Below are 57,671 nucleotides of genomic sequence, written 5' to 3'. Positions count from 1 at the left end.
CTGCTGGCTCCGAGGTCTTTGCCTACGGCCTGCAACAGGGGGATTTTCGTGCCGATGATTTGCAGATGGCGCCGAATGGCATGTCGTTTTCCATGCAGACGCCCGGCGGAAGCATCCCGATTCGCACGCGCCTTACCGGCAGGGTCAATGTGCAGAATCTGCTGGCTGCCGCTGCCGCCGCGCTGGCTCGCGGATTGAAGCCGCAGCAGGTCACCGAAGGCGCCGCCGCGCTGGCCTGCGTTCCGGGGCGCTTCCAGACCGTCGATCGCGGCCAGCCCTTCACGGTTGTGGTGGATTATGCGCATACCGACGATGCGCTGCGAAATCTGACGGCCCTGGCCCGCGAATTTGTGGCAACGACGGGTGGCCGCGTGATTACGCTCTTCGGCTGTGGAGGAGATCGCGATCGCACCAAGCGGCCTCTGATGGGCCGTGCGGCGGGTGAGGGCAGCGACTTCGTTGTGCTCACCTCCGACAATCCCCGCAGCGAAGAGCCGGAGGCGATCCTGGCAGATGTTCTGCCGGGATTGCAGCAGACTGGCGTAGAGTATCAGGCGGAACCTGATCGCACGCGAGCCATTCATCTGGCCGTCAACGCGGCCAGGGCGGGAGACATTGTGCTGCTCGCCGGCAAGGGGCATGAGAAGGTGCAGATACTGGCCGGTGGCGCGGTGCCGTTCGAGGATGCAGCCGTCGCGTCACAGGCTCTCGCGGATCTGGGATATAGCGCGGAGGCAGTGCAAAGATGAACCTCAGCTTGGTGCAGATCGCTGCGTGGGTAGACGGCACTCTCCTCCCACAGAGTGCGGCTGGCTCCTGGGCCACCGGCTATTCGATCGACTCGCGTACCTTGGAGTCCGGAGACCTCTTCTTCGCGATACGAGGAGATCGCTTCGACGGACACGACTTCGTGCGTGACGCGTTGGATCGCGGTGCACGGGCGGCGGTGATCTCGGCCGCCCGCGCTGAGGAGTTTCGCGATCTTGATCCCGACTACACGCTCCTGCTGGTTCCCTCTCCACTGGCTGCTCTGCAGATGCTGGCGGCGGCGGTGCGCAGGCATTGGGCCGGGCGCGTTATTGGCGTCACCGGAAGCGCGGGCAAGACGACAACCAAGGACGCCATCGCACAGGTGCTTGGCCGCCGCTTCCGCGTGTTGAAGTCGCAGGGCAATCTCAACAACGGCTTCGGCCTGCCCCTGCAACTGCTTCGCTTGCAGCCGGAGCACCAGGTCGCAGTCATCGAAATGGGCATGTCCCATGCGGGAGAGATTGCAGAGCTGGCCCACATCGCTGCTCCGGATTGGGGCGTGGTGACCAACGTCGGCAGCGCGCATGCGGAGAATTTTCGAGATGGCATTGCCGGTATCGCCCGCGCCAAGTTTGAGCTGATTCAGGCTCTTCCGCCGCACGGCGTCGCGTTCCTCAACTGCGATGATCGCTACGTCTCGCAATTTGGCCGCGACTTCCACGGAAAGGCCGTCTACTTCGGCACGGGGCCTTCTGCGAGTCCGCGGGCAATCTCGATTCAGGAGCCGGGTGGCGTTTCGCTGGAGTTTGAGGTGCAGACCGAATCCCACAGCGCCCCGGTGCGGCTGCACTTGATTGGCAGGCACAATGTGACCAATGTTCTGGCTGCGATAGCCGTCGGTCTGGAGTCGGGAATCCCGCTTGCGGAGTGCGCCAGCGCCGTGTCGGAGTTGCAGCCGGGAGACAAACGCGGGGAGACCCTGGAGATTGCCGGTGCCCGCATCATCAACGATTCCTATAACTCCAATCCCGAAGCGTTGAAGTCGATGATCCATGCCCTTGCCGCGATGCCTGCCCAGCGCAGGATTCTCGTCGCTGGAGAGATGCTCGAGCTTGGACCCGGAGGGCCGGAGATGCACCGGGAATGTGGTGCGGAGGCCGCAGCCGCAGGCATCACGATGGTCCTCGGTGTGCGTGGGAATGCCCGCTTTCTGGTGGAAGGCGCCCGTCGGGCCGGCGCCGAGGCGCTCTTCGTCGAATCCCCCGCCGAGGCCGGTGCATGGCTGCGCGCGGAATTGCAGCCGGGAGATGCCGTGCTGCTCAAGGCTTCGCGAGGCGTCCGGCTGGAGCAGGCGCTTACCGCTCTGCAATCGGAGAAGAAATGAAGTCCGCGAGCCGCCCTCTGCCTGTGGCTGCTTGCTAAGATAGGCAGATAGGCAGATAGGCGAATCTACTGTCCAATGTCGTTGCTTCCCCCACGGGGAGGCATGGTCGAGAACCTGCATGTTTTGCCGGAGGAAGTTTGCTCTACTGGCTGCTTTATCAAAAGCTGTTTCCCTACTTCAGACCCTTCCGAATCTTCCGGTATCTGACGTTTCGTACCGCGTTCGCCAGCCTCACGGCGTTGTTGATCGCGCTGCTCATCGGGCCCTACGTTATTGAGAAGCTGCGCGAGTTCCAGATCGGCCAGTACATCCGCGAGGATGGCCCGAAAGAGCACCAGAAGAAGGCGGGAACCCCTACCATGGGGGGGATTCTCATCGGTATCGCCATCCTGCTGCCCACGCTGCTCTGGTCCGATCTCAGCAACCCTCTGGTCTGGCTGGTGATGCTGGCGACGCTGGCTTTCGGCGCAATCGGATTTGCCGATGACTACATCAAGGTGATTCATCGCAGAAACCTGGGGCTGACTGCCCGCGCCAAGCTGGGATATCAGATTCTGGTGAGCGTAGCTATTGCCGTTGTGCTGGTGCTGATGCAGCAACGCGGCAGCTACTCCACCCACCTGATGGTGCCGTTTGTGAAGCGCTTTCGTCCCGATCTGGCGATCCATGCGCTCGGCGGCATTCCCCACCTGGGCCTGCTGGCGTTTCTGCCCTTCATCGTTTTTGTAACGTTCGTCATCGTCGGTTCCAGTAACGCGGTCAACCTTACCGATGGTCTGGATGGGCTGGCCATCGGATGCACCATCGTCGCGGCTGGCGCGCTCACCGTGCTTACCTACGTGAGCGGCCATGTGGTCTTTTCCGATTATCTGGAGCTGCAGCGCATGCCGATGGTCGGCGAGCTTACCGTCTTCTGCGGTGCGATGGTTGGCGCAAGCATTGGATTTCTCTGGTATAACGCTCATCCCGCGGAGATCTTCATGGGCGATGTAGGATCGCTGGCGCTGGGTGGCGCGATTGGTACGGTGGCGGTCATTATTAAGCAGGAGCTGCTCCTGCCCTTCATTGGCGGCATCTTCGTATTGGAGGGCCTGTCGGTCATTCTGCAGGTGGGCAGTTACAAGCTTCGGGGAAAGCGAATCTTCAAGATGGCTCCGCTTCACCATCATTTCGAACTGATGGGCTGGTCGGAGTCGAAAGTGATTGTGCGTTTCTGGATAGGGGCGTTGATCTTTGCGCTCTTTGCACTTACCACGCTGAAGCTCCGGTAAGGCGTTTCTGGTGCAACGGGGGGCCGGATCGAAGTCCGGCCACGAAGATCTGCACAGAATCGGATCAAAAGAGTAAAAGAGAAAGTGCCCCAAGCGCGATATTGTCTACGTGGGAAAATGAATTGGCCCGGTTATCGGGCCATGGCGGAAAACGCAGGTTGCTATGGAACTCAAGGGTAAGAAAGTTCTGGTCGTCGGATTAGGGAAGTCGGGTCTCGCGGCGGCATTGTTTCTCCGTCACCATGGAGCGCAGGTCACCGTCTCCGATATGCGTAGCGCGGAGGCTCTCGCCAAGGAGATTCCCGCACTGCTCGAAGAAGGCATTGCCGTCGAAGCGGGCGGCCACGGGCTGCTCACCTTCCGGCGGCAGGATATGATCGTCGTCAGCCCCGGTGTGCCCCTGAATACGCCGGAGGTGGCCCAGGCAAAGGCGCTTGGCCATCCGGTTCTCGGGGAACTGGAGCTCGCCTCGCTCTATCTCAAAGGGAAGACGCTGGCCATCACCGGCTCCAATGGCAAGACCACGACGACGACCCTCTGCGGAGAGATCCTCAAGGCCGCCGGGCTCCCGGTCGAGGTGGGAGGGAACATTGGAGTTCCCGTCATCTCGCTGGTAGAGCAGAGCCGCGCCGATGGCTGGTCTGTACTTGAGGTTTCCAGCTTTCAGTTGGAATCGACGCAGGAGTTTCACCCCGAGATTGCCGTAATACTGAACATTACCCCCGATCATCTCGACCGCCACGGTACTTTTGAAAATTACGCGATGGCGAAGGAGAGAATTTTCCTGAAGCAGGATGCGCAGGATAGCCTGGTGCTCAACGCCGATGATCCGCGAACTGCCCAGGCGGCCTCCCGCGCCCACTCCCGCATTTTCTGGTTCAGCCGCCGCCAGCCTGTCGAGCAGGGAGCCTATCTCAGCGATGGCAAAATTTTCTTTCAGGGGGGAGCGGGGCTGCAGCCGGAGGCAATTCTGCCGCTATCCGAGATCCACCTGAAGGGCGCGCACAACGTGGAGAATGTACTCGCCGCCGTGTGTGCTACGCGTCTTGCCGGAGCCAGCCCGGAAGCGATTCGACTTGCGGTTGCGAGCTTCAAGGCGGTGGAGCATCGCCTGGAGTTTGTCGCCAAAATTGATGGGGTCGACTACTACAACGATTCCAAGGCGACCAACGTGGACGCGACCATCAAAGCCATCGAGTCGTTCCCCGGCAACATTCACCTGATCCTCGGCGGCAAGGATAAGAACTCGGACTACACTCTCCTCCACCAGTTGCTGCGGCAGCGCGTCAAGAAGGTGTACACCATCGGCGCCGCGGCGGAGAAGATTGAAACGCAGATCCGCGGCACGGTGCCGATTGTCTCCGCGCACACGCTGAAGGAGGCCCTTCAGAGCGCAGGCAGCCAGGCCGTGCCGGGGGATGTGGTGCTGCTGGCTCCTGCCTGCTCCAGCTACGATCAGTTCGATAACTATGAGCACCGTGGGCAGGTGTTCAAAGACCTAGTGCTGGAGCGCCGCGGTATATGGCAAAACGCGTAGGCGTAGACAAATGGCTCTTCGGCGTTACGCTTTTGCTGGTCGTGATCGGGCTGGTGATGGTCTTTAGCGCTTCCGCCGTCATGGCAAAGGAGCGCTTCGGTTCGCCCTATACTTTTGTGACGAAACAGGCGCTGTGGGCCCTGCTCGGTCTGGTCGCCATGACCGGACTGATGCAGATGGACTACCGCGTGTTGAACCGCACTCAGGTCGTCTTTCCACTCATTGCCATCTGCACTCTGCTGCTGCTGGGCGTCTTCCTGGTGCCGGGCTCGCATGCCACCCATCGCTGGATTCGCTTCGGCAGCTTCTTCACCTTTCAGCCGTCGGAGATTGCGAAACCCGCGCTGGTGCTCTTTCTCGCATGGTTCCTGCAGAACCGGATGCAGTCGATCCACGACTGGCGGAATACGCTGATCCCCGCAGCCATGCCCAGCCTCATCTTTATCGCGCTGATTGTGAAGGAGCCGGACCTCGGCACGGCGCTGGTATGCGCCGGGGTTACTGCGCTCATGCTCTACCTTGCCGGAATGGAGATGAAGTATCTCGGGTATGCCGTGCTCGCGGCTGCACCGGTGCTCTACTGGCTTCTCTTCCGTGTGCCGTGGCGGCGCGCCCGTATGCTGGCATTTCTCAACCCTGAGGCGGACCCGCAGGGCAGCGGCTTCCACACCATTCAATCGCTCATTGCGGTGGGCACCGGCGGCCTGCACGGCCTGGGGTACATGGAGGGCCGTCAGAAGCTCTTCTACCTGCCGGAGCCGCATACCGACTTCATCTTTGCCAATATTGCGGAGGAACTGGGGCTGATCGGCGCGCTGATCCTCGTAGCCCTGTTCGTCGCGCTGGGATGCCGGGGATTGCGCGCAGCCATCCTCTCCAAGGACCCCTTCGCCCGCTTTCTCGCCTTCGGAATTACCTGCACCGTGCTGATCCAGGCCTTCTTCAACATCAGCGTGGTGCTCGCGCTGGTGCCCACCAAGGGCATTCCGCTGCCGTTCATCTCTTCCGGGGGTACGTCGCTCTTCATCATGCTGGCCAGCATGGGCGTGCTGCTGAACATTACGCGGGAGATCGACTGATCGCGATGGCGGAAGGGAATGAAGGACTCCGCGTTCTGATCGCGGGCGGCGGCACCGGAGGCCACATCATCCCCGCGCTCGCCATCGCCCGCGAACTCAAGGATCGCTTTCACGCCGAAGTGCGTTTTGTGGGCACCTCGCGCGGTCTGGAGACGCGGCTGGTCCCACAGGCAGGGTATCGCCTGGAGTTGATCCAGGTCGGCCAGCTCAAAAATGTCAGCCTCAGGACGCGCCTGCGTACGCTGCTCGATCTCCCACTGGGTCTTGCACGCTGCTTCGCTCTGCTGCGGGAGTTTCGGCCTCACGCCGTCGTCGGCGTTGGAGGCTATGCTTCCGGCCCGGCGATGATGGCCGCGATTCTCAGCCGGGTCCCGACGCTGGCTTTTGAGCCGAATGCCGCTCCAGGCCTGGCCAACCGGCTGATTGGCAAATGGGTCAACGCTGCCGCCGTCAATTTTCCTCCCGCCGCGGCCTGGTTTCGCAATGCGGAGGTCACCGGCATTCCGGTTCGAGCGGAATTTTTCTCGATTCCGCGTAAAGGCGCTGGCGCATCGCCGCGGCTGCTGGTCTTTGGCGGAAGCCAGGGTGGCCGCGTGCTCAATCAGCATATGGCAGCAATAGCGCCCCAGTTACTGGCGGCCTTGCCGACCCTCACCATCATGCATCAGGCCGGGGCACGCCATGCCGCGCAGACCCAGGCGGATTACGCCGCCAGTGGTGCGCCACCCGAGCGCTGGCAGGTCCAGCCCTTTCTGGAGGACATGCCGGATCAGTTCGCCTTGGCCGATCTGATCCTGTCTCGTAGCGGAGCCAGTACCGTGGCCGAGCTGGCTGCGGCTGGCAGGCCTGCGCTGCTGGTTCCATTTGCCGCTGCTGCCGACGACCACCAGCGCAAAAACGCCGAGGTGCTGGCAGACGCTGGAGCGGCTGTTCTGCTGCTGGAAAAGGACGTCACTCCCGAGCACCTGCTCGCCGCACTGCTCGATCTGCTGCGGAGCCCGGACCGGCTGCTCAAAATGGGCGAACGGGCGCGGTCTCTGGCGCATCCGGAAGCCGCCAGGCGGATCGCCGAGAAGATTGATGCGCTCGCCGGGAAGCGGGCCAAATCGTAAAGACAGCTCAAATCTTAGAGACGGGCCAAATCCTGTCCCACAATCAAAAGGCCCACTCCGGGGAGTGAGCCTTTGACTGGAGTTTCCTGATTGGTTTAGCGGTGTCCACCACCGTGGCCGCCTCCGCCAAAGCCTCCGCCGTGACCACCGCCACCCCCGAAGCTATGGCCGCCACCGCTGAATCCGCCGCCGCCGCCGAAGCTATGGCCACCGCCGCCGAAGCTACGGCCACCACCACCGAAGTTCCCGCGTCCGCCACCATACGATCCGCTATAGCCGCCGCCATAATTGCCACGTCCGCCGTACCCATTCATCGGACCACGGTTGGCAACATACGGCATGCGGGTTGAGCCCGGCGATTGCATATATCCATTGCCGTATCCACCGCGATTGTAGCTGCCGCGATGGTCCGGTATCGCGCGTGCCGGAGCGTGGTTCCATCCACGTCCATATCCACCGCCGCCATAATATCCGCGGTTGTAATAGCCCCCGCCATATCCGTCGTGGTAGTAGCTGCGGCGATAGTATCCGCCGCCATAGCCGCCATGCCACCCATACCAGGGGCCTGCGCCAATAAAGAGGCCGCCTACGAACCAGCTAGGGCCGTAATATCCATAGGGCGCGCAGGCATAGGGAGCATAGGGGTAATATCCCCAGTCGCAGACCGGCGGGCCGTAATAGACCGGCGAGCCGTAATAGTCGTCATCGTCGTAATCCTGCGGGCCATACACAACCGCAGGCGCAACCGGCACACCTACGCCAACGCCAACCGAGACCTGTGCCCGTGCGTGCAATATCGGGATAGTAAACAAGCCGACCAATACAGCCAATCGAAGAAGGCGCATCGCGGAACCCCCTCGCGCCCTTGTGCAGATTCATGGGGACGCGTGCCTTGCAACCATCGATACCCTAACCTCTGTGACCTCGTCAGCTCGACGCCTGGATGGCGAAGGAGTCGCGCAAAGCCGCATCGAATATCTACTCCTTAGTTAACCATGTTCCGGTGCAAAAGTTGCGGTTTCGTTTCAGGAGTTGCGCGGCGCACCGCGGGAATTTCGGTGCATCCGCGCAATTCGAATTGGAGGGCTTTCGGGTTACCTCGCCGCAATACCCCAAAAGCATAGATTTCTATGGTTTACCTGTCTCCGTCCTCATCGCCGTGGCGCCACTCGCGACGCCCTTCGCGATAGCCGTAGCCGCGATCGCCTTCATGTTCGCGCCATTCGTGCTCGCGCCATTCGTGTTCCCGCTGCTCGTGTTCGCGCCACTCATGGTCTCCCCGGCCCTGGATCGCTATCCACTGACCCGGATAGTAGTTTCCATAGGCGTCGGTATAGGCCGGAACCCAGCGACAGCCGGGATAAGGCGCAGGATAACCGCCGTCGGCATAGTAGCCGGGTCCTGCGGGCCCCGCCGCTACGTAAACGCGAACACCAGCCTGGGCGGTCGCACTGCTGGCCATCATCAGCCCGCCGGCAAGGATTGCGCTAGCAAGAATCAAAGGACGGAATGCACGCATTGGAAACCTCCTGTACTGCTTGCCCCCAAACCGCAAAGCCCTGGGGCCGGTCTACTGTCGACCCTTTGTTTTGCTGGGTCTTCGGCAAACTCTGTATCTGTGGAAACACGCTTTTCTGAAATTGTCGCGGGGCTCCCGGGTGCATCTCCAACGAAAAGAACCACATCTTTTCTGCGTGTTTTGTGTTGCGCCATATGGCACAGCGGGAGTGGTCTAGCGAGTGCCGCGCCCGCTCCAACTCTCGATCCACATCGCCCGCGCTGATACAGTAGGGAAGATTTCCATTCCTTGGACCTATGTTCGCTAAATCGCAACGCGTGCACTTTATCGGAATCGGTGGAATCGGCATGAGCGGTATCGCCGAGATCCTGCTTACCCTTGGCTATCCTGTTTCTGGCTCCGACCTGCGCCGGACCGCGATTACCGACCGCCTGGTATCGCTTGGAGCAACGGTTTTTGAAGGCCACGCCGCAGCCAACGTCGTCGGCTCCGGGGTGGTCGTCACCAGCTCCGCAGTCCACGAGAACAATCCCGAGGTGGTCGAGGCCCGCGCGCGTAAGATTCCGGTGATTCAGCGGGCCGAGATGCTGGCCGAGCTGATGCGGCTCAAGTACGGCATCGCGATTGCCGGAATGCATGGCAAGACGACAACCACCTCGATGGTCGCAGTCGTCCTCGCCGGGGGCGGGCTGGATCCCACCGTCGTTGTCGGGGGACGGGTCGGCGCTCTCGGCTCCAACGCCCGTCTGGGCAAGTCCCAGTACCTGGTGGCGGAGGCCGATGAGAGCGACCGCTCCTTCCTCAAGCTTTCTCCCATCCTTTCCGTGGTCACCAACATCGACCGCGAGCACATGGACTGCTACCGGGACATGGCCGATGTCGAGAACGCGTTCGTCACCTTTATGAACCGCGTGCCCTTCTATGGAAGCTGCACGGTTTGCCTGGACAATCCGCTGCTGGCCTCGATTCTGCCGCGCGTGGAGCGCCGCGTGTTCACCTATGGCTCGACACCCGAGGCCGATTTTGTTGTTCGCATGCTGCCGCTGGACGCTGCGACCAAACTGCCCGCATCGGGGGAGGATTCCGTTTCCACCGTGCGCTCCCGCTTTGAGGTTGTGGTGGGTGGCACGGTGCTGGGGCCATTCGAACTGCATGTGCCGGGCCGGCATAACGTGCTGAACGCTACCGCTGCCATCGCCATTGCCACGCAGCTTGAGATCCCCGCTCCGCAGATTGTTTCCGCCCTGGCCGGCTATCGCGGAGTCGATCGCCGCTTCCAGTGGAAGGGCTCGGTTCGCGGAGTCACCGTGATCGACGACTACGGGCATCATCCCACCGAGATCCGCGCCACGCTTGCCGCAGCGCGCGAATGCGGCTACAAGCGAATCTACGTTCTCTTCCAGCCGCACCGCTTTACCCGGACCCGCGACCTGATGCCTCAGTTTGCCTCGGCGTTCGACGATGCGGACAGCGTGCAGATACTCGATATCTACGCCGCCAGCGAAGAACCGATTGCCGGAGTGGATGCGCCGGCGCTGGTCAAGGCCATCGGCCGCCCATCGGTCCAGTACGCTCCATCCTTCGATGAGGCGGTGAGCCGCGTCGTCTCCCAGGCAACGGAGGGCGACGTGATTCTTACCCTCGGCGCGGGGAGTGTCTCCCAACTGGGCGCGAAGGTTCTCGACGCCCTCCAGCCGGCTCCGGCGGGGAAAGCTCTCGGACAGAAATAAGGTTTGCGCGGCGCGCTGGTAAAACAAAGCCTGCATAGCGCTGGTAAAACAAAGCCCGCATAGCGCTGGTAAAACAAAGCCCGCATAGCGCTGGTAGAATAAGGTCTGCGTGCCCGGGGCAACTGCCGCGATCTCGTCCGGGAGGGAGCCAGGACGCGCAGCCATCCCCCTGCTTCTGGCATTGATTCCTGATGACTCCCTGCTGTCACCGGAGATACCCTCCGAGGTTCGCCACTGAAATTCAACGTGAAGAAGCCCCACACCCCGCGTTATATTCGGGACTGGCGACTCTCACGACCTTGCTCAGGGCGTGGCAAAAATCGAAGGATATACAAGCCGTGCATCGGCGCTCGCGGAAGACGAGCCGCTGGACTCGTTCTATCGTCCGGCAGCAGCTTCGTCCCGACCGCGGCCTGAGCTTCCTCTGCCCATTGATGAGGTGGAGACGGACCCCGGAGAATCGTTTCTCCGCTCGCGCAGGCGTGTGCCTGTGCGCCGGGGCCTGCTGCCCAAAAATCGGATCGCCCGGATTGCGGTTGGTTTCGCGGTCATCGCCGGTCTGGTGCTGCTCGTCATGCTTGGACTCGCCGTGCGCGACTTTTTCCGGCACGACCCGCGCTTCCGCATCGATAGCGCCTCCAACATTCAGATCCTGGGGAACAGCGAAGTGACGCGTGCGGAACTGCTTTCCGTCTTTGGCAGCGATATTGGGCGGAATGTCTTTTTTATCCCCATGGCGGAACGGCGGGCTGATCTCGAACGCCTGCCCTGGGTAGAGCACGCCACGGTGATGCGCCTGCTGCCCAATCAACTGCGTATCTCCATCGTCGAGCGTACCCCCATCGCCTTCGTGCGCCACGGCAATGGCATCGGCCTGGTGGATCGCAACGGAGTGCTCCTCTCCATGCCGCCTTCGGTCCTCGCCGCGAGACACTTCTCCTTCCCGGTGGTTACCGGAATCGAGGCCACCGACCCGCTCTCTATCCGTGCGGCCCGCATGAAGCTCTACCAGCGATTTGTCGCCGATCTCGACTCGGGCGGGGAAAAGGTCTCCGAGCAGTTGAGCGAAGTGGATCTGACCGATCCTGAGGATGTAAAGGTCCTCATGCCGGAGCGCGGCTCGGATGTTCTTGCCCACTTTGGAGAAGATAAGTTTCTCAGCCGATATAGGAATTACAAGGCTCATCTGCCGGAGTGGCGTCAGCAGTATCCCCACCTGGCGGCGGTGGACCTGCGTTATGAGCATCAGGTAGTCCTGGAGATGGAAAAGAATGCCCAGCCGGCTCCCCGGCAGGTACCCGAGACGAAAGCGCAGCCCGTGCGGAAGGCCGTGAAGCCGCACAGCACGCCGGCCCCACGGAAGGCGCATGCCAAAACCTCAACCCCGGCAGGTCACCGATGAGTGAACGACCCGATAGCCTGATCACCGTGCTCGATGTCGGCAGCAGCCGCATCCGTGTTCTGGTCGCTGACCTGAACGACGGCGCTTTGCGCTACCGCGGCCACGGCATCGTGGAATCGGCCGGCATGCGAAAGGGTCTCATTGCCGAACTCCAGCCTGCGATTCAGGCCATCACCAAGGCGGCCAATCTCGCCGAGGCCAGTGCCCGCTGCACCATAGAGCAGTGCGTGGTCGGCATCGGCGGTCCCCATGTTCGCGGAGTAAACAGTCGCGGCGGCATCACCCTTGGCTCGCGCCTGCGCGAGATCAGCCGCGAGGATGTGCGCGCCGCCATCGATCGCGCGCGCTCCGTCTCCCTGCCGCCGGACCGCGAAGTTCTCCACCTGCTGCCGCAGCAGTTCATCCTCGATGAGCAGCCGGGGATTCACGATCCTGTCGGCATGGTGGGCAACCGGCTTGAGGTGAACCTGCACATCTCCACCTGCTCCGGCAGCGCGTCGCAAAGCGTCATCACCTGCGCCAACCGGGCCGGACTCGAAGTGACGGAGACAGTCTTTGAAGCCGTGGCAACCGCCGAGGCCACCATATCGCCCGACGAGCGCGAGCTTGGCGTGTGTGTAATGGATATCGGCGCCGGATCGACCGAACTGGCGGTCTTCTTTGAGGGGTCGGTCGCGCATACCGCGGTCATCCCGGTGGGGGGAGATCACTTCACCAACGATCTGGCGGTTGGCCTGCACGTGCCAGTGCAGGAGGCGGAGATGCTGAAGTGCCGCTACGGAAATGCGGTCGTCACCTCCGTCTCGCAACAGGCAGAAATTGAATTGCAGGGAATTCAGGGCTATGCGCCGCGCATTGTGCGCCAGCGCCTGCTCAGCGAGATCCTCGAGCCCCGCGCCCGTGAGCTCTTCCACCTGCTGCGCGAAAACCTGCGTCAGGGAGGCGTCCTGGAAGCGATGGGCGCCGGTTGCGTCATTACTGGAGGCGGATCGCGCCTCCCCGGGCTCCTGGATGTAGCCGAGAGCCTGCTGCGCGTGCCGGCCCGCCTGGGCTACCCCGTCCCGTTATCGAAGATGCCGGAAGAGATTGTGCAGCCGGAGTTTGCGACGACTATCGGGATGCTGTTGTATACCCATCGCACCCGCATCCTGCGCGCGGCGGAAGATCAGGGCCTGCGCGCGAAGCTGCGCGCCATGTTTGCTGGTAGTTTGTAAAGAGTAACTGGTAGCCGAAGGAGCTGGAGCCAATGAGTCAGTCAGAAGAAATTCGTATTCAATATCACGACGAAATCCCCCGCGGAGCGAGGATCAAGGTCATTGGCGTGGGTGGCGGTGGTGGCAACGCGGTCAACCGCATGATTGCGGCCAAAGTCGAGGGCGTCGAGTTTATCGTGGCCAACACCGACGTGCAGGCGCTGCAGTTGTCGCAAGCTCCGGTGAAGCTGCAACTGGGCGTGAAGCTCACCAGCGGTCTGGGCGCAGGCGCCAATCCGGATGTGGGCCGGCGTGCGGCGCTCGAAGACTCCGACAAGATCATCGAAGCGCTGGAAGGCGCGGACATGGTCTTTGTGACTGCCGGACTCGGCGGCGGCACAGGCACTGGCGCGGCTCCCGTCATTGCTTCGCTGGCGAGCGAAATGGGCGCGCTGACGGTGGCGGTGATCACACGGCCGTTCTTCTTTGAGGGCAAGCGCCGCATGGCCCAGTCGGAACGCGGCATGGAGGAACTGCTCGAGAGCGTCGATACCATGATCGTGATCCCCAACGAAAAGCTGCTCGTCGTCGCCAAGGACGCCGGCTTCTTTGAGTCGTTCCGGATCGCCGACGATGTGCTGCGCCAGGGCGTGCAGGGCATCTCGGATATCATCACTATCCCCGGCATCATCAATCGCGACTTTGCGGACGTAAAGACAACCATGGCCGGCATGGGCTATGCGGTGATGGGAACGGCAATCGCTAGCGGCGGCAATCGCGCGGTAGAGGCGGCCCAGGCTGCGATGGCATCGCCTCTGTTGGAGGCGGGAGCGATCGACGGCGCCAAGGGCATCCTTATCAACATCAGCGGCTCCAGCAACCTGAAGCTCAGCGAGGTCAATGAGGCCTCCACGCTGATCCAGAGCGCCGCGCATGACGAAGCCAATATCATCTTCGGTGCCGTGCTGGACGAGTCGATGGGAGAACAGGTGAAGATCACCGTTATCGCCACCGGCTTCCGCCAGGATATGCCGCAGCGCCGGGTCCGGCTGCTTAGCGGCGCTCTGAATCCTGATCATTCGCTTGTTCCGCAGGTCCGGGTGGAACCACGGCCGGTCACGGCGAGGTTTATGTCGGAGGAAGAGGAGCAGCGGATGGAGACTCCTGTTCCGGCACAGGCACCACAGCCTTCCGCAGCCTTTGTGAGTGCGGAGCCGGCCCACTCGAGCGCAGAGGAAGCATTCTCCGCGCCAGCCGCTCCGGCTCCCCTGGTTGAGGAGGATTTGACCCCGGCCCACCCCGTGCAACCCGAGAGGATCGCCGAGCCTTTCGCGGAACCGCATGTTGAAGCGCATCCCGATCCCTGGGCTGAGGCGCCGGTCGAACAGAACCAGATTCCGGTAGCCGCCGTCACCGCAGAGCACGACCTCTTTCCCCGGGAGACACGCAGCATCTTTGGTGATTCCGATTCGGAGCAGGGAGCCGAGAACCTCGATATTCCTGCATTTCTGCGCCGCGGAGGCCTGTAGGTCACCGCGGAATTGTTATAGTAAAAGCACGACCTCAACATGGTAACCAGCCCGCAGTTACTTTTTGATTGCGGACCGCATCACTCCAATCGGAGTAGTGTTTTACATGGGGAGTGGTGTTGTTCCAAAGCTAAATGCTGAATCGAAGTGGGTTCGGCATGAGTCCCATATTTGTAGGATGTTCCCCGGTTGTATCTGTGCGTACGATTTATGCAGAGTGCCTGGGCGTCTGGAGAAGAGACGACTGATGAAACGCATAGGCGTATTGGTTTTTTTACTGCTGATCTGCGCGGCTCCGCTGGCGTTGCTGGCGAATACCCGCCACGCCACCTCTCCGCATAAAGCAAAGGGTTCCCATATTCAGGAATCCACCAGCGTTCAGCGCAATATCGCACATATGCAGCACCGCAGCCGTACCGCGGCAAGCCGCAGGGGACGCGGCCGGGCCCATCTGCGCAATGCCAGCCTCACGATTCGCCGCCACCGCAGCTATGAGCGGTTTACCGGCAACTCCTTCGCAGACGGTGTGAGCGACGGCGACCAGATACAGGGCGAGGATCCGGTGGTTCGTGCAGCCGCGATCGATGCGCTGGGCAACATGAACGGCACCGTGGTCGCGATCGATCCCAACACGGGCCGCATCCTGGCGATGGTGAACCAGAACCTGGCTCTCAGCAGCGGAGCCGAACCCTGCTCGACCATCAAGGTTTCTGTAGCGCTCGCGGCCCTTCAGGAAGGCATCATCACCAAGGACACCCCGGTGAATCTTGGCGGCAGCTACCACATGGACTTGACGCAGGCGCTGGCGCATTCGAACAACCTGTATTTTGAGACTCTCGGGCGCCGACTTGGATTTGAGCGCGTCCGCCACTATGCCAATCAATTCGGCCTGGGAGAATTGGCCGGATACAACATTCCCGGTGAACAGCTCGGTGTCTATCCGGATCAGGAACTTCCTGCCAGTGAGGGCGGCGTGGGCCGCATGTGCTCCTTCGGTGAAGGGGTTTCCATGACCCCGCTCCAACTTGGCGCTCTGGTTTCGGCCATTGCCAACGGAGGAACGCTCTACTATCTGCAGCATCCCACCTCACCGGAAGAGGTAAGCAACTTCCACCCGCGCGTCAAGCGCACGCTGGATATCGCGCGCATCATTCCCGAGATCAGCGATGGCATGCATGCCGCCGTGCAGTATGGCACCGCCCGCTCTCTGCGGACCAGCTTCAACCAGTTTCCGGTGTTGGGCAAGACGGGAACCTGCTCGAATAATGGCACCCGCTACGGCTGGTTTGCCTCCTATGCGGATACGCAATACGGACGCATTGTCACCGTCTTCTTCCTGCAAGGCGGACGGCCTACCTTTGGACCCAAGGCCGCCGAACTTACCGGGCATTTCTACCGTAATTTGTGGGATCACAGCTACTTCGCTGCGAAGTCCCCCGCTACCGAGAAGTCCGCAGTGCAGGAACTCAACGGCGCTTCGCAATAAGCCTCTGCACCTGGCTTGCATCCAGCTTGTGATACTCAAGGTAGTAACAACAAGGCCCTCATTTGAGGGCCTTGTTGTTTGATTGGAGCGGATGTCTACGGATCGCCGCGTGCCCCATGTTTGCGATTTGCGGTAGCATTCAGGTGCAATGAAGATCCTTACCGCGGACGAGATGCGTTCCACCGATCAGCGCACGGTGGAGCAGTTTGGCGTGGATTCGCTGACTCTGATGGAACATGCGGGAACCGCAGTAGCTCAGTTTATTGTGCGTGAGTATCCTGCCCACCTGCGCATCACTGTGCTGTGCGGAGGCGGCAATAACGGCGGCGATGGTTTTGTTGCTGCAAGGCTGCTGCGGCGTGTCGGGCACGAGGTCTCGGTTCTTCTGCTCGCCGATCCCGCCGACGTGAAGGGCGATGCTCGTACCATGCTGGGGCGGATGAGCCTGACCCCGACAGTTGTGCGCCAGGCGGCGGATCTTGAATCTCCCGAGGTGAGGGATCTTTTTCATCAATCCCAGTTGTTTGTAGATGCTGTTCTGGGCACCGGATTCAAGCCTCCGCTACGACCTCTTGCGGCCCAGGTCGGCACCATGATCAACGCATCTGCGGTTCCGGTTGTCGCGGTCGATCTCCCGAGCGGCTGGGATGCGGATACTCGCTTGTTACAGGCTCCGGGAGCCTTCCGCGCAGATGCGGTTGTCACCTTTACCGCACCCAAGCCGGCACATATTTTCGGCAATCTGACGCGTGGCCCCATCGTGGTCGCAGCTATTGGATCGCCGTCCGATGCGATCCAGTCCGCTGCCAATCTCAGTTGGGCGGGCTCTTCCAAGAAGATCGTCGAGCAGCCTCGCCCGGTGGAGAGCAACAAGGGAGCCTTCGGCCATGTACTGGTGATTGGCGGCTCTAAGGGAAAATCGGGCGCTCCGTCGATGGCCGCCCTGGCCGCGTTGCGCGCCGGAGCAGGCCTGGTTACCGCGGCGATTCCCGATTCAATTCTGGCATCTGTTGCGGGCGTCACTCCGGAGCTGATGACGGCTCCGTTGATCGAGGGGAAGTATGGCGAAATCGTCTGTCGCAACCTTGAAGCCGGCAACCTCAAACCCTTGCTGGAACGTAAGACCGTAGTAGCCCTCGGTCCCGGTCTGGGACGGGAGCAGGAGGCCGCGGACTTCGCCATGGGTTTGCTGAACGAGACCAGCCTGCCTATGGTGATCGACGCCGATGGGCTCAATGCATTCGCGGATGGGCACACGGATCTGCTGGACGGACGCGATCGCACGCTGATTCTAACTCCGCATCCGGGGGAGATGGCGCGGCTGGTTGGCATGACCATACCCCAGGTGCAGGAGCGGCGTGAAGAAGTGGCGCGGGATTTTGCCGTGGGCCACTCCGTCACCCTGGTGCTGAAAGGGCATAGAACCCTGGTTGCGCACCCCGACGGGAGCATCAGCGCGAACACCAGCGGCAACCCAGGAATGGCGAAGGGAGGCAGCGGAGACGTTCTCACCGGCATTGTCGCCGCGATGATCGCGCAGTATCCTGAAGACGTCCCTAACGCTGTCAATACTGCGGTCTATCTCCACGGGCTTGCCGCCGACTTCGCCGTGCGCGAACAGGACGAGCATACGCTGCTGGCGACGGACATAATCGCAGCACTATTTCACGCATTTCGCTTTCGGCCTCAGGATAAAGACGGGTATGTTTGGATACAGGGGATCAGTCGCGAAGCAGTTACCAGGACGCAGTAGAAGCAGAGTTGCTCAGAACGTGGAGAAGTCGATGGCGGAAACGGCGGACATCAAGGTTTACGAATTCGAGTCAGCGAGCAGTGCGGAGACGATTCAGGTGGGCCGCGAGCTGGCCAAATTGCTGGTGCCCCCGAAGTTTCTGATTCTGCGAGGCAACCTCGGAACCGGCAAAACCACGCTGGTCAAAGGGATTGCCCAGGCCCTCGATGCTGCCGACCCCGATGAGGTCACCAGCCCCACGTTCACGCTCATCCACGAATTTGAGGGCACCCGCAACGGAAAGCCGGTGCTGCTTTACCACCTGGATCTCTACCGCATTGAGGGCGAGCGCCAGTTGGAAACACTGGGTCTCGATGACATCGCGACACCCGACAGCATCGTGCTGGTGGAGTGGGGAGAGAAGTTCAAGAGCGTGCTGAAGCGAAGCAACGGCGAGATCCGCCTGGAAGCCACCGGCGGCGATACCCGCAAAATCACCGTCACGCTGAAGGATTAGGGTGGGTCCTTTGTTTCGCTGGGAGAAGCAGGTCCTTCGCTTCGCTCAGGATGACAAAGAGGGCGATTACGTCCTTCGCTTCGCTCAGGATGACAAGGGTGGGGCGCTCGGGCGCAAAGTCCACACTCATGCAGCGGAGAGGCAGTCAGCGATACAGACTCTCGTTCGCTGACTCGCTGACTGCTTCGGCTGACTTGCTGCTTCTTAAAATCCCATGATGTTGTAGCCGCAATCCACGTAGATCGTCTCGCCGGTGATCGCAGAGGAAAGATCCGACGCCAGGAACACTGCCGTATCTCCAACCTCGGCCTGCTCGACATTGCGCTTCAACGGAGCGCGGTCGGCATGCAGCTTCAGCATGTCGCCCAGTCCGCCAATGCCGCGAGCGGCCAGCGTCTTGATGGGGCCTGCCGAAATCGCGTTGACGCGGATACGGTGCTTGCCCAGGTCATAGGCCAGGTACCGCACGGTCGACTCCAGTGCTGCCTTGGCCACGCCCATCACGTTGTAGTTCAGCATGACTTTTTCCGCGCCGAGGAAGGTCATGGTGATAATGCTGCCGCCATCGGTCATCAGGGGAGCTGCGGCGCGGCTCAGCGCGATCAGCGAATACACGCTCACATCGTGCGCGATCCGGAAGCCCTCGCGCGATGTCTGCACGAACTCGTTCTTCAAGTCTTCCGCCGGAGCATAGGCTACGCTGTGCACCAGCACATCCAACTTGCCAAAGCGCTCCTTCAGCCGGGCAAACAGGTTGTCAATCTCGGCGTCCACGGATACGTCGCACTGGAAGAGTTCCGCGCCCGGCAGTTCCGCTGCCAGGTCCTCGGCGTCCTTCCGCAGGCGCTCGTTCTGGTAGCTGATTGCCAGTTTCACGCCGTTAGCGTGCAGTTTTTGGGCGATGGCCCAGGCGATGCTGCGCTTATTGGCTAATCCGAAGACGACCGCCGTGCGCCCCTCAAGGTTGATCATTCTTTCCAACTCCTTCACTTGCAAAAAATAAAAATATTTAGTCTTACACGGCGGGGCTCTGGCCGCGCTCGCACGACCATATAAGAATATCAGCCACCGAGATCGACGAGCTCCACCTCTCCCATCGGCTGCCCCAGAAATGCCGCGCCCAGGCGGCGGAATTTCGCCACCGAGTCGGTAGCAAAGAAGCGGCTGGTTGCCGGGCCGGCACTGGCGTCAGGAACCGCGCCCACCGCTGCAAGCTGCCGCCGCGTTTCAAGGGCGGTCATCTCCGCAGCATCGACGACGTTCCACGGAACCGTCTTTTCGATCACCGGGCGCAGTAGAGGGTAGTGGGTGCAGCCCAGCACCAGAGTATCCGGCGACAATCCCGCGGCTGACGCCTCGGCGGCCAGTTCGGAGAGGTAGATCCGCACCACCTCCGCCGTTACCGGATGGCCGACCCAGCCTTCCTCTACCAGCGGCACCAGCAGCGGGCATGCCTTCTCCAGCGCGTTCAGGCCAAGGTTGCGGCTGGCTGTCCGGTAGGCGTGGCTCTGCACCGTTGCATCGGTGCCGATCACGAGGATGTCGCCGCTGCGGCTAGTCTTCTTCGCCTGGCTCACGCCGGGTTCGATGACGCCAAGGACCGGGACGGGGACGGCGGCGCGAATATCTTCGAGCGCCAACGCGCTGGCGGTATTGCAGGCGATCACCAGAAACTCCGCACCCTGGTCCAGCAGGAAGCGGGCGCTCGATACGGCATAGCGGGCGATTGTGGCCTGCGATTTTGAGCCGTATGGCAGCCGCGCAGTGTCTCCCAGATAGATGTATTGCGCACCAGGAATGCTGGGCAGGAGCGTCTTCAGAACCGTCAGGCCGCCAAAGCCGGAGTCGAATACGCCGATTCTGGGGCCGCTGTGCGAAGCTCCGCGGTCTGGTCCATTGCGATCAAGAGTTGAAGGGCCGAGGGTTGTAGGGCTGATGGCGGGCGAGCTTGGTTCTGTCAACGGCGGACCTCGACGGATTTATCTTCTGCCAGATACACGCGCGTCAAGTCGGCATGTCCAGCCAGCGTCTCCCGTGGCTGTCCATCGACCAGGAAGCGGACCTGGGTTATCTGCGGGAAGTTGGTGTGGAGCGTGCCAATGATGGAGAGCAGCGTCAGCGTCTCCGTTTCAATGCCGGAGGGATGCCCGTCGACGAAGGCTCCGCTCAGGTTCACCACCGCCATCTCCCCCTTCTGGCGCGGCACCGGCATCAGGAAGACCTCTCCAGCCCCGCCGCTGGCACCGATGTGGTGCGTGGATTGCGGTTCGGCGTAACCGGCCAGAAGCCGCTGCAGCAGGATGCGGGCGCGTGCCCCTGCCTCCTCCGGCAGCGCGATCTGTTGATCTACCGGGGTCAGCGATCCATCGGCATCATTGGCGACGAGCATGGTCACGGTTTCTGCGGGCGCAGCGGCAGGAGCGTTCAGCGGCATCTGGTCCGCTGTGGCAAGCAGGCGGTCATGGGCGCGCTCGCGCAGGCGGATGAGTACGACCGACATCAGGATGGCCGCTCCCAACAGAACCCAGAAGATGATTTTCTGGTAGCGCGGAATCATGGCTGCTGCCTCCAGTCTTCCCGCCACTGCTGGATGGCCCCGGCCAGCGCATCCACAATGCGGGCCTGGTAGCTGGCGTCGGACAGCGGTGCTCCCGGGCTGCCCTTGACTGCTGCCAGCGGTGCAACCTCGACCGCAACCGCCGGGCAGGCAAAGCTATCCAGCGGCTCGATAGAGGTTCGGCCCAGGCTTACCGGCACCTGCGCGTGCGCCATGGCGGAGTTGATCTCCGACGACAATCGCAGGCTCTGGGTTATGGACCCGGATTGTGCCGTTTGCCAGGGAAGGAAGCGGCTTCCTGGCTGAGTCGCCGCCAGAGAGGAGGTAAACAGGTGTACGCCGCTGCCGGTGGCGGTGGCATGAAGGCTGATGCATGCGGCGGCTACTGCGTGGTTTGCTGCCTCCGCGCGGTTCACCGCGGTAAGATTTGCATCGCTCTCCCGCGTGGTGGTCACCGCGATGCCTCGCGCCGACAGAATCGACCGCAGCCGCACCGAGAGAGCCAGAACGACGTCTTTCTCCAGCAGGCGATCCCCCAGGCGCGCCCCGGTATCGCTGCCTCCGTGCGCGGCATCCAGCACCACCTGAAAACGCGGTTGCACGGGCGGCGGAGGGGCGGAGGGAAATGGCGCGGGAAGCGGAGCCGCCGGAATAGCCGGTTTGCTCTGCACTGCTGGAGCCTGCTGCGCAGGAGCGGCAATCGCGCCGCTCAGGACCAGCAATACAAGAAGGAAGAGGGGCAGAACGGCCCTGGGCCGGAAACGTAGGCGAGCCTTGCCGGTTGCGATATTGGCTACCGGTGCAACACGCGCAGATTCCTTAGCCCGGCGCAGCTCAGTCCAGGGCATAGATCGTAAGCCCGCTCAGCAGCTTGGGGAAAAAATCGGTAGATTTCTGCGGCATCACGTCACCGGCAAAGGCTACTTCACGGATCTGGTTTATGGTCACTGGATTCATCAGGAAGGCCACGCTCGCCTCGCCTCGAACTACCTGTTCGATTGCCTCACCACCCTCGCGCAGGTAGCGCAGGTTGCGCTGCTCCAGGATCGCCTGGGGGGTAATCCCCAGCAGCTTTTCCAGCACCAAGGAGTGCAGTTGCACCACGTCCATCTGGCGCTGGCGCTCCGGAACGTCGGCCAGGGCAGCCGCGATTGCCGCGGGCCGCGACTTCAAGAGAAAATTCCCCGCTGTGGTTGCGGCGATAAACGCGGTGCCATTTTTTCTCGCGGCGGAGAGCCGCGCCTGCAGTGCGGCGGAGTCGCTCTCGCTCAGTGCTTCGACGTCGAAATATGGCTTTGCCTTCTCCAGAAAATCGGCTGGCGAGAAGCCCTCCAGCCCAAACACAACGCGGTGCGTTGGCAGAATGACCAGCCCCTCCGAATCCATGTTGACGAACGTCATCATCACCGCCGCTTCCGGATAGGGTGGCTGCGGCAGGGAATTCGAACTGCGCTCGCTGCCTTCTGCCGTCGCCGGAGCGTGCTGCTTGGAGTAGGCCAGCGCAGTCTCATAACGGTGATGGCCATCCGCAATGATCAGCTTCTTGTCCGCCATCGCGCTCAGTAGAATGTTGATCGTGTTCGGATCGCTGACCCGGGAAATGCGATGCGAGACACCATATTCATCCGTCACTTCGGCCTCGGGGCTGGCATCTTCGGAGGAGAGAATCTTGTCCGCCATCTGCGCCGGATCGGAGTACAGCATGAAAATCTGCCCGAAATGGGCATGCGTTGCCTTCAGCAGATTCAGGCGGTCCGACTTTGGCTTTGCGAGAGTCTGCTCGTGGCGAAAGACTACCTGCTGGCTGTAGTCATACAGCTTCCCCAGCGCGATGAATCCCTTGCGCTCGCATACTGCTCCATTGCCTCCGGGGACGGGAAACCGCTGCGTATAGGCAAAGATAGAAGGGGTCTGGTCCTGCACCAGAATGCCCGTCCGGCGCCACTCGGAGAAATCTCTCGCTGCGCGGGTATAAACGTTTTCGCCCTCCGGAGTGTCAAACAATTCCGGCAGCCCGAGGATGATGCGAACCAGGTTGTAGGGGCTGCGCTGGTAGTACGCCTGTTGCATTGAGGGAGTGATCTTGTCATAGGGCTGGGTAACCACGTCTTCCAGCCGTACCAGTGCAGGATTGTAGCGCAGAGCGCGAAATGGATAGATGCGGGCCATACGAGGGATCGAACTCCAGGGTTGGGTAAAGGACCGGGAAAAGGTCTATCTACAACGGGTTAAAATTTGCTCGCTCGATTGTAACGCAGCGACGGATGCCCACGCTGGAGCATGCCACTCCGGCGTGCGCAGATCGAATCCTGCTCGTCATGGGCGGCGTACTTTGCTGCTGGAGTGCTGTTCCTTCCCCGGCATCATGCGGCCTTTTTCTTCGCATCCAAATATACGGGGACAGGATGGTAAAGCGAAGGCACGCGATATAGGAACGTCGTGCTACTATTCGCCAACGAGGGCTCAGTTTTATGGCGCTCATCAGGGGTTTTACAGGTCCACGGGGCAAGGGATTTCTCGCTGGAATCGCCACCGCCAGCACGCTGTCGAGCATGTCTTCCCCAGGCTTCGGCACTTCACATTGTGGCACCAGCTACGGCGCTCTGCGCATGCGCCTTGTGATGATGGGATTGGCGCTTGCGCTGGCCGGCGCCCTTCCACTCCGTGCCCAGGAAGATACTCTTAACAAAGTACACATTGATCCTCCAGTCCCCCCGCCAGCAACCGCCGCTTCACCGGCAACCGCTCCAACGGAACCAACCGTCGCAGCGGCGGATGCATCGTCTCTCCGCGCCAGGCCGGGGCAGCGCATTCGCGTGGACGTCAACCTCGTCCTGGTGCCGGTCACGGTCACCGATCCGCTCAACCGGCTGGTCACCGGACTGGATAGAGAAGATTTCTTTGTTTACGACAACAACAGTCTGCAGAAGATCAAAAGCTTCTCCTGCGAAGACGCCCCTGTCTCGATAGGGATCGTCTTCGACTTGAGCGGGAGCATGTCCAACAAAGTGGCGCGGGCCAAGGACTCCATTATCGAGTTCCTCAAGACCGCGAATCCGCAGGATGAATTCTTCGTCATCGGATTTAATGACCGTCCTGAGCTGATCGAGGACTTCACCTCATCTATCGAGGACATACAAGCCCGTCTGATGACGGTTCGGGCGGGACACCGCACCGCCTTGCTCGATGCCATTTATTTCGGGATGAACAAGATGAAGCAGGCCAAATATGAGCGCAAAGCCATCCTGGTGGTCAGCGACGGGGGCGATAACCGAAGCCGCTACACCGAGGGCGAGGTGCGCTCGCAAGTCCGTGAAGGAGATGTGCAGATGTACTCCATCGGCATCTTTGACCCCTATGCGGCCACGACGGAAGAGAAGCTCGGACCCATGCTTTTGCAGGAGTTAAGCGAGGAGACGGGCGGCCGGCTGTTCAAAGTTGACGATCTCGCGGACATGGGCGATATGGCGATCAAGATCAGCGTTGAGCTGCGAAACGAATATGTGATCGGCTACAACCCAAATGACACCAAGCGGGACGGCAAGTGGCGTAAATTGAAGGTAAAGCTGGTGCCGCCCCAGGGACTGCCCCCGCTTACCGTCCATGCCCGAACCGGATACTATGCACCTCTGCAGTAATCGATTGGCAGTCTTAACGGGTCTTCTGTTTGCCGCTTCTATCTGGGCTTCGCCGCACGCCATCGCCGTTGCGCAGATGGCGGCTCCAACCACTGCGCAAAAACCGGCGGCTGAGGTACAACCACCGCTTGACGTAGATCGCGACCCGGTGCGTTCTCCTGATGCCGCGGGAACTTCACCCGTCACGCCTCCTGATTCCAATGCCGGCTCCGGCGACATTACCCGCAGTTCGTCGGGCGGATTCACCCTGCGCCGCGATGTGGACGAGGTGATTCTCAACGTCACCGTGCTCGATGACAGCAATCACCTGGTCAATACCCTCGGCAAGCAGGACTTTACCCTCTCCGAGGACGGCGTCCGTCAGACGATCACCTCCTTCCAGCACGAGGACATACCGGTATCCATGGGCATGGTGGTGGACAATTCAGGATCCATGCTGCATAAGCGCGCCGGCGTCAATGCCGCCGCTCTGGATCTGGTGAAGGCATCGAATCCTCACGACGAGGCCTTCATTGTGAACTTCTCCGATGAGGCATTCATCGATCAGGACTTCACCTCGGACGTGAACAAACTCCGCGAGGGCCTGAGCCATATCGACTCCAAGGGCGGTACCGCGCTCTACGATGCGGTGGTGGCCTCGGCGGATCAGCTTGCCAAGTACGGCACGCGGCCGAAGCAGGTGCTTCTCATCATCACCGATGGCGAAGACAATGCCTCCACTCTGACGCTGGAGCAGACCATCCGCAGGATTCAGGAGCTGCAGGGGCCCATTGTTTACTCCATCGGGTTGCTCTTCGGCGACGAAAACAGCAGCCGCGAAAACCGCCGCGCCAAGCGTGCCTTGCAGCTTCTCTCCAGTGAGACAGGCGGGGTGGCGTACTTTCCAAAATCTCTCAACCAGGTGGACGAGATCGCCTCCGAGGTCGCCCGCGATATCCGCAATCAGTACACTCTCGGATACCACTCCACCAAGCCCGCAAGCGAAGGCGGGTATCGGTTGATCCACCTTGAGGCCAAGGCCCGGGGTGGCGGAAAGCTCACCGTGCGCACCCGCACCGGCTACTACCCGCGAGGGGTAAAGGGAGCCCCCGTTAAGACCGCAACCGGCACCGGAAGATGAGCTGGGGACACCGGTCCGGCTTTCGAGCGCCGGAATATCCCTGTGCCCGCCTCGACGCCTGTGGTAGCCATTCTGAGGTAAGGAAGAGTGATGACGAAAGACGCGAAAACAGGCTTCTCCACCCGTGCGATTCACGCTGGCCAGGCACCGGAGGCACGCACCGGCGCGGTGAATGTGCCCATTTATGCAACCTCCACCTTCGCGCAGGATGAGATCGGCAAGAGCAAGGGATACGAGTACTCCCGCCTTGCCAACCCCACCAGCGATGCCCTGGAGGAGAGCCTGCGCGTGCTCGAGGGCGGAACGAGTGCGCATTGCTTTGGCAGCGGCATGGCGGCGATCACGGCTCTTGTCACCATGCTGCACAGTGGCGACCATGTGATTTGCGGCTCCTCTATATATGGCGGGGTGCCGCGTCTTTTTAACGAGATCGTGGCCCACTACGGCATCGAATTTACGTACGCCGATAGCGCGGACCCGGAGAAGATTCGTGCTGCGCTGCGGCCGAATACCCGGCTGGTACACGTCGAAACGCCCACCAACCCGCTGTTGTCGCTGACGGATATTCACGCCCTTGCGGAGATCTGCCATGCGGCCGGGGTGGAGTTGAGCGTGGACAATACCTTCATGTCGCCATACTTTCAGCGTCCCATTGAGTTTGGCGCCGATATCGTGATGCACTCCACGACGAAATTTCTGAATGGCCACAGCGACGGACTTGGCGGCGTGCTCGTCGGCACGCGTCCGGAGCATCGGAAACGCTTCTCCTTTGTGAAGAAGTGTACCGGTGCGATTCTCTCGCCATTTGAGGCCTATCTCGTGTTGCGCGGCGTCAAGACGCTGGCTCTGCGTATGCGGCAACACGATGCCAATGGCCGCGCCGTGGCTGCGTATCTTGACCAGCATCCTAAGGTCTCCAGGGTCTTCTACCCGGGGCTGCCCTCGCATCCGCAATATGATCTGGCACGGCGGCAGATGTCCGGCTTCGGATCGCTGCTCACCTTCGACACGGGATCCTTTGCCAATGCCAGCGCGCTGCAGCGGCGCCTGCGCCTTTGCATCCTGGGGGATTCGCTCGGCGGAGTGGAGACCCTGATGTCGCACCCTGCCAGCATGACTCATGCTGCTCTTGGCGAAGAGGGACGGGCGAAGATCGGAATCACCGATGGCATGCTGCGCATGTCGGTTGGCGTGGAAGATGTCGAGGATATCCTTGGCGATCTTGAGCAGGCGCTTGCCGGCGTGTAAGCGGAGAAGCCTCCGCCTGCACGCACCACAGATGCACAGAAGTTGCTGCATTGGGTTGTCTGCATCGGAGATATTTTTTGGCTGCTAAAGTGTTAGAGCGTCATGCCTGCACAGGCGAATGTGCAAACAAACAACAACTAATTTTCACAACCCCGGTTCGTATAGGCAGGAGTGATCTTCGCCAGGTGCGGAGATCTCGCCGCTCACTCCACGCAACCCACGCAGGATCGGGAAAGCGAGGGATGTGCAGGCAAGGTTGGTCAAAAATGCGCTCCATCTTTTCATTCCGTGTATGGCTGGTTGCTCTTGTACTGGCCGTTGTTCCGGCGCTGTCGTTCGGTGGGGTCTTTATCTCCGTCAACTTCCCGCCTCCGCCGCTTCCTGTGTATGCGCAGCCCCTTTGCCCGGGTGAAGGCTACATTTGGACGCCGGGCTACTGGGCCTATGCCGGAGATGACGAGGATGAGGGCGGCGGCTACTATTGGGTTCCGGGAACGTGGGTTCTGGCTCCGATGGCCGGTTATCTATGGACGCCTGGCTACTGGGGCTGGGGTGACGGATTCTATCGGTGGCATGAGGGCTACTGGGGTCCGCAGATTGGCTACTACGGCGGAGTGAATTACGGCTACGGCTATTTTGGCCGTGGGTATGAAGGCGGCTACTGGCGGGGCAATCACTTCAACTACAACCAGACGGTGAACAACATCAACATCACCAATGTTCACAACGTCTATAACAAGACCGTCATCAATAACTACAACAACAACCGCGTCAGCTACAACGGCGGCAACGGCGGCATCGCAGCGCGGCCCACTCCGCAGGAAATGGCTGCCGTCAACCAAAGACATATCGAGCCCGCGGCGGTGCAGCAGCAGCAGGTTCAACTTGCCCGCGGCAATCGTCAACAGTGGGCTTCGGTAAATCATGGTGCTCCGGCAATCGCGGCTACGCCTCGGCCCGGAGCCTTCAATGACCGTTCCGTTGTGCCCGCGACGAACCGGCCAGCGCCTTCGCATAACGGCACGCCGAATGAGAACAGCCCGCGTGGAGCTATGCAAGGAAACATGCAGCAGAATACGCCGCAGCGGAATGGGAATCCCTCAGGCAATGGCGCGTCTCCGTTGAACGGGCGGCAGGCCGCGCCCCAGGGTCGTGCGGGCCAGGCGATGAACAACAACAATGTTCAGAACGGGCGGCCTGGGTACAATGCTCCGCAGCCAAATCAGGGAGCGCAGCCTCGCTACAACGCACCGCAACAGCAGCGTCAGCAGGGTGCACCGCAGCAGGATCAGCGCAACATGCCGCAGCAGCGTCCGCAGGCTATGCCACAGCCGCAGCCGCGGTATAACCCTGCACCGCAGCCGGAGCAGCGTTACAACATGCCGCAGCAGCGCCAGCAGGCTATGCCGCAGCAGCAGCCGCGGTACAACCCTGGACCGCAGCAGGACCAGCGTTACAACATGCCGCAGCAGCGTCAGCAGGCTATGCCACAGCCGCAGCCGCGGTATAACCCTGCACCGCAGCCGGAGCAGCGTTACAACATGCCGCAGCAGCGCCAGCAGGTTATGCCGCAGCAGCAGCCGCGGTATAACCCCGCACCGCAGCAGCGTATGCAGAGCATGCAGCAGCAACCGCGCTATAGCGCTCCTCCACAACGCCAACAGAGTGCTCCACAGCAGCAGTTCCATGGCGGCGGGGAGTTTCATGGCGGCGCCCACTCCCGTTAATCTGTCCGTGTATGGATCCCGGCGGCTCGCAGAATTTCTGCGGGCCGCTTTTTTATTTGCGCGGATGCCACGGTGGTCCTGCTTCCTGTAGAATTTCGCGGCCAGGGCAAACGGCGTCAGCGACGCGCCGTGGATCTGACGCACCTGCAACTGCAGTACGCGGAGGAGATGCATGCCGAATCCTTTTGTGCACATTGAACTCAGCACAACCGATGTAGACAAAGCCAAGGCCTTCTATTCCAAGCTCTTTGACTGGAGCTTGCAGGACATGCCGATGCCCAGCGGCACCTATACCATGATCGACGTTGGAAAAGGCACCGGAGGGGGGATGATGAAGCAGCAGATGCCGGGCGCGCCCTCGATGTGGGTTCCCTATGTCGAAGTTGGAGACATCCACACCTCGACCGCACAGGCCAAAACCCTGGGCGCGAATGTACTTCTCGATTCTGAGCAGGTGCCGGACGTGGGGTGGATCAGCATATTCATCGATCCGACCGGCGCCTGCATCGGAATGTTTATGAAGAAGCAGGACTGAGCCTCTGCCCAAGGCCACGCCTGCCAGAAGGGTATTGCCTCGTTCTGCTAGCCGCGCTAATTTTTGCTGCATCAAATAGATGCGGATCTTTATGCATGGCTGCGGCGACAAGCCTTCTGTCCAGGTGGTACGATCACAAGTTTTCCTCTGGCCGCCGCTCTCCCGGGGGCGCGAGCTGAGTCAATCTGTGTGGACCGGAGCTTAGGCCAATGTCTATTCCTGCAATGGAAGCAGCACGGAATCCCTTCACCGCCACCCAGGAGCAACAGCAGTTGCGCAAGGAGATCCGCGATTTTGCCGCGCGTGAGATCCTGCCCAATGTCATGCGCTGGGACGAGGCGAGTGAGTTTCCCGGCGATCTGATTCGCCAGCTTGGCCGCATGGGCCTGATGGGAATTCTGTTGCCCGCCGAGTATGGCGGTTCCGATCTTGGCTATGTGGAGTACGTGCTTGCCGTGGAAGAGTTGTCGGCGGTCGACGCGTCGATTGGCATCATCGTCGCTTCGCACAATTCGCTCTGCACGAATCACATCTTTCTGGTCGCTAACGAGGCGCAAAAGCGGCGTTATCTGCCGCGACTGGCAACGGCGGAGGCGCTGGGGGCCTGGGCATTGACCGAACCCGGCTCGGGATCGGATGCGGCGAGTGCCCGCACCACCGCTGTCCGCAAAGGGGATCGATGGGTGCTCAATGGCAACAAGACCTTCATCACCAATGGACACTATGCCGATATCTCCGTCGTTATTGCGGTCACCGACCGCGATAAAGGCACCCGCGGACTCTCCGCCTTTGTCGTCGAAAAGGGCACGCCCGGTTTCCGCCCGGGCAAGAAGGAGAACAAGCTGGGCCTGCGCGCCAGCGATACCTCTGAGCTGATCTTCGAAGATTGTGAGATTCCCGCGGAAAACCTGCTGGGCATGGAAGGGGAAGGCTTCATCGATGCCATGCGCGTGCTCGATGGCGGACGCATTTCGATTGCGGCGCTTTCGCTTGGAATCGCCAAAGGCGCGTTTGAAGCGGCGCTCGAATACTCCGAGCAGCGACGGCAGTTCGGCCATGCCATCGCGGAGTTCCAGGGAATCCAGTGGAAACTCGCCGATATGGCCACGCAGTTGGACGCAGCCCGCCTGCTGACCCACCGTGCAGCCGTGATGAAGGATGCAGGCGAGAAGACGACGCTGGAGTCTTCGATGGCGAAGCTCTACGCGAGCGAGGTCGCTGTGCGCATCTGCGATGAGGCGGTGCAGATACACGGCGGTTACGGGTTCATCAAGGACTACCCGGTCGAGAAGTTCTACCGCGACGTCAAGCTTTGCACCATCGGAGAAGGCACCAGCGAAATCCAGCGCATGGTGATTGCCCGTGAGCTGCTGCGGAAGTAGCGGCGGCTTATAGCAAAGGCGTGCAGCTTGTTCGCGCCAGCTCGCAGCCTAGTGCATGGGTGCGGATGCGTGGCCCTTCTTTGGCCGCTGCATCAGGTAGGGAATCGGGATCAGGCACGCAGTCATCAGCACCAGAACCCATATCGTGTCCACGTAAGCCAGCGTGTAAGACTGCGTCAGCATCATGCGGTAGAGCTGGCCCCCGGCATGGTAGGCCGCATCCGGGGTGGCCCAGCCTTTCTGGTGGAACGCGCCGGTCATGCTCCCAAGCATGTTCTGATAGGCGGGCGACCCCGGCGCGATGTTGGCGGAAAGCATTGCCTGATGCGTCTGTGCGCGGCGGGCGATCAGCGTTGTCACGAACGAGATTCCCACGCTGCCACCCAGGTTGCGCATCAGCGAATTCATGCCGCTGACTTCGTTATTTTTGTTCTGCGGAATTCCGATGTAGCACATCGTGTTGATCGGCACGAAGAGGAAGGGCAGTCCGCAGGCGATCACGGCACGCCAGCTCACAGCGGTCATAAAGCCGATGCCGAGGTTCAGGTTGGTCATCCTCAGAAGCCCCATGGTGGTGACGAGGAAGCCGCAGGTGACAATGAAGCGCGGATCGAAACGCGTGGTCACGAATCCCGCCAGCGGAAAGAGCACCATCAGGACCAGCCCGCCCACTGAGATCGCCATGCCGGAGCGCTCGGCGGTGTAGCCCATCAACTGCTGCAGAAATTGCGGAATCAGCACCGTGGTGGAATACAGCGAAGCGCCCACCATGAACATGACCAGTTGCGTCATCGCAAAATTGCGATTGCGGAAGAGCTGCAGATCCACAATCGGGTGCTCCGTTGTCAACTCCCGCACCAGGAACAGAAGCAGGGTGATGGCCGCAGCGAAGGCGCAGGTTACGATAAAGCGCGAGCTGAACCAGTCATCTTCCTGCCCCTTGTCGAGCATCATCTGCAGCGCTCCGATGCCCACGACCAGCAGCCCCAGGCCGTAGTAATCGATCGGAATGCGCTTCTTCTTGTAGCTATCGAGATATGGCGGATCTTCCACCAGCTTGCGGGTGAAGTATAGCGAGATGATTCCTACCGGGATGTTGAGGAAGAAGAGCCAGCGCCAGCTGTAGTTATCCGTGATCCAGCCGCCGACGGTAGGCCCGATGGCCGGAGCCAGCACTACCGCCATGCCATATACCGCGAAGGCCATGCTTCGCTTGGCCGGGGGAAAGGTGTCGGCCAGGATAGCCTGTTCGCTCGGTTGCAGCCCTCCTCCTGCTGCACCCTGAATCACGCGGAAGAGCACCAGCATGCCCAGCGACGGCGCCAGCCCGCAGAGGAACGAAGTCACGGTGAACAGCAGCACGCACATCATGTAAAAACGCTTGCGCCCGATGCGGTTGGAGATCCACCCGCTGATCGGCAGCACGACTGCATTCGACACCAGGTAGGAGGTCAGAACCCACGTGCCCTCGTCTGTGCTGGCGGAAAGGCTCCCGGCAATATGCGGCAGCGCCACGTTGGCGATGGAGGAGTCCAGCGCCTCCATGAACGTGGCGAGGGTAACGGTGATCGCAATCAGCCAGGGATTCGCGCGCGGCCTCCATGTGTCATGGAAAGACAGTGGCGGAGTGCCGTCGACCTGATCTGCCGGGATGCTGGTAGAAGCCAAAAAAACCTCGTAGGGGATTGCAAGGGTTCGCGCGTTAATTTCTGGCCGCGCTGCTCTCTTTCTTTATACCCGAGATATACCCCAGAGCTTCTTTCAGCGCCGAGCACGATTGCCCCCGCGCTGGGCAGTAGCCGATAGTTGGCCAGCGGCACTGTCCGCAGGGGGCGCGGTATGATCACTCAAAGCGATTTCACGGGAGAGGTTTGCGACGCAGCGGACTTAAGTTTGGGGTTTGTGCGGGCTGGGTTTGTGCGAGCTGGGTTTCTGCGGAGGATTTTCAGCACCTTTCCCGGGAGGTACGCAAAGCAGAATTGCTCCAACGATCATGGTGGAAAAAGAAACCAGCAACGCGGCAAGACCAGAACGACCCGGACCAGAACGACCGGGGCCGGAACCGAGGACAGATCGGCAGGAGGCAGAGCGCCTGGTGGAACGCCTGCGCTCGGGCGATGTGCGCGCCCTCGCCCGGTCGATCTCGCTGGTGGAGAACCAATCTTCGTTGGCCACCGAGATTCTGGCCTGCTGCTTTCCTTACTCCGGCAAGGCTCTGCGCATCGGCATTACAGGAGCACCAGGGGCGGGGAAGAGCACCCTGGTCGACCAGTTGGCCCGCGATCTCCGTGCTGCCGGCAAGACCATCGGCGTACTGGCCGTTGATCCCACCAGCCCCTACTCCGGTGGTGCAATCCTCGGCGACCGCATCCGCATGCAGGAACACTTCAACGACGCCGGGTTCTACCTGCGCAGCATGGCGACGCGCGGAGCCCTCGGCGGCCTGGCCCGCGCCTCCGCCGATGCAGCCACGGTGCTGGAGGCCAGTGGCAAAGATGTCCTGCTGATGGAAACCGTAGGCGTCGGCCAGGACGAGATCGACATTGTCCGCCTCGCCGATATCACCGTGGTGGTGCTCGTGCCCGGCATGGGAGACGATGTCCAGAGCCTCAAGGCAGGCATCCTGGAAATTGCCGATATATTCGTCATCAACAAGAGCGACCGGGAGGGCGCAGACCGCGTCGAGAAAGAGATCCGGGGCATGCAATCGCTCGCCGCCCGCCACGGGGATTGGGTGCCGCCCATCCTCCGCACCGTTGCCACCAGCGGGTCCGGCATTCCTGAACTGCTCGCAGCCATCCGCCAGTGCCACCAGCGGCTGCAAACGGAGGCAGGCTGGAAGACGCGTCGCCAGGCCTTCTGGCGCGAGCGGTTGCGGGAGATGATGCGACACGAGTTGCTGCTTGAGCTGGGCCGCCGGGGATTCAGCGAAGATGGCCTTGCTCATCACGCGGAAGAAGTTGAAGCGGGAATGGAGAATCCCTACCGGCTGGTGCCGCGGCTGGTCAGCGAAGTCTTTCCCGCAGAGGGCAGGACGCAGCCCGGTGGCTCAGGACTGCCTGCAATCGACCATCTGGGGATCGCCGTCAAAAGTCTGGAAGCTGCGACGAGTTTTTACGCGCTCCTCGGCCTCCAGGCCGGGGAAGAGGAACATATCGAGCGGGAGCAGGTGCGGCTCGCAATGATCCAACTTGGGGAAAGCCGCATCGAGTTACTGGAGCCCACCAGCGAAGATTCCCCTGTAGGCCGTTTTCTTGCACGTCGCGGAGAGGGCCTCCATCATCTTGCCCTTCGCGTGGAGAACATCGAGTCGCACCTGGCGGAGTTGAAGCGCCGGGGCGTGCGCCTGGTTTCGGACACCGTGCAGATCGGGGCAGGGGGGCACCTCTACTTCTTTGTCCATCCCGGCAGCACCGGCGGCGTGCTGCTCGAAATCTGCCAGCATCTACCGGAGAAACCATGATCGACCACGCCAGAATTCTTCTTTTTGATACTTGCGGATCCGAGGGCGGCGTCGTGCTCGCAGAGGTTCGCAGCGGCCAGGCGAAGACGCTTGCCGAGGCGACCATTGCCGGCAAGACCTTTGCTGCGGAGCTGATCCCCGCCATCTCCGGCCTGTTGCAACGGGCGAACCTTCGACTGGCCGATCTGGACGCTCTCGCTGTCGTGCATGGTCCGGGGAGCTTTACCGGTGTGCGCATCGGCGTCAGCACCGCCAAAGGGCTGGTTGAGGCAGAGGCGATTCCGCTTATCGCCATCTCCCGGCTGGCGGTGCTGGACCGTCTTTCCGGTGTGCAGGGCCGGACGCTTGCGATTCTCGATGCCGGCCGGGGCGAGTTTTACGCCGGGATTTATGAACAACGCAAGCGCATCCACGAAGCATTGATGACCCGCGATGAAGTTCTGGCTGCGGCCGCCGGACAACCCGCTACGCTGCTTGTCTGCGAGGAGAGTTCGCAGGCTGCCTTTGCTGCGCTTACACCGGTAGTGCTGGCGCCGCCCGCTCCCGCCGCCGCTCTTCCGCTTGCCCTGGAGCGCCTTGAGGCGCGTGACTTTGACGACCCTGCGCTCCTCGATGGCAACTACCTGAGACGTTCGGATGCTGAGATCTTCTCCCGCCAGGCCCGCGACATGGAGGCCAGGCGCAGAAGCATGGATGCTGCCAGCCAGAATCCGGTTCCAGATGAACCAGCCTCCTGATCCGGCATTTCCCGGTCTGCGGATCCGCCCCATGCTGGCGAGCGACCTGCCGGCTGTGCTGGAGATGGATCGCACCACGCCTCGAGCGCCCCACTGGGGCTTGCTGGATTACCAGAACTGCTTGCAGGCTGCAGAAGCCCCCGCAGAGGCAGTAAAGGGCCTTCTGCGCCGCGCCTGGGTGGCGGAATGCGGTGGTGACGCGCTGGGGGATGAGCTGAGTGGCATCCTGGGCTTCGCCGTGGTCCGCGGCGTGGCCGTGGGCGCTCAATTTGAGTGCGAACTGGAGTCGCTGGTCGTGCGTCCTGAGGCGCAGCGCCGTGGCGTGGGGAGCACGCTGCTCGCCGGGGCGATCCACCACCTGAGGGCCGCAGGCGCCTCCCTGTTCCTGCTCGAAGTGCGCCCTTCCAACCTGCCGGCAATCCGCCTGTATGAGCGCTTCGGATTCACTCTGGCAGGCCTGCGAAAAGGTTATTATGCCGGCCAAAATGGTATGCCATCCGAGGACGCTCTATTGATGCAACTGAGCTTCTGATCCTGACTGGATTCCGCCAAAAAAAATGGGGACAGCATCAAAAAACAAGATTGCCGACCAGCAATCCTGAGTGGTAGTTTGATGAGTCTCATGGAAACAGGAGGTGTCGGCATGGATCAGGAAATCGACGGACAACTGCTCAGCGTGGAATTGCACCGGTTGGAGCAGGAACATCATGACTACGCTGAGCAGCTTGAGAGCCTTGTGCACAAACGTTACCTCTCCGAAGACGAAAAAATTGAAGAAGTCCGCCTGAAAAAACTCAAACTTCACCTCAAGGATCAAATCACCGCTAAGCGAAATCAGCACGCAACGCTGAACCTGGTTTAACCGGGTCCGCTTAACTGAGAACACGTCGGCAGTGTTTCGATTGAAAGCGAGCGAGGGCGCAGTCCTCAAAGTTGCGGTGGATATTTGTGCCATCGCTCGCACGACTCTTGGCACGCGCAGCGGGTAAGGCCTCTATAATCAGACGAGGTTCTCCCTATGGTGCGTGACGGTTATTACTACGGAATAGGTCTGCTTGCGGTTGCTGTCCTCGTGTATCTGCTCACGCATGGATGGATCTGGGCTTTGATTCCAGTGCTGCTGGCATTGTTTTTCCTCTGGTTCTTCCGCGATCCTGAGCGGGCCATTCCTGCGGAGCAGGGATTGATTGTCTCTCCGGCGGATGGCCTGGTGAGCGAAGTCGCAAATATCAACACTCCCGACGGTCCCCGCCAGCGAATCAGCATTTTTCTCAGCGTCTTTGACGTGCATGTCAACCGCAGTCCCATCACCGGGACGCTGCAACAGGTGCGGTATCAGAAGGGCAAATATCTCAATGCAATGAATCCCGCCTCCGCCGACCAGAACGAGCAGAACATTGTGACGGTGGAAGGAGAAGGCGTTGAGGTTGTCTTCAAGCAGATCGCCGGGCTGCTGGCGCGCCGCATTGTCTTCAATTACAAGGTTGGCGATCGCGTCGAGCGCGGCGGCCGCGTTGGGCTCATCAAATTTGGCTCGCGTGTGGACGTGGTGCTGCCCGCCAATGTGCGCATCCGAGTGGCTAAGGGGCAGCGGGTCAAGGGGGGATCTTCGATCCTCGGCGAAATCATTCCCGCTGGGGGTACCATGCCTGCAACGGATAAAGCAGTGGAGGCATTGGTTTGAATCGCGACGACCGTCGTTCGCAGCGTTTGCGCCGGGGGATGTACATTCTCCCCTCGGTCTTTACCTCAGGCAACATTGCCGCAGGCTACTATGCCATCACGCAGTGCCTGCAAGGCTCCGTCTCGCAGCCGCATCATTTTGATTATGCGGCTCTGGCGATCGGGTTCGCCATCCCATTCGATGCGCTCGATGGCCGCATCGCCCGCATGACGAACACCACCAGCGAGTTTGGCAAGGAGCTGGATTCGCTCGCGGACGTCATCACCTTTGGCGTCGCTCCCAGCGTCCTCGCGTTCACCTGGGGCTTCAGCATGCTCCCGGTGTCGATCGACCCCGTTTTGCGGCAGAAGCTCGTCGAGTTCGGGGCTTTCCTTTGTTTCCTATTTCTGCTCTGCGGGGCGGGGCGGCTGGCACGGTTCAACATCAGCCATAATCCTCAACCGAAAAACCCCGGACGGCCGGACCGCAAATACTTTGTGGGCATGCCGATTCCTGCCGCTGCCGGCGTGATTGCCTCGGTGGTGCATCTTTTCCATGGCAACCCGATCTTCAACTGGTGGCTGGCTGTTACGTGGATGGTGCTGGTCGCGCTGGTGGGGTTCCTGATGGTGAGCACCTGGCGCTTCTGGAGCGGCAAGGAGATCAATCTCGTCAATCGGCATCCCTTTCAGGTGCTGATTCTGATGGGCGTGATCATCTATTCGATCGTGGCGTTCTCGCACGTCGTTCTTTTTCTATTCTCCTTCGTCTACATGTTTTCCGGCATCTTTGCACGCGCGGCCTACTCCTGGCAGCGTGGCCGGAACACGGGCGCCCCTCAAGTCTCTAACCCCAATACCTCGACATCGGAATGACAGCAACCTATCGCATTGCAATCGTTGGTGCCGGCTCTCTGAGCGGCAAGGAACTGAATGAGGCACTGGGGGAGTCCACCTTTGCCGCAGCCGATTTTCTCCTGCTCGATGACGACGAGGCGCTCGGTCAACTCGAGTCGGTCGGCGACGAGGTCACGTTCATTCAGCGCCTGGAACCGAACTCCTTTGAGCAGATTGATTTCACGTTTTTCTGCGGCAGCCGCGAACTGACGCGCAGCCACTGGAAGGCTGCGCAACGTGCCGGCAGCAGCATCATCGACCTCACCCGCGCGCTGGAGAGTGAGCCCAATGTGCTCATCCGCGCTCCGTGGGTGCGCGAGGAGATGAACGGCTCCGCACCTGCCGAGGCGCCGGATCTGCATACGCCGGCCGTGGTTCCTGCTCACCCCGCCGCCGTCGTTCTCGCGCTGCTGATGCTGCGGCTCAAGAACCTGGCCGCCGTGCGCAACGCTTTCGCCACGATCCTCGAACCAGCCTCGGAATATGGGCGGGCCGCGATGGACGAGCTGCACCAGCAGACCGTCAGCCTGCTCTCGTTTCAAAGCCTTCCGCGTGAGATTTACGACACCCAGGTTGCCTTTAATTGCGTGCCGGTGCTGGGCGAGGCAGCCAGGGTCAGTCTTATTGCATCCGAGGCGGAGATTCGGCGGCATTACGCATTGCTCTCCGGAGGACGCCTCCCGCAGGTCGCGATGCAGCTTATCCACGTGCCAGTCTTCCATGGGCACACCTTCTCCATCGCAGTGGAAATGGAACAGTCCGTTTCGCTCGAAGACGTGGAGGCCGCGCTCAGCGGGGAACATGTCGACGTGGTGCTAGGCGACGTGGATGCGCCCAGCAACCTGAGCACCGCCGGGCAGGAGGACATCATGGTCCGGCTGCGCGGCGATGAGGGCCAGAAAATGCAGCGGTTCTGGATATGGGCTGCGGTGGACAACCTCAAGTTTGCAGCGGCCAACGCTGTTGCCTGCGCTCTCGAACTGCGCCGGCTTCGTCCTCATGGCCAAGTGCAATAAGGTTCAATAAGGTGCAATCGTGCAAGGGCGGCAGAGCCTTAGTTGCCTCGCCGCCACAGTGCATATTGTTTCAGGATGAAGTTGTCGGTCATGCCCGCGATGTAGTCCGCCACAAAGCGGGCTGTTCCCTGTTCCGCAATGTCCATCTCGTGCCCCGGCGGAATCAGCCTGGGGTCTGCGACCCACGCATCGAACAGGGTCTGGATAATCTGCGCTGCGTCGTGCTGGTCGCGCAAGAGATCTTCGCTGCGGTACAGGTTCTCATACAGGTAGGTTTTGGCCTCCATGCGCTGCGACTCCATCTCCGGAGAGAGCGCGGCCAGCCGCTCGGGCGCGTTGCGAATCTCCTCAAGCGAGGTGATTCCCGCGCTGGAAACCCGGCGAAGCGTCTCCTCGATGAGATCTCCGGCCAGTGCATTCAGCATCGACTTCAGCGCCTCGTTAAAGACCAGCTTCTCATCCGCTTTGGGGTATCGCTGCTGCACGGCCACGTAGAAATGTTCGAAGATGCGGACATGCTCGCGCACGTGGTTGAGCGCGAGGATGCCGGCCTCCATTCCGTCATCGAGGTCGGCGGTCAGATAGGCAATCTCGTCGGCAAGATCGATCAGTTGCGCTTCGAGAGGCGGGCGCCGATCGAGAAAGTACTCTGCCAGCTCGGGATGCTCCTGCGCCGAATAGTCGTGCGAGTGCTTGACGATACCTTCGCGCACGCCAAGCGTCAGATTCAGCCCGCGAAAGCCGGCGTATCGCTGCTCGAAATACTCCACGATGCGCAGCGCGTGCAGGTTATGGTCGAAGCTCAGCCCGTGCTGGCGCAGAGCCTTATCCAGCGCATGCTCTCCGGCATGGCCGAACGGTGGATGGCCGATGTCATGCACCAGTGCCAGCGCCTCGGTCAGATCTTCGTTCAACCCCAGGGCATGGGCGATGGTTCGCGCGATCTGAGCCACCTCCATGGTGTGCGTCAGGCGGCTGCGAAAGTGATCGGAGAAGCGGTCGGTAAAAACCTGCGTTTTGCCTGCGAGACGGCGAAATGCCCGGGCGTGGATGATGCGGGCGCGATCTCTCTGGAAAGCGGAGCGGTAGGGGTGTGGCGGCTCAGGATGCTGCCGCCGCGTGAGCGGTTCCCACGCGCCGTCTGCAACCCGACAGCCCAGCGGCAGATGCGCAAGTGGTGTCGAGGCTGTCGTCACGTCGGAGCCGCTCTCCTGATGTGTTCCGGTTAAAAGCCTAATTCTTGCCGCTCACCGTGGTCTCGTGTTTGGCGAGCCGCACGCGGGCGCCTTCCAGTTTCTTTTCCACCTTGGACACATCCCCTGGCTCGGCATCCGCTGGACTGGAGCGCGCATATTCCTTCAGCGCCAGTTCCCACTGTGCTGCGGCGTCTTTCAGCCGTCCCGTCTTGTCGTAAAGCTCGCCCATGTGGTCGTGAACGGAGGGGTCGGTGGACAGGCGTTCCAGCGCCTTGCGCAGGTACTCCTCCGCTGGCCCGTACTGGCCAAGCTTGAAGTATGCCCAGCCCAGAGAATCGAGATAGGCGCCATTCTGCGGATCCAGCAGGACGGCCTGCTGGAGAATCTTCACCGCCTCAGGCAGGCGAACGCCGCGATCTGCCAGCATGTATCCCAGGTAGTTCAGCGTCATGCTGTTGTTGGCGTCAAGCGCAAGAATCTTATGGAACTGCTCCTCAGCCGCATCGTAGTGCTTCTGCCGTTCCGCAATAGTTCCGCGGAGGAAGTACACATAAATCTTCTCTTCCTGCTTGGTCGCGAGAGGCTCAGCCTTATCGAGTGCATCGCTCGCGTCCTTCCAGCGGCGCAGACGGATGTCGATCTGTGCCAGTTGCAGATACGTTTCGCGATCGTCGGGGGTGCCGTTCAACTGTGACTTCGCCAGCGCGAGACCCTCGTCAACTTTCCCCGAGTCCGCCAGTTGCCCTGCCAGCATCAGCTTGATCTGGCGATCCTTGGGCAGCTTCTGCGCTGCGTCCTGCGCGGCGGCAGTCGCCTGTGTGTACATGCGCGCGTCGCGATACGCATCCACCTTGCTCTGATATCCGCGCTCAGCAAAATCACCGCCCATCGCGATCATCTTGTTATAGCTATCGATCGCCTGCGGAGTCTTGTTCTCTTCGCGATACACGTTGGCGAGCCGCTCCAGGAATATGGCGCGGTTGTTCTTTTCGAGTTCCGAGTACTGGTCGTTGGCATGCGCGGTGCTGGCCACCAGCTTTTCTAGAATCTGTGTGGCGTCGTCATACCGACCCATCGAGTCATACAGCAGGGCCTCGTTGAAGCTGATCTCTAGTGAATCCTTTACCAGGGCTTTCGCCTTCTTTAGAGTACCCAAGGATTGCTCATACTTGCCCTGACGGCGTTCAATCTCGGAGATGCGCAGATAAGCCTGCGGGTCTTGCGGGTCGCCGGCGGAGATGTCCATGTAGATCTTCAGCGCCTGCTCGAGCTGATTGTCATTCAGCAGGCTCTGCGCCAGCGCGCGCTCTGCATCGAGATTGTCCGGGTCGTTGTCGATCGAGCGCTGGTAGGCGGCGATGGCCTTTTTGTTGTCCTTCAGCTGATCGTAGGTCGAGCCCAGGGCGTACTCCATCTTGGCCGTGCGATCCTCTACCGGTACCGAAGTCAGAACCGCTGCGGCATGCTGCAGGTCGCCCGAATCCGTGTAGAGACGAGCCAGGTTCAGCACAACATCTTCGGAGTTGGGATCGATCTTCTGCGCCGTCTTGAACTGCTCTTCCGCCTTGGCCGTGTTGTGGTCCAGCGAATAAAGCTGCCCCAGCAGCAGGCGGTTCTCAATATCGTTCGGCGCGAGTTCGACGATCTTGCTGTACTCGGAAATCGCCAGATCCAGCATCTTTTCCGAAGGGGAATTGTTCTGGACATCGCCCAGCGAGCGCAGGTAGATCCGGCCCAGCAGCTTGTGTGCCTCCAGGCTGTTCGGGTCCTTCTTGATCATGTCCTGGGCTGCCAGCACCGCATCGCGCACGCGGCCGGTCTTGAAGTACAGCTCGGCCAGGCCGCTGTTGAGGTAGGGCGATTCGGGGTCGGCGTTCAACGCCAGCTTGTACTCCTCGATCGCTCGCGTGGCATACTCCGGACGGCCGTAGGTCGTGGCCATCTCCTCATACGTGTGAGCCAGGGCAAAGTGATAGTACGAATTGGCCCGATCCGGTGTAGAGGATTTTGCGGCTTCAGCCCGTAGTGGAGCGGCAGAGAGAGAGGCTGCGATTGCCAGGGTGATGGCTGCCAGCCGCATTGCGGAGGGCGTAGGGAAATTTAGCGAGGCGTGCTTCGATTTCGGGCTGGTTGTCATTTTTAGGCAATCCTGCGACGGGCCGCTTTGTCGGCGAAATGTGCGGATCGTACTGTTTTGCTGCTTTCCCGGCTCCAGGAAGCGCGTTATAGCTTCCTCTTCTATTAAAGACGATTGTAACCCGGGAATGGGTTCGAAGAATTCTCGAATCTTTGGCCCGCGAGGCAGCATGCTGCGTGCCAAGTTACCTCGTCTCGGTCGGTTCGGCGACAGTTGAATCCGCGGGGAGCGCGGACTTTCGGCCAAGCAGGCCGCCGCGCTCCATCGCCAGCAGCGAGCGTTGCAAAACGGCCAGTTGCCGCTCCATGCGCACGACCTGGCGTTGCCCATTGTGCTGCAGGGTGCTTGCGGCTGCCTCTGGTAAAGGAGAGGCTTCCGGCATCTGCGCCCAGTCCACGGGTTCTCCCTCCAGCGCGTGCTCCAGCAGCGTCAGCCCCTGGCTCATTCGCTCCAATCGCCCTTGCACCTCCGGCGAGCGCTTCCAGTTGTCTTCCCCCGGAAGGGAGGCCAGGGTGGTAATGCTCTGCCCGAATCGTCGCAGATAGGTGACAAACGCAATCGCTGCTTCAGTTGCCCGCTCGCCGCCTCTCATGCCGCCATGGCTGGTCCATGTCGGCTCCAGCCTCAGGCGGTCCAGGGAGTCTTCGGAGTCGTTGTGGGCCAGCCCAATCCCCCGGCGCGCCTGGGCAACTGCCTGCGAGCGGGATTCGGCTCCGTCCGCATCGCCCTGCCGCCAGCTTGCCAGCAGCCGCTCCAGGTATAGCCGATTCGCCTGCAGGCTGCGTTGCAGTTGGGTTCCGAAGCGTCGGCGTTCCAGCGTCGGCCACAGAACCGCCATCGCCAGCATTGCGATCAGCGCACCCAGAATCGTGTTGATGATGCGAACACCGGCCAATTGCCAATCCCCCACATACGGCAGAAACGCAAGGACAAATGTGGGCGTTAAGAAAAAGCAGAAAAGGGAATAGCTTACCGGCAGCACGGCGAGCGCGAAGAAGCCCAGGGGAAACAGCGCCGCGGCAATCGCCGCCTCGGAGTGGAGAAAGACCGCAAGAACGGCTGCAAGAATTCCCCCTGCCACTGTGCCTCCAATCCGTTGCAACGAACGGTAGAAGGTGCCTCCCACATGCGGTTGCAGGACGATCAGTGAGGTCAGCATCATCCAGTAGCCATGATTGATGTTGAACCAGATCAAAATAAACACGTCGACCGTGCAGACGACGGCGACCCGGGCGGCATGGCGCAGCAGAAGAGAGTCGGTGGTGAAGTTGGCGGCTAACTGCTCCAGGCGCAGCGGGGTACGCTCCAGCTTCACGGCGGCCTGCTTCTTGCGCAGTCTTGGCCGGGGATGAGGCTCCTGGCCAGTGCGCACCGCTGTCGCACTCTCCAGCGCCGTCTCAAGATTCTCCGTGGCATCGGAGATCTGGTGCAGCAGAAACTGCCCCGGCAGGTCGTCCGCCGACATGCAGTGCGCCATCTCTACGGGAATGCGCCGCAGCCGCGCTTCGTAGGTGTGGAATTCCTCGTCGATCTTCTCCACGTTGCCGCGCAGAACCTCGGAGATCCAGGACTCTGCCTGCTCCAGCAGCAAAAGTGCGCTTTTGCCGCGCATGGTGCAAGGCGAGGCATCCTGAGTTGCGGTCATCTCCATGTATTCCGCCAGCGCGATGGAACGCGCCAGCAGCATGTCTGCCGACTCCAGCAGCACTATCAGGTTGCGACCGCGGAGGGTCTCGGCGTCGCTCTCCGCCCGCACGCTGGAGACAGCGTGGCGCGCTCGTTCCAGTGTCCGCCGCAAGCGGCTTTGGTGATGCTGTGCCAGCCGGTGCCAGGCAGCGGCGCGCACCTGCTTGCGGAGATTCAGCTCATGAATACTGGCGAGGAAGCCGGCCAGTTCGCGGTAGCAGTCGCTGATGGCAAATCGCGCCGGGCGGTAGGGGTCGATCGGCCAAAGAAAGAGAGACAGCAGGATCGACCACAGGCCGCCCAGAAGCAGAAATCCTGCGTGGGTGGCGGCCAGCTTCACGTCACTTGACGGGGCTCCCACACCGCAGACGTAGATCAACTCGATCAGAGGACTTGCTGAGGCAAATGGCTCGCCCAGAACCATCAGATACGACCAGGCCAGGCACCACAAAATTGTTACCGGAATGGCATAGGCCAGCGTGCCGCCGACGAGCGTCCCCAGCATGCACCCAGCGGCGCCACCGACAGTCAGCAGCCCCAGGCTCGCGATACGGCTGCGATAGGGTCCGCCTTTATCCGCGATGATGGCTTCAAAGCCACCCAGCCCAGCCCATGCCATCTCCGGCTGGTTCAGCATGGCGCCCACCAGCAGGGGAGCGCTGATCGCGGTTCCTGCCCGCAAGCCGCGATACCAGTCAAGCGCTCGCAACCAGGCGATTCCCTCGAGCCTGGTCTTGATGGTTTCCACCCACTCCATAGCCTAAGTATCGCATCGCGAGCGGCTAAAAAGCGGTCGGCAAGTCGGCCAGAGGCAGGTGTGCCGCTGTGGATTTGCAGATCGGTCGCTCACAGAGGGCCTGAACTCAAAGCTCAAGGCCCCCGGCAGAGTCCAATCTGTTAACCGCGTGTTCGCTGACTTGCTGCTCTCTAGTGTTTGAAGTGGCGAATCCCGGTGAAGACCATGGCAACGCCGAGCCGGTTGGCCGCGGCGATTACCTCATTGTCGCGCACCGAACCGCCGGGTTGAATCACCGCCGTGGCTCCTGCTTCGGCAACTGCCTCCAGGCCATCTGCGAAGGGGAAGAAGGCATCCGATGCAGCCACACAATTCTTCAGCGGCAAAACCGCCTTCATCGCCCCGAATTTCGCTGCATCCACGCGGCTCATCTGCCCTGCGCCCACTCCCAGCGTCTGCCCATCCCGCGCATAAACGATGGCGTTCGACTTCACATGTTTGCAGATGCGCCAGGCAAAGAGCAGAGCCTGCAGCTCCTCCTTGCTGGGCGTGCGAGCCGTCACTACCTTCAGCTCGTCAGGGGTGGTGCGGGCGCGATCCGCATCCTGCAACAGGAGCCCGCCTGACACCTGTTTGATGACGCGCGAAGCCTCTGCCGGGCGAATCTCGATCAGGCGCACATTCTTCTTCACCTGCAGCCGGGCGAGGGCCTCCGGCGTGAACGACGGAGCCACAATTGCTTCGACAAACAGCTTGGCCATCTCCTCGGCGGCATCCAGATCCAGCGCGCGGTTCACGCCGATGACTCCGCCGAAAGCGGAAACCGGGTCTGTCGCCAGAGCCTTGCGATAGGCTTCAGCCAGAGAGTCCGCGGTTGCTGCTCCGCAGGGATTGGTGTGCTTGACGATCACTACCGCCGGCTCGTCGAACTCCTGCACCATCTCCCAGCAGGCATCCAGATCCACAAGGTTGTTGTAGCTCAGCTCTTTACCGTGGTGCTGCGTTGCTCCCGCGATCCCGGTGGTGCTGCCATCGGAGTAGAGCGCTGCGCGCTGGTGGGGATTCTCACCATAGCGCAGGTGCATCGCCAGCGGATACGCGATTCTGAGTGCCTCCGGGAAAGGGGCACGATCCAATGCATAGAACTGAACGGGCTTATGGCCGGACTCCGGCGCTTCAACGCGTTCCAGCGTGTTGGCGATCGCGGTGTCGTAGGCTGCGGTGACGGCAAAGGCCTGCTTTGCCAGCCGCCAGCGCGTCTCCCGGCTCAATCCGCCACTGTTGGCCTGCAACTCTTCGCCCAGGGCCGCATAGTCGCCGACCGACGTCACGATGGCCACGTCCTCGAAGTTCTTTGCCGCGGAGCGCACCATCGAGGGCCCGCCGATATCGATGTTCTCGATCACATCCTCGAAGGCAGCGCCCGGCCGCGAGGCCGTTTTCTCAAAGGCGTAGAGATTGACCACCACCATATCGATGGGCAGAATGCCGTGCTCCGCCACCGCGGCCTCGTGCTCCGCCTTGCCGCGTATGTAGAGGATGCCGCCGTGGACGCGCGGGTGCAGCGTCTTCACACGGCCATCGAGCATCTCCGGAAAGCCCGTCAGCTCCGAGATGTCCTTTACCTGCAATCCCGCTTCGCGCAGGGCTCGCGCCGTGCCGCCGGTGGAAACCAGGTCCACGCCGTGGCTCGCCAATTGCCGTGCGAACTCTACCAATCCGGTCTTGTCGGTAACACTCAGCAACGCTCGCTTAACATGCTTTATCCCGCTCAATCGTGTGTCCTTTCCAACGCCTGCCACAGATCCGGTTCAGATTCCGGGCGAAAGTTGATTGTATAAGTTGCCGCCTTTTCGCGGGAAACGGAACTCGCTGAAATCTGCGGAATCCAATCGCCGGGCCATGCAAAATCCAGGCGCTTGGCACATTTTCTATCGCCCCCTGAAAGAATGAATACAGGGCGACGAAGCCATTCCGGCTGCGTCGCCCTTTTCTTTTCAGGAGAGAAGTCATGGCGTTCCAACAGGAAGCCTTTCTGCAGAAAGCCGCGTTCGCGGCCCACGCGGCGGGGCATATATTCCCCGAGTATGCGGCTTGTGAGGCAGCGCTCGAATCTGCCTGGGGCCAGTCCCGGCTGGCCATCGCTGCAAACAATCTCTTTGGGCAGAAGCAGCTTCCATCGAGCTCGCCTGTGTTGCAGACGATATCGCTTCCCACTCGCGAATATCTGCATGGCAAATGGGTGACGGTCAACGCAAGCTGGGCCAGCTTTCCGGACTGGAATGCGTGTTTCCAGGCCCGTATGCACCTGCTCGTCGCAGCGAGCAGGATGTATCCGCACTACGCCGCGGCGCTGGCCGCGACCAGTGGAAGGCAGTTCGTCCTTGAAGTATCACAAACCTGGTCGACAGACCCGGCTCGCGCCAGCAAGGTGCTCGCAATTTATGACGCCCACCAGGCATGCCTTGGGCCATCCCTGCGCCAGGCCTGATTGCAGGGCGGTGCTATGCGCCTTTGCGTAACCGCGAGGTAGCAGCGTGCTCCTGCAGTTTCTGATGCGCGGCTCGTATTATGCTGGTGCGCATGGCCTTCTCCTGCAGGAGCAACTCCGTGGCCTGGATCGCGGGATTCTCGTGGAACCACTGTTGGACCACGTTATCGCGCAGCAGGTTCAAGACTGCCAGCAGCGACATGCCCTGGTGATGCGCCATCCACTCGCGCACCAGAACGGGCCGGGCCAGTGAGTCGGAGTAATCCGCCGCCTCATAGAGTCCGAAGGCCCCGGACCAGCCTGCCTGCTGCATCCAGTGCAGATTGTGTAGCGCGTCCGACCGCGCCACCCCGAGTGCCAGGAAACTGGAGTAGGGCGAAACCACAGGCCCTGCCGCCGGAGTTCCTTTTAAGGCGATCTCTGGAATACCGAAGGCGTAGTACTGGTAGTTTCCTTCGGTATCCTGCGTTGCATAGCCACTCTCGGAGATCCCCCAGGGAATCCTGTACTTGTTTCCGAAGGCGATCTGGATTTCGGCATTCGCCCGCAAGGTACGGCTCATCAGCGTATTGGGATAGCTACGCATCCACAACGCGGGCATCATGTATTCGAACATCGTGCCGGTCCAGGAGAGCAGGATGGGACGGTCGAAGGCTATGGTATGCCCCCGGCCCATGCGGAACCAGATCTGCTGAGGGATGTCGCCCTTTGCGATGGCGATAAAGCAGGCAGTGCGCGCTTCTGATGCCAGCAGATCGTAGCAGGAGGCAAGCTGGCGGCCTTCGGTGACCTCATAACCGATCGACAGCAGCTTTCGCGAGTGATTGAGCAGGAAGCCGAACTCCATCTCCTCGACGTTCCGGCAGGCATCCTGCGATATGGCGCGAAGACTCTCGGTCAACTCCTGCAGGCGACGTGTCGCCTCCGGCAGCAGCGCGCGCAGTTGTTCTCCCAGCACGAGATTGGGCGACTCTTCGTCCAGAGTGGCCCAGTTCCTTTGCAGCGCGGCATCCAGCTCAAAGGCAAAGGCGGCTGTCTTCTTCAATGGGGGAGCCACGTAACTGTTGATCCCCATGCTGGATATGGTCCGCAGAGGAGCGAACTCCGGCAGCATCCAGGGCAGGTAGTCATGCGCCAGGGAGGTAATCGCACGGATTCGGGCAAGGGCTTCGGCGCGCCACCAGCGCGTGTCCGCCTGCTCCAGTACGCCCGATTCACGGGAGCCCGCCTCTTCTTCTTCCTCAATGCTGATTGCCCAGCGAAGCCATGCTTCGGTCGATGCTTCTCTGGCCGGCATGGCGGGAAAAACATTTTGTAACCATGGTAGTTTCAAAATATCTTCCAGCCCGCGAAAGAGCTTTCTGGAGAGGAGCGGCTCGTGCAGGAGGGAACGAATCCCGGCGTCAAGAGTGTAAAGCGATGCCGCTAGGTTGCCGCTATCCACGGTGGAGACGACCGCTGGCGCGAGGATCGCAAGCGTGCGCGTGTCATACCAGTTATAGAGATGCCCGCGGTAACGCACGAGTCTTCCAATGCTGCTCAGGCTCTGCTCGGTGAGGAAGGCGAATTCGGGCAGAGTGATATAGCCCAGTTCGCAGGCAGCCTGGCGCGCGTTCAGCAACAGCCCGATATTGGTTGGCGAGGTACGCGGCGCGGCGACCATACCCTCTTCGCGCACATTATCGGGAATCAGGTAGTTGTGCTCCCTGTCTCCGAACTGACGGAAGTAGCGCCACATCAGCAGTGCCTGTTGACGGGCAAACTCTTCGCTCTGCCTGCCCAGTTTTCCGGAGTCATCTTCGCGTGGCGGCTGATTCAACCAGAGGGTAATGCCGCTCTCCGAAATCCAGAGCAGCAGCACAGGAGCCGCAACCTCAAGCGCGTGGAGATGCACAGCTCCTATCAGCAGCGCCAATCCGATGGTCAGCGGGACGGTCGCTTTCAGATAGCGGTCCACGGGGGTTACGCGCTTGGCGTTGGATTCGGCCTGCGCTGCTGTCTCCCACTCCAGCAATCGCTGCCCGGTAACAAAACGCCGCACGAGCGAACGCACAATCGCATCCAGCGAGAGAAGCGTCTGATGCGGCAGGAAAACCAGATTGAGAAATGCCAGTCCAGCCGCCTGCAGAAAGTCGGCGAAGACCTCTCGCGTTGCGCCTTTGGCGGGGTTCCGAAGCATTCGCAGGATGCTGAAGCCGAGTTGCAGAAGGCTGGGAACGAACAGCACAAACAGCGTTGCAATGGTCCAGTAGAGCGGACCTCCGGGAAGCCCAAGCCATCCCGCCATCAGCAGAAAGAAGGTGAATGGCTGCACCAGCGAGCGACGCAGGTTATCCAGAATCTTCCAGCGCGAGATGGTGCTAATGGGATTCCGTCCCCAGTGTCCTGACTCATCCGGCACCAGTTGGAACAGCCACTGCGCGATCTGCCAGTCCCCTCGCACCCAGCGATGTTGCCGCCGCGTGTAGGCGCTGTAGTGCGACGGATAGTCATCGATGAGCTCCACGTCGCTCAGCAGTCCTGCACGCGCGTAAGCTCCTTCGATCAGGTCGTGGCTCAGCAGGGAATTCCTCGGGAAGCGGCGGTCGAGGACCTTGTGCAGGGTGGAGACTTCGTAAATTCCTTTGCCGGTGAAGATACCTTCGCGGTAGAGGTCCTGGTACGCATCCGAAACGGCCCGGCTGTAAATATCGAGTCCCGTTTCTCCAGAGTAGATTGCCGCCAGTCTGGAGCGTGCTGCCGATTGCACGCTGACACCGATTCGCGGCTGCAGGATTCCGTACCCCGAGGTAACAATGCGCAGATTGGGATCGATGATTGCCCGGTTCAGCGGGTGTGCTAGAGCGCCTATCATCCTGTGCGCAGAGCCGCGCGGCAATTGCGTATCGGAGTCGAGCGTGATGACATAGCGCACCTGCGACAGCACTTCAAGGTTCCCCGCCTTCACGGGAAAGCTGTCGTAATCCGAGTGGAGGTACTGGTTGAGATCCAGCAGTTTCCCTCGCTTGCGCTCCCAGCCCATCCACACACCTTGTCTTGCATTGAAGATGCGGTGGCGGTGCAGCAGTAGAAAGGATCCCACGTTGCGTCCCTTATGGCGGCGGTTCAGCTCGTCCACCAGCTCTACGGCAAGGTCGACCAGGGGATCGGAATCATTCTCATTCGGCTGCGTGACGGAGTCGGGAAGATCGGTGAGCAGGGCAAAGTGAAGGTTGGGATCGGGGTTCGACAGGAAGCGAATCTCCATGTCCTCGAAGAGCCCGCGCACCTGCTTTTCATTCAGCAGCAGAGTTGGGACGGCGACCAGCGTCGTCGATTCCTCTGGAATCCCCTCGCTGAAATCGAGCTTGGGCAGTGCCTCCGCTGTCAAAAACTCCGTAGTGATGCTGTTCACCAGGTCGACAGCACCTTGCGCCGCGGGAAGCAGCAGTAAAAGAAATGCGATCGTCATCCAGCCAAAGACGGAATAGTCCGGCACCAGCGGAAACACAATCAGGGCGATCAGCAGAATCGTTGCCACCTGGATTCCACCAATGTAGAACTCGTCCGGATGCTTTCGGAGAAGGATGCGCAGCCTCTCCGCCCAGGGTGGATGAAAGCTGACACGTGCAGCGAGATGCTGGAATCCCTCGTCGACCAGGTAATAGCCGATGTGCGTGCGGCGCAGCTCCATTCTTGGATCCTTCGAGGAGGGCGACGACCTTGCTCCCTCTGCCAGTTCCAGCACATGGCTTGCTACCTCGTACTCCGTGGATTCGGAGTAGCGTGCGACAAAGGCGATGCGCCGGCGATATGCATCGCGGCTTTCGAAATCCATTCGCGGATAGACGCCCGATGGATCGCGATGCAGCACAGCGTCAAGGTGGATCAGAGGCTCCATCAAAGGCGTCCAATCCAACTCGCCCATCTCGCGAATGGCGTCCAGGCGACGCATCAGCAATTCGGTCCGCGATCCAGTGGCCTGCGAGGCTATCATTTGCCCGATCTGTCCCAGGCAGCGCTCCAGCAGCACAAAGCGCAGCGCGGTCGGCAGATTCCACACCTCTCCGATTTGCAGCGGCTCCCTGCGCTGCAATTCGTCGATGTAAATATGCAAGGCGGGCCACGACCAATAAGAATTTGTAGCGTCGAGGAATGAGGAGGCGATTGTGATGATCCGCGGCTCCTCGCCTGCCTCGGATTGCACCCTGGGCAGCTTTGGCACCGTTTCCCTGGGCTCATCCCACAGTGCGGAGCGCAGCAGCCTGGCGTTGCCGCGAAGCTCCCACAGCGGACTCGTCTCGTCGATCGACTCCAGAGAATCGTTCAGGCTCAGCAGCGATTGGCGCACCGCCTCCGCGCGCTGGGGAAAAGTACTGCGTCCGGCGGGACGATGGTCCACATGCCAGCGAGCGGAGGCATCCCGCGCGTGAGTGCGCAGTTGTGTCTCGTCGATCGTGGCGAAAGACTTTGTGGACAAGTTTTCCTGCGGAGCGTATTCGGTCATTGGATCTTTTTCCATCAGCGGTAACTTGCAGCCTGCATTTCAAACATGGTGGCGTAGCGGCCATTCAGTCGGATGAGCGCGTCGTGACTGCCCTCTTCCACCAGCCTGCCGCCCTCCAGCACTACGATGCGGTCCGCCATGCGAACGGTGGAGAAGCGATGCGAGATCAGCAGTGCCATCTTACCTTCCGTCAGCTCGGCGAAGCGCTGAAACACCTCCAACTCGCTGCGCGCATCGAGCGCCGCGGTCGGCTCATCCAGAATCAGCAGTTGCGAATCCCGCAGGTAGGCCCGCGCCAGGGCAAGCTTCTGCCACTCTCCTCCGGACAGATCAACGCCGCCCTCAAAGCGCCGTCCCAGCATCTGGTCGTAACCGCCGCGCAGCTTGGCAATGACTCCGTCGGCAAGGCTCTTGTGCGCGGCATACTCGATATCCTCCTGCGTGGGATTCTTATCGATGCGGCCCACGGCAATATTTTCCCGCGCCGTCATTTCGTAGCGCATAAAGTCCTGAAAGATGACACCGATCTCATGGTGCAGGTCTTCGATGGAATACTCGCGCAGATCGATCCCATCCAGCAGGATCTGGCCTTCCGTAGGATCGTACAGCCGCGTAATTAACTTGACGATGGTGGTTTTTCCCTGGCCATTTTCCCCGATCAGCGCGATCCGCTCGCCCGGCGCCAGGTGGAAATTGAAGTTCTTCAAGATGCGGCGCGGGCTGCCCGGATACGCAAACGACACATCGCGAAATTCAAAGCCTCGCCGAATCGGCCGGGGAATCGGCAGGGCTCCCGGCTTCGACTCGACCAGCGGCTTCATGGCAAAGAAGGCAATCAGGTCGGTGAGGAAGAGAGCCTGATCGGCAATGCTCGAGATCGTCGAAAACACCTGCTGAATATTGGAGCTTGCCTGCACGATCGCGCTGGTAAGAAAGGTGAGGGTGCCGATCGAATACGCCCCGTGAATCGCTCGCCAGATCACATAGGTGTACGCGCCGTAGTAGCCGAGCGTGCCCACAATCGAGAGCAGGCCGCCAACAAAAAGCCGCTTCCGCGAGAGGGCGATGTTTTCCTTGTAAATGGCCTGTGATAGTTGCGCGAAGCGGTTGGTCAGATAGCTGCTTAAGCCAAAGAGCTTCAGCTCCTTTGCCGCTTCCTTGCTGCCGCCCACCTGCCGCAGATAATCCATCTGGCGTCGCATGGGCGTCTGGCGGAAATTCTTTGCGTAACCCAGAAACGCAAAGTGGCTCTCGCCCAGGAAGGCGGGGAGAACGCCCGCAATCAACAGCAGCAGCAGCCATGGGGAGTAGTACAGCAGCGCCGCGGAAAATGTAACCGTCGTGACTACCTGTTGCAGCAGACGTCCCATCGACTGGATCATTCCCAGTCGATCCGTCGCCTGCACCCGGGCCCGCTCCAGCCGGTCGTAGAAGACTGGGTCTTCATACGCGGTTACATCCAGGGCAGCAGCCTGGCGCATGACTTCGACGCTGACGTGGTTGGTATAGCGGTCTGCCAGCAGACTGTCGCAATAATCGATCAGCCGCGTAAGAAAGCCTGCCAGTACCGCCAGGCTCAGCTCCAGAACCACCAGCCACCAGAAGCGCGGTGCGAGCGGCTGGTGATAGCTGATTACCCGGTTGACGCCATCGACGATGTATTGCGCCACCTTCCCCAGACAGATCGGCAGGAAGGAGATAACCACCCGCAGAGTCAGGTTCCAACTGACCACAGCAGGCCCCGACTCCCAGACAATGTGCAACACCGGCGGGATATTCTTCAGGGCGCGGAGGCGGTCTCCCCAGGCGCTGCGCATACTCTGTGCATCGGTTTCAGTCATTGCGTGGGAGCACCCTCGGCCGTTTCAGCGGCCAGTCCGGAGATCATTTACGCGGTCATCTTCGGTGCATGTCCGGAGTGGCCGGGCCGGCGCAGTCATTCCGTTTCGAAGATCCGCCCTTAACCTGTTCCATTCAGAGCGCAGTAAGGGATGATTTCACGCGCAAAGTTAACACGCAATTGGATGCCGTGAGCTTTTTATCTGTTGCGTGTGCGGACGTTATCCGTTACGAGTTCATCACGCCAGCGAATCATCACGCCAGGCTTCTCAGCGACGCGCAGGCGCGGGCCAGATCCGGCCCCTTCTTGGCAAAGCAGAAGCGCAGCAGATTCTCTCCGCGACCGTCGTGCATGAAGGCTGTACCGGCTACGGCGGCCACGCCGGTTCTTGCCAGCAGTGTCCGCGCTTTCTGCCTCGCCGTTGCTCCTTCGAGCCTGGTGGCGTCTGCCAGAACGTAGTAGGCGCCGGCAGGCACCGAGGGCATAAGCCCTGCGGCGTTCAGAGCCGCACAAAGCTCGTCCCGCTTCTGCTGATATTCCGTTGCAAGCGAATCGTAGAAAGACTGTGGCAACTGCAACAGGCCGTGCGCGGCTGCGTGTTGCAGGGGTGAGGGCGCGCATACATACGTCAGATCGTGAAAGTAGCTGATGGCTGCCGCCCATTTGCGGCTCGCAGCCAGGTAGCCCAGACGCCAGCCAGTGATACTGAAGGTCTTGGAGAAGCCAGAGATGGAAATCGTGCGCTCCGCCATGCCGGGAACCGTGGCCATGCTGATATGTTTCAGGCCGTCATAGAGGAAGTATTCGTAAATCTCGTCCGTCAATACGAAAAGATCATGCTCCAGCGCAATTTCTGCTATCGCTTCCATCTCTTTCCGCGAGAAGACCTTTCCGCAGGGATTCGATGGGGAGTTGAGGACGATGGCGCGGGTTCTCGGTGTAACTGCGCTGCGCAGCCGTGCAAAGTTGATTTCCCAGCCCGGCTCCTCCAGCGGAACGGCGACCGGCTTCACGCGAAGAGCCAGCAGCGTGTGCACGTGGTAGCCGTAGAAGGGCTCAAAGAGCAACACCTCATCCCCCGGATCGAGCAGCGCAAGGCAGGCGGAGTTGAACGCGCCGGTTGCACCGGAGGTGACGATGATCTCATCTTCCGGATCTACGGTCAGGCCGTTGTGGCGCTCCAGCTTGGCGGCGATTGCCTCCCGCAAAGGCGCGATGCCATCAGCCCGCGTATACATGTTGTAGCCGTCGCGAATCGCCCGCTGGGCGCTTTCCAGTACCTCATCCGGGATGGGAGTGTCGCACACTCCCTGCGCCAGGTTGATGCCGCCGACCCGGTCACATTCCACTGACATCGCACGAATCTCCGACTGCATCACGTCCTGGGAGATCTCGCTCAAGCGAAGAGAATCCACACGCATCCTTCATATCTACCACGAAAAGCGCAGCCAGGAATCGCGTTTGACATCGCTCCCCTCCTTACGTTGAATGTTGAGTGCTCTCCAGGCACTAATTGGTTGGGACGGAACGCGGACGCATCTCTGCCGCTGCTGATGAAGTGCCTTGGGGGAAGGGGCTGCAGAATGATTCGGAAAAGACTTTTGCCGGTTGCTCGTTTGATCCTCTGCCTCGGCTGCGGAGGGGTTGTTTGCGCCGCGCCGCTATCCCCGGCCACGCAGCAGGAGGCGCTGCTGTGGAGCGAGGACTTCAATGCCACCGCGCCGAGCGCTCCCAACCCAGCTGTCTGGACCTTCGATACCGGAGTCGGAGGCTGGGGGAACCACGAACTGGAGCATTACTGCGCCTATGGATCGAGTAAGCCGCCTTGCGATCCGGCCCAGCCAAACAGCTTCGTCGGTACGGATGGGTATCTCCACATCGTTGCCCGCAAAGATGCCAGGGACAACTACACTTCGGCCCGGATCAGGACTAAGGGATTGAAGAGCTTTCAGTATGGCCGCATTGAAGCGCGCATCAAGATGCCCGTCGGGCAGGGAATCTGGCCGGCGTTTTGGATGTTGGGCGATCGTATCTCCTCTGTCGGCTGGCCGGCCTGCGGCGAGCAGGACATTATGGAGACCATCGGCTCAACACCTTCTGTAAACCACGGCTCCGTGCATGGCCCCGGCTTCACGGGCGGCATACTCGGTCAGTCCTATACCCTTCCGGGAACAGCCAAATTCTCTGATGACTTTCACATCTATGGAATGATCTGGACGGCGAAGAAGATCGCTTACTACATCGATAGCCCAGGCAATGTTTACGCTACTTTTACCCCGGACAGTCTGCCGGCTGGCGCGGTGTGGCCCTTCGACAATGGCAAGGCATTCTTCATCCTCAACGTCGCCGTGGGCGGCGACTGGCCAGGACCTCCCAACGCTACCACTGTCTTCCCGCAGGAGATGCTGGTGGACTATGTGCGCGTCTGGAGCGCACCCGCAAAATAGAGCCGACCCGCTCTGCCTGCGATGGGGACTGCGTCTTTGCGGATTGCTATTTGGATTTGGTTGCTACGATCACCATCGCTACGCCGCCGATAACTACCAGCGCGCTGAGCCAGGGAGAGATGGGAAAAACCCGTGTTTCTTTATGCTGAATCTGCAGCGAACCCAGATCGACATCTTTTTTCTCGTGGGTATAGCTAAATCCACCCACCACGAAACCCGCGATACCAAGCACCACCAGCAGAATGCCAACTACCATGGAAGGTTTCATCTTTCAGCTCCGGTTCCTTATGAAGTCGATGGGATGCGATTCCGCTGCGATGAGGATGTATAGCGGAGGTTAGGCTCTCCAGGGGAAGAGAAAAGCTTTTCCCAGATGCCGCGCACGGGATAAGATCTATGCGTGACACCACTCCGGAAGCGCAAGAGCTCTCGCACGAAGCTGGACATTCGCACCGTGGCACAAAAAGCGGGTGTCTCCATCGCCACGGTTTCCAGAACGATAAATTCGATCCCGACAGTGAGCCCGGTGCTGGCCGAGCGCGTCTGGAAGGCTATTCACGAGCTCAATTACTATCCGAATACGCAGGCCCGCAGTCTGGTCTCCGGTCGCAGCCGCATCTTTGGACTGATCGTGCCCGAGATCACCAATCCCTTCTTCCCGGAACTGGTGCAGGGCTTTGAAGACATCGCCGTCAAAAACGGATTCGAGATGCTCGTCAGCTCCTCTAACAACGATCCTCGGCGCATGAACCTCTGTATCCGCCGCATGTTGGAGCGGAAGGTGGAGGGCGTCGCAGTGATGACCTTCGGCGTGGAAGAACCGCTGCTGCAGCAGTTGTGCGAGCGTAAGGTTCCCCTGGTGCTCACCGAGTTTCTTCTCGACAGTCCTCACGTCAGCACCCTGCTGCTTGACTATAAGATGGGATTTCGTCTGGCTGTCGAGCACCTTGTAAAGCTTGGCCATCAGCGCATTGCCTTTATCAGCGGACCTCTGGCGCTGCACTCGGCGCGCAGCCGCCGCGATGCCTTCCTCCAGGCCCTGAAGGAGTTCAAACTCCCTCTCCGCGATTCGTGGATGATCGAAGGCGATCATACGATGGAGTCGGGAGTCCGCGGCTTCCAGAAGATAGCCGCGCAGAAAGAGAATCCGAGCGCGATCCTCTGCTCCAACGACATGACAGCCATCGGCGTGCTCAAGGCTGCATATCACGCTCGGGTCCGCGTTCCCGAGGATCTCTCGGTCATTGGCCTCGATGATATTCATTTCTCGGAGTACACCTTGCCGCCGCTTACTACCATCCGGCTCTCCGGAGTGGAGATCGCTCAGGCGGCCTTCCATGCCCTGCAGGCGCAGGTGGAACCAGATGTGGCGAAGTCAACGGGTCGCAAGCATCCCATCTCCACCAGTCTCGTTGTCAGGGAATCGACAGGACCGGCGAGAAAGACCAGCACCTTTTCCACCCCTCGATCCACTCGTACCCGCAAGAGACTCGAGAGCTAGACTCGGCGACGACGCGGCAACTGTCACCAAGGCAACGGGAGTTACCGGATGCTTCCCAGGTGGAATGCTGCCGTTTCTGCTCTAACCTGCGACTACCGGGTGAGCAGGTTGCGGCATCGCTTCCGCAACGCCGGTGCTGGCAGCGATCTGCCGATCCCGCAGAGCGATCACCTCTGCTCGTGTGTGCCTCGCGGCTTCCTTCCGATTCTCGTAAATCACTCCCCGCTGGGCGAAGTCGAGTCGGCTGACTACCCGGCGCAGTTTCAGCGTTTCCAGCAGGCGAGGAAAGAAGGTGATGTCGCCGTAATAGCAGATATCGCTCTCGATATAGCCCTCGCCCCGCGGATAGCCCACTGCGGCTGCCGTGATCCGGGAGTGACTCAGTACCGCCGGCTCAAAAAATGAGGAATAGAAAGCCAGCACATGCGATCCGTCTGTGCTCGTACCCTCGGGGAAGAGCACGACACACACGCCTTCTCTAAGTAGTTCTTCTACTCGTGCCGTCGCGTCGCTACCGATCGCGCTGCGGGAGCGATCGACAAACACCGTTCCGGCCAGCGCTCCGGCCCGTCCAAATAACGGCCACCGTAACACTTCGATCTTGGAGATGAAGATGCACGGGGTCGCCGCTCCGAAGACCAAAATGTCGAGGAAGCTCAGATGATTGGCGACGATCAGCCCGTCCCTCGGAGGCTGGCCATGGAGGTCGAGCTCGATCGACAACCGGCGCAGCAGCATGCGGCAGGAGCGCTGCACCGCCTCTGCGCGTTGTCGTGTGCTGATGTGGCCCCTGTTCCGCAGAATCAGCAGCCAAAGGCTAGCCATTGCCTGCACCAGAGAGCCGAGTAAAATGACGAGCCGAACCAGTCCCCGAAGAGTCTTCAACATCTTTCTATCGAACTATTGAGCGTCGTTTGCTACGAAACGG

48 protein-coding genes (2 of these 48 only partly in view) are annotated in these 57,671 nt (G+C 60.7%); 29 read left to right on the top strand and 19 right to left on the bottom strand.

The genetic code is table 11. The features are described 5' to 3' along the window. From VM554_06830 to murG, 6 genes are all read left to right on the top strand, one after another. Nucleotides 1–749 carry the 3' portion of a UDP-N-acetylmuramoyl-L-alanyl-D-glutamate--2,6-diaminopimelate ligase gene (locus VM554_06830; GenBank protein ID HVJ08080.1) on the top strand. The gene continues 769 nt to the left of window position 1, outside the view, so only the last 749 of its 1,518 coding nucleotides appear in the window; the start codon falls outside the window, past its left edge; its stop codon occupies nt 747–749. Next, entirely contained in the window at nt 746–2,134 is a 1,389-nt protein-coding gene (murF, locus tag VM554_06825) for a UDP-N-acetylmuramoyl-tripeptide--D-alanyl-D-alanine ligase (GenBank protein ID HVJ08079.1), read from the top strand. Before VM554_06830 ends, murF begins: the two co-directional genes overlap by 4 nt. A 137-nt stretch (nt 2,135–2,271) precedes the next feature. Further along, complete coding sequence (gene mraY / locus VM554_06820) at nt 2,272–3,405, top strand: phospho-N-acetylmuramoyl-pentapeptide-transferase (protein ID HVJ08078.1); 1,134 nt, start codon at nt 2,272–2,274, stop codon at nt 3,403–3,405. A gap of 163 nt (nt 3,406–3,568) precedes the next feature. Continuing rightward, on the top strand, nt 3,569–4,942 hold the full coding sequence (murD, locus tag VM554_06815) for a UDP-N-acetylmuramoyl-L-alanine--D-glutamate ligase (GenBank protein HVJ08077.1): 1,374 nt from the start codon (nt 3,569–3,571) through the stop codon (nt 4,940–4,942). Further along, nucleotides 4,927–6,021: a putative lipid II flippase FtsW gene (ftsW, locus tag VM554_06810; protein ID HVJ08076.1), complete on the top strand. Its 1,095-nt coding sequence runs from the start codon at nt 4,927–4,929 to the stop codon at nt 6,019–6,021. Before murD ends, ftsW begins: the two co-directional genes overlap by 16 nt. 5 nt (nt 6,022–6,026) lie before the next feature. Then, a complete protein-coding gene (murG, locus tag VM554_06805; GenBank protein ID HVJ08075.1) occupies nt 6,027–7,133 on the top strand; it encodes an undecaprenyldiphospho-muramoylpentapeptide beta-N-acetylglucosaminyltransferase in 1,107 nt (368 codons plus the stop codon). Between the two features lie 95 nt (nt 7,134–7,228). Here murG and VM554_06800 read toward each other — a convergent pair whose 3' ends face one another. Together VM554_06800 and VM554_06795 are read right to left on the bottom strand one after the other, a co-directional pair. Next, entirely contained in the window at nt 7,229–7,978 is a 750-nt protein-coding gene (locus tag VM554_06800; protein HVJ08074.1) for a hypothetical protein, read from the bottom strand. A 290-nt stretch (nt 7,979–8,268) separates the two neighbouring features. Next, entirely contained in the window at nt 8,269–8,652 is a 384-nt protein-coding gene (locus VM554_06795; protein ID HVJ08073.1) for a hypothetical protein, read from the bottom strand. Between the two features lie 296 nt (nt 8,653–8,948). Here VM554_06795 and murC point away from each other — a divergent pair, with 296 nt between their 5' ends. The 7 genes from murC to tsaE all read left to right on the top strand — a co-directional run bounded on the left by murC (nt 8,949) and on the right by tsaE (nt 18,241). Beyond that, nucleotides 8,949–10,382 (top strand): UDP-N-acetylmuramate--L-alanine ligase, encoded by a 1,434-nt coding sequence (gene murC, locus VM554_06790; protein HVJ08072.1) that lies wholly within the window; start codon nt 8,949–8,951, stop codon nt 10,380–10,382. 310 nt (nt 10,383–10,692) lie between these two features. Beyond that, nucleotides 10,693–11,784, top strand: coding sequence for an FtsQ-type POTRA domain-containing protein (locus VM554_06785; protein HVJ08071.1), 1,092 nt, complete (start codon nt 10,693–10,695; stop codon nt 11,782–11,784). After that, the gene (gene ftsA, locus VM554_06780) at nt 11,781–12,998 is read left to right on the top strand and encodes a cell division protein FtsA (GenBank protein ID HVJ08070.1); all 1,218 of its coding nucleotides are present in this window, start codon (nt 11,781–11,783) and stop codon (nt 12,996–12,998) included. The genes VM554_06785 and ftsA overlap by 4 nt, the downstream gene beginning before the upstream one ends. A gap of 32 nt (nt 12,999–13,030) precedes the next feature. Then, a complete protein-coding gene (gene ftsZ / locus VM554_06775; protein ID HVJ08069.1) occupies nt 13,031–14,506 on the top strand; it encodes a cell division protein FtsZ in 1,476 nt (491 codons plus the stop codon). A 247-nt stretch (nt 14,507–14,753) separates the two neighbouring features. Further along, complete coding sequence (locus VM554_06770; GenBank protein HVJ08068.1) at nt 14,754–15,992, top strand: penicillin-binding transpeptidase domain-containing protein; 1,239 nt, start codon at nt 14,754–14,756, stop codon at nt 15,990–15,992. Nucleotides 15,993–16,140: 148 nt separating this feature from the next. Continuing rightward, nucleotides 16,141–17,745: an NAD(P)H-hydrate dehydratase gene (locus VM554_06765; protein HVJ08067.1), complete on the top strand. Its 1,605-nt coding sequence runs from the start codon at nt 16,141–16,143 to the stop codon at nt 17,743–17,745. A gap of 31 nt (nt 17,746–17,776) precedes the next feature. Continuing rightward, nucleotides 17,777–18,241: a tRNA (adenosine(37)-N6)-threonylcarbamoyltransferase complex ATPase subunit type 1 TsaE gene (tsaE, locus tag VM554_06760; GenBank protein HVJ08066.1), complete on the top strand. Its 465-nt coding sequence runs from the start codon at nt 17,777–17,779 to the stop codon at nt 18,239–18,241. Nucleotides 18,242–18,445: 204 nt separating this feature from the next. Here tsaE and VM554_06755 read toward each other — a convergent pair whose 3' ends face one another. The 5 genes from VM554_06755 to VM554_06735 form a co-directional block, all read right to left on the bottom strand. After that, nucleotides 18,446–19,213 (bottom strand): enoyl-ACP reductase, encoded by a 768-nt coding sequence (locus tag VM554_06755; protein ID HVJ08065.1) that lies wholly within the window; start codon nt 19,211–19,213, stop codon nt 18,446–18,448. An 89-nt stretch (nt 19,214–19,302) separates the two neighbouring features. Beyond that, complete coding sequence (murI, locus tag VM554_06750; protein HVJ08064.1) at nt 19,303–20,202, bottom strand: glutamate racemase; 900 nt, start codon at nt 20,200–20,202, stop codon at nt 19,303–19,305. Beyond that, a complete protein-coding gene (locus VM554_06745) occupies nt 20,199–20,798 on the bottom strand; it encodes a GerMN domain-containing protein (protein HVJ08063.1) in 600 nt (199 codons plus the stop codon). The genes murI and VM554_06745 overlap by 4 nt, the downstream gene beginning before the upstream one ends. Continuing rightward, nucleotides 20,795–21,646 (bottom strand): N-acetylmuramoyl-L-alanine amidase, encoded by an 852-nt coding sequence (locus VM554_06740; protein ID HVJ08062.1) that lies wholly within the window; start codon nt 21,644–21,646, stop codon nt 20,795–20,797. The genes VM554_06745 and VM554_06740 overlap by 4 nt, the downstream gene beginning before the upstream one ends. Next, entirely contained in the window at nt 21,633–22,967 is a 1,335-nt protein-coding gene (locus VM554_06735) for a DUF1015 domain-containing protein (GenBank protein ID HVJ08061.1), read from the bottom strand. The genes VM554_06740 and VM554_06735 overlap by 14 nt, the downstream gene beginning before the upstream one ends. 302 nt (nt 22,968–23,269) lie before the next feature. On the opposite strand from VM554_06735, the gene VM554_06730 reads away from it, so the two are divergent. The 6 genes from VM554_06730 to VM554_06705 all read left to right on the top strand — a co-directional run bounded on the left by VM554_06730 (nt 23,270) and on the right by VM554_06705 (nt 30,448). Then, nucleotides 23,270–24,436, top strand: coding sequence for a VWA domain-containing protein (locus VM554_06730; GenBank protein ID HVJ08060.1), 1,167 nt, complete (start codon nt 23,270–23,272; stop codon nt 24,434–24,436). A 4-nt stretch (nt 24,437–24,440) separates the two neighbouring features. After that, nucleotides 24,441–25,556 (top strand): VWA domain-containing protein, encoded by a 1,116-nt coding sequence (locus VM554_06725; GenBank protein ID HVJ08059.1) that lies wholly within the window; start codon nt 24,441–24,443, stop codon nt 25,554–25,556. Between the two features lie 90 nt (nt 25,557–25,646). After that, nucleotides 25,647–26,804 carry a PLP-dependent aspartate aminotransferase family protein gene (locus VM554_06720; protein HVJ08058.1) on the top strand — a complete coding sequence of 386 codons (1,158 nt, stop codon included), beginning with the start codon at nt 25,647–25,649 and terminating at the stop codon, nt 26,802–26,804. 266 nt (nt 26,805–27,070) lie between these two features. Continuing rightward, nucleotides 27,071–28,531 (top strand): hypothetical protein, encoded by a 1,461-nt coding sequence (locus VM554_06715; protein HVJ08057.1) that lies wholly within the window; start codon nt 27,071–27,073, stop codon nt 28,529–28,531. A gap of 172 nt (nt 28,532–28,703) precedes the next feature. Further along, nucleotides 28,704–29,066, top strand: a complete 363-nt coding sequence (locus VM554_06710) for a VOC family protein (GenBank protein HVJ08056.1) — start codon at nt 28,704–28,706, stop codon at nt 29,064–29,066. A 209-nt stretch (nt 29,067–29,275) separates the two neighbouring features. Next, nucleotides 29,276–30,448: an acyl-CoA dehydrogenase gene (locus VM554_06705; GenBank protein ID HVJ08055.1), complete on the top strand. Its 1,173-nt coding sequence runs from the start codon at nt 29,276–29,278 to the stop codon at nt 30,446–30,448. Between the two features lie 48 nt (nt 30,449–30,496). Here the strand turns inward: VM554_06705 and VM554_06700 are convergent, their stop codons facing one another. Then, the gene (locus tag VM554_06700) at nt 30,497–32,116 is read right to left on the bottom strand and encodes a DHA2 family efflux MFS transporter permease subunit (GenBank protein HVJ08054.1); all 1,620 of its coding nucleotides are present in this window, start codon (nt 32,114–32,116) and stop codon (nt 30,497–30,499) included. 427 nt (nt 32,117–32,543) lie between these two features. Here VM554_06700 and meaB point away from each other — a divergent pair, with 427 nt between their 5' ends. The 7 genes from meaB to VM554_06665 all read left to right on the top strand — a co-directional run bounded on the left by meaB (nt 32,544) and on the right by VM554_06665 (nt 38,223). After that, a complete protein-coding gene (gene meaB / locus VM554_06695; protein ID HVJ08053.1) occupies nt 32,544–33,911 on the top strand; it encodes a methylmalonyl Co-A mutase-associated GTPase MeaB in 1,368 nt (455 codons plus the stop codon). Then, nucleotides 33,908–34,648: a tRNA (adenosine(37)-N6)-threonylcarbamoyltransferase complex dimerization subunit type 1 TsaB gene (gene tsaB, locus VM554_06690; GenBank protein ID HVJ08052.1), complete on the top strand. Its 741-nt coding sequence runs from the start codon at nt 33,908–33,910 to the stop codon at nt 34,646–34,648. Before meaB ends, tsaB begins: the two co-directional genes overlap by 4 nt. Beyond that, entirely contained in the window at nt 34,632–35,180 is a 549-nt protein-coding gene (locus VM554_06685; GenBank protein HVJ08051.1) for a GNAT family N-acetyltransferase, read from the top strand. The genes tsaB and VM554_06685 overlap by 17 nt, the downstream gene beginning before the upstream one ends. Nucleotides 35,181–35,291: 111 nt before the next feature. Beyond that, the gene (locus tag VM554_06680) at nt 35,292–35,510 is read left to right on the top strand and encodes a DUF465 domain-containing protein (protein HVJ08050.1); all 219 of its coding nucleotides are present in this window, start codon (nt 35,292–35,294) and stop codon (nt 35,508–35,510) included. Between the two features lie 156 nt (nt 35,511–35,666). After that, nucleotides 35,667–36,332, top strand: a complete 666-nt coding sequence (locus VM554_06675) for a phosphatidylserine decarboxylase family protein (protein ID HVJ08049.1) — start codon at nt 35,667–35,669, stop codon at nt 36,330–36,332. Beyond that, entirely contained in the window at nt 36,329–37,186 is an 858-nt protein-coding gene (pssA, locus tag VM554_06670) for a CDP-diacylglycerol--serine O-phosphatidyltransferase (GenBank protein ID HVJ08048.1), read from the top strand. Before VM554_06675 ends, pssA begins: the two co-directional genes overlap by 4 nt. After that, nucleotides 37,183–38,223 (top strand): Asd/ArgC dimerization domain-containing protein, encoded by a 1,041-nt coding sequence (locus tag VM554_06665; GenBank protein HVJ08047.1) that lies wholly within the window; start codon nt 37,183–37,185, stop codon nt 38,221–38,223. Before pssA ends, VM554_06665 begins: the two co-directional genes overlap by 4 nt. Before the next feature lie 38 nt (nt 38,224–38,261). Here VM554_06665 and VM554_06660 read toward each other — a convergent pair whose 3' ends face one another. The 5 genes from VM554_06660 to VM554_06640 all read right to left on the bottom strand — a co-directional run bounded on the left by VM554_06660 (nt 38,262) and on the right by VM554_06640 (nt 46,001). Next, nucleotides 38,262–39,419: a deoxyguanosinetriphosphate triphosphohydrolase gene (locus tag VM554_06660; GenBank protein ID HVJ08046.1), complete on the bottom strand. Its 1,158-nt coding sequence runs from the start codon at nt 39,417–39,419 to the stop codon at nt 38,262–38,264. A 37-nt stretch (nt 39,420–39,456) separates the two neighbouring features. Beyond that, nucleotides 39,457–41,556, bottom strand: a complete 2,100-nt coding sequence (locus VM554_06655) for a tetratricopeptide repeat protein (GenBank protein HVJ08045.1) — start codon at nt 41,554–41,556, stop codon at nt 39,457–39,459. Between the two features lie 184 nt (nt 41,557–41,740). Continuing rightward, on the bottom strand, nt 41,741–43,990 hold the full coding sequence (locus tag VM554_06650; GenBank protein HVJ08044.1) for an FUSC family protein: 2,250 nt from the start codon (nt 43,988–43,990) through the stop codon (nt 41,741–41,743). A 179-nt stretch (nt 43,991–44,169) separates the two neighbouring features. Next, nucleotides 44,170–45,753 (bottom strand): bifunctional phosphoribosylaminoimidazolecarboxamide formyltransferase/IMP cyclohydrolase, encoded by a 1,584-nt coding sequence (gene purH, locus VM554_06645; GenBank protein HVJ08043.1) that lies wholly within the window; start codon nt 45,751–45,753, stop codon nt 44,170–44,172. Further along, nucleotides 45,750–46,001: a hypothetical protein gene (locus VM554_06640; GenBank protein HVJ08042.1), complete on the bottom strand. Its 252-nt coding sequence runs from the start codon at nt 45,999–46,001 to the stop codon at nt 45,750–45,752. The genes purH and VM554_06640 overlap by 4 nt, the downstream gene beginning before the upstream one ends. Between VM554_06640 and VM554_06635 the strand changes: the two genes are divergently transcribed. Then, nucleotides 45,990–46,469, top strand: coding sequence for a glucosaminidase domain-containing protein (locus VM554_06635; protein ID HVJ08041.1), 480 nt, complete (start codon nt 45,990–45,992; stop codon nt 46,467–46,469). The two genes, VM554_06640 and VM554_06635, sit on opposite strands and share 12 nt — an antisense overlap. Nucleotides 46,470–46,482: 13 nt before the next feature. On the opposite strand, the gene VM554_06630 is transcribed toward VM554_06635, so the two are convergent. From VM554_06630 to VM554_06620, 3 genes are all read right to left on the bottom strand, one after another. Continuing rightward, nucleotides 46,483–50,955: a glucoamylase family protein gene (locus VM554_06630; GenBank protein ID HVJ08040.1), complete on the bottom strand. Its 4,473-nt coding sequence runs from the start codon at nt 50,953–50,955 to the stop codon at nt 46,483–46,485. A 14-nt stretch (nt 50,956–50,969) separates the two neighbouring features. Next, nucleotides 50,970–52,796, bottom strand: a complete 1,827-nt coding sequence (locus tag VM554_06625; GenBank protein ID HVJ08039.1) for an ABC transporter ATP-binding protein — start codon at nt 52,794–52,796, stop codon at nt 50,970–50,972. A gap of 253 nt (nt 52,797–53,049) precedes the next feature. Next, complete coding sequence (locus VM554_06620) at nt 53,050–54,210, bottom strand: pyridoxal phosphate-dependent aminotransferase (protein HVJ08038.1); 1,161 nt, start codon at nt 54,208–54,210, stop codon at nt 53,050–53,052. A 168-nt stretch (nt 54,211–54,378) separates the two neighbouring features. Between VM554_06620 and VM554_06615 the strand changes: the two genes are divergently transcribed. After that, the gene (locus tag VM554_06615) at nt 54,379–55,242 is read left to right on the top strand and encodes a glycoside hydrolase family 16 protein (GenBank protein HVJ08037.1); all 864 of its coding nucleotides are present in this window, start codon (nt 54,379–54,381) and stop codon (nt 55,240–55,242) included. 46 nt (nt 55,243–55,288) lie between these two features. Here the strand turns inward: VM554_06615 and VM554_06610 are convergent, their stop codons facing one another. After that, nucleotides 55,289–55,510: a DUF4383 domain-containing protein gene (locus tag VM554_06610; protein ID HVJ08036.1), complete on the bottom strand. Its 222-nt coding sequence runs from the start codon at nt 55,508–55,510 to the stop codon at nt 55,289–55,291. A 132-nt stretch (nt 55,511–55,642) separates the two neighbouring features. Here VM554_06610 and VM554_06605 point away from each other — a divergent pair, with 132 nt between their 5' ends. Then, nucleotides 55,643–56,743 (top strand): LacI family DNA-binding transcriptional regulator, encoded by a 1,101-nt coding sequence (locus VM554_06605; GenBank protein ID HVJ08035.1) that lies wholly within the window; start codon nt 55,643–55,645, stop codon nt 56,741–56,743. A gap of 81 nt (nt 56,744–56,824) precedes the next feature. On the opposite strand, the gene VM554_06600 is transcribed toward VM554_06605, so the two are convergent. Further along, on the bottom strand, nt 56,825–57,631 hold the full coding sequence (locus VM554_06600; protein ID HVJ08034.1) for a lysophospholipid acyltransferase family protein: 807 nt from the start codon (nt 57,629–57,631) through the stop codon (nt 56,825–56,827). A gap of 12 nt (nt 57,632–57,643) precedes the next feature. Continuing rightward, nucleotides 57,644–57,671, bottom strand: the 3' portion of a protein-coding gene (locus tag VM554_06595) for a GNAT family N-acyltransferase (GenBank protein HVJ08033.1). 821 nt of this gene lie beyond the right edge of the window; 28 of the gene's 849 nt are visible here — the last part of the coding sequence; its start codon lies off the right edge, out of view — the gene reads right to left on this strand; the stop codon is at nt 57,644–57,646.

The organism is Acidisarcina sp. (assembly GCA_035539175.1).
Lineage (GTDB): Bacteria > Acidobacteriota > Terriglobia > Terriglobales > Acidobacteriaceae > JANXZS01.
Note: the sequence above shows the minus strand (reverse complement) of the source record. Positions and strands in the feature narration are given on the sequence as shown.

What these genes read in the sequence shown, in the direction of transcription:
- VM554_06615 (HVJ08037.1), top strand. Translation starts at nt 54,379, where the DNA reads ATGATTCGGAAAAGACTTTTGCCGGTTGCTCGTTTGATCCTCTGCCTC.
- VM554_06665 (HVJ08047.1), top strand. Translation starts at nt 37,183, where the DNA reads ATGACAGCAACCTATCGCATTGCAATCGTTGGTGCCGGCTCTCTGAGC.
- VM554_06680 (HVJ08050.1), top strand. Translation starts at nt 35,292, where the DNA reads ATGGATCAGGAAATCGACGGACAACTGCTCAGCGTGGAATTGCACCGG.
- VM554_06770 (HVJ08068.1), top strand. Translation starts at nt 14,754, where the DNA reads ATGAAACGCATAGGCGTATTGGTTTTTTTACTGCTGATCTGCGCGGCT.
- VM554_06635 (HVJ08041.1), top strand. Translation starts at nt 45,990, where the DNA reads ATGGCGTTCCAACAGGAAGCCTTTCTGCAGAAAGCCGCGTTCGCGGCC.
- VM554_06730 (HVJ08060.1), top strand. Translation starts at nt 23,270, where the DNA reads ATGGCGCTCATCAGGGGTTTTACAGGTCCACGGGGCAAGGGATTTCTC.
- VM554_06630 (HVJ08040.1), bottom strand. Translation starts at nt 50,955, where the DNA reads ATGACCGAATACGCTCCGCAGGAAAACTTGTCCACAAAGTCTTTCGCC.
- VM554_06720 (HVJ08058.1), top strand. Translation starts at nt 25,647, where the DNA reads ATGACGAAAGACGCGAAAACAGGCTTCTCCACCCGTGCGATTCACGCT.
- VM554_06735 (HVJ08061.1), bottom strand. Translation starts at nt 22,967, where the DNA reads ATGGCCCGCATCTATCCATTTCGCGCTCTGCGCTACAATCCTGCACTG.
- VM554_06655 (HVJ08045.1), bottom strand. Translation starts at nt 41,556, where the DNA reads ATGACAACCAGCCCGAAATCGAAGCACGCCTCGCTAAATTTCCCTACG.
- VM554_06755 (HVJ08065.1), bottom strand. Translation starts at nt 19,213, where the DNA reads ATGATCAACCTTGAGGGGCGCACGGCGGTCGTCTTCGGATTAGCCAAT.
- VM554_06740 (HVJ08062.1), bottom strand. Translation starts at nt 21,646, where the DNA reads ATGCCCTGGACTGAGCTGCGCCGGGCTAAGGAATCTGCGCGTGTTGCA.
- VM554_06685 (HVJ08051.1), top strand. Translation starts at nt 34,632, where the DNA reads ATGAACCAGCCTCCTGATCCGGCATTTCCCGGTCTGCGGATCCGCCCC.
- VM554_06795 (HVJ08073.1), bottom strand. Translation starts at nt 8,652, where the DNA reads ATGCGTGCATTCCGTCCTTTGATTCTTGCTAGCGCAATCCTTGCCGGC.
- murF (HVJ08079.1), top strand. Translation starts at nt 746, where the DNA reads ATGAACCTCAGCTTGGTGCAGATCGCTGCGTGGGTAGACGGCACTCTC.
- murG (HVJ08075.1), top strand. Translation starts at nt 6,027, where the DNA reads ATGGCGGAAGGGAATGAAGGACTCCGCGTTCTGATCGCGGGCGGCGGC.
- VM554_06800 (HVJ08074.1), bottom strand. Translation starts at nt 7,978, where the DNA reads ATGCGCCTTCTTCGATTGGCTGTATTGGTCGGCTTGTTTACTATCCCG.
- VM554_06765 (HVJ08067.1), top strand. Translation starts at nt 16,141, where the DNA reads ATGAAGATCCTTACCGCGGACGAGATGCGTTCCACCGATCAGCGCACG.
- VM554_06705 (HVJ08055.1), top strand. Translation starts at nt 29,276, where the DNA reads ATGTCTATTCCTGCAATGGAAGCAGCACGGAATCCCTTCACCGCCACC.
- VM554_06715 (HVJ08057.1), top strand. Translation starts at nt 27,071, where the DNA reads ATGCGCTCCATCTTTTCATTCCGTGTATGGCTGGTTGCTCTTGTACTG.
- VM554_06610 (HVJ08036.1), bottom strand. Translation starts at nt 55,510, where the DNA reads ATGAAACCTTCCATGGTAGTTGGCATTCTGCTGGTGGTGCTTGGTATC.
- VM554_06675 (HVJ08049.1), top strand. Translation starts at nt 35,667, where the DNA reads ATGGTGCGTGACGGTTATTACTACGGAATAGGTCTGCTTGCGGTTGCT.
- VM554_06600 (HVJ08034.1), bottom strand. Translation starts at nt 57,631, where the DNA reads ATGTTGAAGACTCTTCGGGGACTGGTTCGGCTCGTCATTTTACTCGGC.
- VM554_06625 (HVJ08039.1), bottom strand. Translation starts at nt 52,796, where the DNA reads ATGACTGAAACCGATGCACAGAGTATGCGCAGCGCCTGGGGAGACCGC.
- VM554_06710 (HVJ08056.1), top strand. Translation starts at nt 28,704, where the DNA reads ATGCCGAATCCTTTTGTGCACATTGAACTCAGCACAACCGATGTAGAC.
- VM554_06745 (HVJ08063.1), bottom strand. Translation starts at nt 20,798, where the DNA reads ATGATTCCGCGCTACCAGAAAATCATCTTCTGGGTTCTGTTGGGAGCG.
- tsaE (HVJ08066.1), top strand. Translation starts at nt 17,777, where the DNA reads ATGGCGGAAACGGCGGACATCAAGGTTTACGAATTCGAGTCAGCGAGC.
- murC (HVJ08072.1), top strand. Translation starts at nt 8,949, where the DNA reads ATGTTCGCTAAATCGCAACGCGTGCACTTTATCGGAATCGGTGGAATC.
- murD (HVJ08077.1), top strand. Translation starts at nt 3,569, where the DNA reads ATGGAACTCAAGGGTAAGAAAGTTCTGGTCGTCGGATTAGGGAAGTCG.
- tsaB (HVJ08052.1), top strand. Translation starts at nt 33,908, where the DNA reads ATGATCGACCACGCCAGAATTCTTCTTTTTGATACTTGCGGATCCGAG.
- ftsA (HVJ08070.1), top strand. Translation starts at nt 11,781, where the DNA reads ATGAGTGAACGACCCGATAGCCTGATCACCGTGCTCGATGTCGGCAGC.
- ftsW (HVJ08076.1), top strand. Translation starts at nt 4,927, where the DNA reads ATGGCAAAACGCGTAGGCGTAGACAAATGGCTCTTCGGCGTTACGCTT.
- ftsZ (HVJ08069.1), top strand. Translation starts at nt 13,031, where the DNA reads ATGAGTCAGTCAGAAGAAATTCGTATTCAATATCACGACGAAATCCCC.